This is a genomic window from Gemmata sp. (assembly GCF_051859125.1).
Taxonomy (GTDB): domain Bacteria; phylum Planctomycetota; class Planctomycetia; order Gemmatales; family Gemmataceae; genus Gemmata.
Map to the genome: position 1 here is coordinate 1 of NZ_JBHYGG010000302.1, position 57,671 is coordinate 57,671.

Annotated in this window: 37 protein-coding genes and 1 pseudogene (1 of these 38 running past the window's edge); 14 read left to right on the forward strand and 24 right to left on the reverse strand. The window is 70.9% G+C overall.

The window, feature by feature from the left end:
* The first annotated feature begins 127 nt into the window (after positions 1-127).
* From ACTIGN_RS32260 to ACTIGN_RS32275, 4 genes are all read left to right on the forward strand, one after another.
* Complete coding sequence (locus ACTIGN_RS32260) at positions 128-820, forward strand: ABC transporter ATP-binding protein (RefSeq protein WP_439631728.1); 693 nt, start codon at positions 128-130, stop codon at positions 818-820.
* A 101-nt stretch (positions 821-921) separates the two neighbouring features.
* On the forward strand, positions 922-2,388 hold the full coding sequence (locus ACTIGN_RS32265) for an ABC transporter permease (RefSeq protein ID WP_439631730.1): 1,467 nt from the start codon (positions 922-924) through the stop codon (positions 2,386-2,388).
* A gap of 218 nt (positions 2,389-2,606) precedes the next feature.
* Positions 2,607-4,715: an ABC transporter permease gene (locus ACTIGN_RS32270; RefSeq protein WP_439631732.1), complete on the forward strand. Its 2,109-nt coding sequence runs from the start codon at positions 2,607-2,609 to the stop codon at positions 4,713-4,715.
* Between the two features lie 346 nt (positions 4,716-5,061).
* The gene (locus ACTIGN_RS32275; protein WP_439631734.1) at positions 5,062-5,952 is read left to right on the forward strand and encodes a hypothetical protein; all 891 of its coding nucleotides are present in this window, start codon (positions 5,062-5,064) and stop codon (positions 5,950-5,952) included.
* A gap of 129 nt (positions 5,953-6,081) precedes the next feature.
* On the opposite strand, the gene ACTIGN_RS32280 is transcribed toward ACTIGN_RS32275, so the two are convergent.
* From ACTIGN_RS32280 to ACTIGN_RS32295, 4 genes and pseudogenes are all read right to left on the reverse strand, one after another.
* Positions 6,082-6,228 carry a hypothetical protein gene (locus ACTIGN_RS32280; RefSeq protein WP_439631844.1) on the reverse strand — a complete coding sequence of 49 codons (147 nt, stop codon included), beginning with the start codon at positions 6,226-6,228 and terminating at the stop codon, positions 6,082-6,084.
* Between the two features lie 79 nt (positions 6,229-6,307).
* Positions 6,308-6,586, reverse strand: a pseudogene (locus tag ACTIGN_RS32285) (DMP19 family protein); the annotation flags it as partial.
* Positions 6,587-6,721: 135 nt separating this feature from the next.
* Positions 6,722-7,333 (reverse strand): hypothetical protein, encoded by a 612-nt coding sequence (locus ACTIGN_RS32290; RefSeq protein WP_439631736.1) that lies wholly within the window; start codon positions 7,331-7,333, stop codon positions 6,722-6,724.
* 111 nt (positions 7,334-7,444) lie between these two features.
* Complete coding sequence (locus tag ACTIGN_RS32295) at positions 7,445-7,930, reverse strand: hypothetical protein (protein WP_439631738.1); 486 nt, start codon at positions 7,928-7,930, stop codon at positions 7,445-7,447.
* Between the two features lie 612 nt (positions 7,931-8,542).
* On the opposite strand from ACTIGN_RS32295, the gene recO reads away from it, so the two are divergent.
* The 3 genes from recO to lptE all read left to right on the forward strand — a co-directional run bounded on the left by recO (position 8,543) and on the right by lptE (position 11,291).
* The gene (gene recO, locus ACTIGN_RS32300) at positions 8,543-9,295 is read left to right on the forward strand and encodes a DNA repair protein RecO (RefSeq protein WP_439631740.1); all 753 of its coding nucleotides are present in this window, start codon (positions 8,543-8,545) and stop codon (positions 9,293-9,295) included.
* Positions 9,296-9,321: 26 nt separating this feature from the next.
* A complete protein-coding gene (locus tag ACTIGN_RS32305; protein ID WP_439631742.1) occupies positions 9,322-10,560 on the forward strand; it encodes a tetratricopeptide repeat protein in 1,239 nt (412 codons plus the stop codon).
* A gap of 65 nt (positions 10,561-10,625) precedes the next feature.
* On the forward strand, positions 10,626-11,291 hold the full coding sequence (gene lptE, locus ACTIGN_RS32310) for an LPS assembly lipoprotein LptE (RefSeq protein ID WP_439631744.1): 666 nt from the start codon (positions 10,626-10,628) through the stop codon (positions 11,289-11,291).
* 319 nt (positions 11,292-11,610) lie between these two features.
* Here lptE and ACTIGN_RS32315 read toward each other — a convergent pair whose 3' ends face one another.
* The 8 genes from ACTIGN_RS32315 to ACTIGN_RS32350 all read right to left on the reverse strand — a co-directional run bounded on the left by ACTIGN_RS32315 (position 11,611) and on the right by ACTIGN_RS32350 (position 27,590).
* On the reverse strand, positions 11,611-12,879 hold the full coding sequence (locus tag ACTIGN_RS32315) for a DUF1501 domain-containing protein (protein WP_439631746.1): 1,269 nt from the start codon (positions 12,877-12,879) through the stop codon (positions 11,611-11,613).
* Between the two features lie 153 nt (positions 12,880-13,032).
* Positions 13,033-15,186 (reverse strand): DUF1553 domain-containing protein, encoded by a 2,154-nt coding sequence (locus ACTIGN_RS32320; protein ID WP_439631748.1) that lies wholly within the window; start codon positions 15,184-15,186, stop codon positions 13,033-13,035.
* Positions 15,187-15,244: 58 nt separating this feature from the next.
* On the reverse strand, positions 15,245-15,655 hold the full coding sequence (locus tag ACTIGN_RS32325; protein WP_439631750.1) for an ExbD/TolR family protein: 411 nt from the start codon (positions 15,653-15,655) through the stop codon (positions 15,245-15,247).
* Between the two features lie 97 nt (positions 15,656-15,752).
* Positions 15,753-16,190, reverse strand: a complete 438-nt coding sequence (locus tag ACTIGN_RS32330) for an ExbD/TolR family protein (RefSeq protein ID WP_439631752.1) — start codon at positions 16,188-16,190, stop codon at positions 15,753-15,755.
* Positions 16,191-16,193: 3 nt separating this feature from the next.
* A complete protein-coding gene (locus tag ACTIGN_RS32335) occupies positions 16,194-16,967 on the reverse strand; it encodes a MotA/TolQ/ExbB proton channel family protein (RefSeq protein WP_439631754.1) in 774 nt (257 codons plus the stop codon).
* Positions 16,968-16,993: 26 nt separating this feature from the next.
* Positions 16,994-17,410 (reverse strand): four helix bundle protein, encoded by a 417-nt coding sequence (locus ACTIGN_RS32340; RefSeq protein WP_439631756.1) that lies wholly within the window; start codon positions 17,408-17,410, stop codon positions 16,994-16,996.
* A gap of 194 nt (positions 17,411-17,604) precedes the next feature.
* The gene (locus ACTIGN_RS32345) at positions 17,605-25,023 is read right to left on the reverse strand and encodes a tetratricopeptide repeat protein (protein ID WP_439631758.1); all 7,419 of its coding nucleotides are present in this window, start codon (positions 25,021-25,023) and stop codon (positions 17,605-17,607) included.
* A gap of 80 nt (positions 25,024-25,103) precedes the next feature.
* Positions 25,104-27,590 (reverse strand): tetratricopeptide repeat protein, encoded by a 2,487-nt coding sequence (locus ACTIGN_RS32350; protein WP_439631760.1) that lies wholly within the window; start codon positions 27,588-27,590, stop codon positions 25,104-25,106.
* 374 nt (positions 27,591-27,964) lie between these two features.
* On the opposite strand from ACTIGN_RS32350, the gene ACTIGN_RS32355 reads away from it, so the two are divergent.
* From ACTIGN_RS32355 to ACTIGN_RS32365, 3 genes are all read left to right on the forward strand, one after another.
* Positions 27,965-28,438: a hypothetical protein gene (locus ACTIGN_RS32355; protein ID WP_439631762.1), complete on the forward strand. Its 474-nt coding sequence runs from the start codon at positions 27,965-27,967 to the stop codon at positions 28,436-28,438.
* A gap of 342 nt (positions 28,439-28,780) precedes the next feature.
* Positions 28,781-30,367 (forward strand): DUF4159 domain-containing protein, encoded by a 1,587-nt coding sequence (locus ACTIGN_RS32360; RefSeq protein WP_439631764.1) that lies wholly within the window; start codon positions 28,781-28,783, stop codon positions 30,365-30,367.
* Positions 30,343-32,016, forward strand: coding sequence for a tetratricopeptide repeat protein (locus tag ACTIGN_RS32365; RefSeq protein ID WP_439631766.1), 1,674 nt, complete (start codon positions 30,343-30,345; stop codon positions 32,014-32,016). Before ACTIGN_RS32360 ends, ACTIGN_RS32365 begins: the two co-directional genes overlap by 25 nt.
* Before the next feature lie 279 nt (positions 32,017-32,295).
* Here the strand turns inward: ACTIGN_RS32365 and ACTIGN_RS32370 are convergent, their stop codons facing one another.
* The 9 genes from ACTIGN_RS32370 to ACTIGN_RS32410 form a co-directional block, all read right to left on the reverse strand.
* Positions 32,296-32,898 (reverse strand): response regulator transcription factor, encoded by a 603-nt coding sequence (locus ACTIGN_RS32370; protein ID WP_439631768.1) that lies wholly within the window; start codon positions 32,896-32,898, stop codon positions 32,296-32,298.
* A gap of 25 nt (positions 32,899-32,923) precedes the next feature.
* Positions 32,924-36,403 (reverse strand): response regulator, encoded by a 3,480-nt coding sequence (locus tag ACTIGN_RS32375; RefSeq protein WP_439631769.1) that lies wholly within the window; start codon positions 36,401-36,403, stop codon positions 32,924-32,926.
* A complete protein-coding gene (locus ACTIGN_RS32380; RefSeq protein ID WP_439631771.1) occupies positions 36,391-36,972 on the reverse strand; it encodes a RedB protein in 582 nt (193 codons plus the stop codon). Before ACTIGN_RS32380 ends, ACTIGN_RS32375 begins: the two co-directional genes overlap by 13 nt.
* A 34-nt stretch (positions 36,973-37,006) precedes the next feature.
* Entirely contained in the window at positions 37,007-39,166 is a 2,160-nt protein-coding gene (locus ACTIGN_RS32385; protein WP_439631773.1) for a protein kinase domain-containing protein, read from the reverse strand.
* Between the two features lie 789 nt (positions 39,167-39,955).
* Positions 39,956-41,323 (reverse strand): L-serine ammonia-lyase, encoded by a 1,368-nt coding sequence (locus tag ACTIGN_RS32390; RefSeq protein ID WP_439631775.1) that lies wholly within the window; start codon positions 41,321-41,323, stop codon positions 39,956-39,958.
* Between the two features lie 80 nt (positions 41,324-41,403).
* The gene (locus ACTIGN_RS32395; protein WP_439631777.1) at positions 41,404-43,704 is read right to left on the reverse strand and encodes a response regulator; all 2,301 of its coding nucleotides are present in this window, start codon (positions 43,702-43,704) and stop codon (positions 41,404-41,406) included.
* 106 nt (positions 43,705-43,810) lie between these two features.
* Positions 43,811-45,742, reverse strand: coding sequence for a glycosyltransferase family protein (locus tag ACTIGN_RS32400; RefSeq protein ID WP_439631779.1), 1,932 nt, complete (start codon positions 45,740-45,742; stop codon positions 43,811-43,813).
* 181 nt (positions 45,743-45,923) lie between these two features.
* Complete coding sequence (locus ACTIGN_RS32405) at positions 45,924-46,292, reverse strand: hypothetical protein (protein ID WP_439631781.1); 369 nt, start codon at positions 46,290-46,292, stop codon at positions 45,924-45,926.
* Between the two features lie 349 nt (positions 46,293-46,641).
* Positions 46,642-47,595: a GDP-L-fucose synthase family protein gene (locus tag ACTIGN_RS32410; RefSeq protein WP_439631783.1), complete on the reverse strand. Its 954-nt coding sequence runs from the start codon at positions 47,593-47,595 to the stop codon at positions 46,642-46,644.
* A gap of 342 nt (positions 47,596-47,937) precedes the next feature.
* Between ACTIGN_RS32410 and ACTIGN_RS32415 the strand changes: the two genes are divergently transcribed.
* Both ACTIGN_RS32415 and ACTIGN_RS32420 read left to right on the forward strand, forming a co-directional pair.
* The gene (locus tag ACTIGN_RS32415) at positions 47,938-48,993 is read left to right on the forward strand and encodes a sugar phosphate isomerase/epimerase family protein (protein WP_439631785.1); all 1,056 of its coding nucleotides are present in this window, start codon (positions 47,938-47,940) and stop codon (positions 48,991-48,993) included.
* 90 nt (positions 48,994-49,083) lie between these two features.
* Positions 49,084-52,401 (forward strand): caspase family protein, encoded by a 3,318-nt coding sequence (locus tag ACTIGN_RS32420; protein ID WP_439631787.1) that lies wholly within the window; start codon positions 49,084-49,086, stop codon positions 52,399-52,401.
* Between the two features lie 200 nt (positions 52,402-52,601).
* On the opposite strand, the gene ACTIGN_RS32425 is transcribed toward ACTIGN_RS32420, so the two are convergent.
* The 3 genes from ACTIGN_RS32425 to ACTIGN_RS32435 all read right to left on the reverse strand — a co-directional run bounded on the left by ACTIGN_RS32425 (position 52,602) and on the right by ACTIGN_RS32435 (position 55,300).
* Positions 52,602-53,507 (reverse strand): WD40 repeat domain-containing protein, encoded by a 906-nt coding sequence (locus ACTIGN_RS32425; protein ID WP_439631789.1) that lies wholly within the window; start codon positions 53,505-53,507, stop codon positions 52,602-52,604.
* A 306-nt stretch (positions 53,508-53,813) separates the two neighbouring features.
* Positions 53,814-54,710 carry an SGNH/GDSL hydrolase family protein gene (locus ACTIGN_RS32430; protein WP_439631791.1) on the reverse strand — a complete coding sequence of 299 codons (897 nt, stop codon included), beginning with the start codon at positions 54,708-54,710 and terminating at the stop codon, positions 53,814-53,816.
* Positions 54,711-55,123: 413 nt separating this feature from the next.
* The gene (locus ACTIGN_RS32435) at positions 55,124-55,300 is read right to left on the reverse strand and encodes a Flp family type IVb pilin (protein ID WP_439631793.1); all 177 of its coding nucleotides are present in this window, start codon (positions 55,298-55,300) and stop codon (positions 55,124-55,126) included.
* 700 nt (positions 55,301-56,000) lie between these two features.
* Between ACTIGN_RS32435 and ACTIGN_RS32440 the strand changes: the two genes are divergently transcribed.
* A complete protein-coding gene (locus ACTIGN_RS32440) occupies positions 56,001-56,939 on the forward strand; it encodes a sulfurtransferase (RefSeq protein WP_439631795.1) in 939 nt (312 codons plus the stop codon).
* An 8-nt stretch (positions 56,940-56,947) separates the two neighbouring features.
* Positions 56,948-57,671, forward strand: partial view of an inorganic phosphate transporter gene (locus ACTIGN_RS32445; RefSeq protein WP_439631797.1) — the 5' portion only. It continues 230 nt past the right edge of the window; 724 of the gene's 954 nt are visible here — the first part of the coding sequence; its start codon is at positions 56,948-56,950; the stop codon falls past the right edge of the window.

Below are 57,671 nucleotides of genomic sequence, written 5' to 3' on the forward strand. Positions count from 1 at the left end.
AGAAGGTTCGCCTTTGGTTTGTCGGGGCCGCCCTCCGTGGCGGCCCGCGTGAGGCCAACGATTCGACAGAGCAACGAACTGACGTCCCCCGCTCGCCGCATCGCACCGAGACGCACGGAACACACGCATGCCCCCAACGCTGGTCCAGGTCCGCGACCTGCACAAGTCATTTACTCGCGGCACCGAGCGAATTGACGTCCTCCGCGACCTGACGCTCGACGTCGGCCGGGCCGAGTTCCTCGCGCTCATGGGGCCGTCGGGCTCGGGCAAGACGACGCTGCTCAACCTGATCGCCGGGCTCGACCAGCCGACCGAGGGGTCGATCACCGTCGGCGAGAACGTCATCTCGGGGATGTCCGAGAGCGAACTCGCCCGGTGGCGCACCCGGCACGTCGGGTTCATCTTCCAGTTCTACTACCTGCTCCCGGTGCTCACCGCCTACGAGAACGTCGAACTCCCGCTCCTGCTGCTCCCGCTCACGAAGGAGCAGCGCAAGAAGCAGGTGACGACCGCCCTCGACCTCGTCGGCCTGGCGCAGCGGATGGACCACCGCCCGGGGCAGCTCTCGGGCGGCCAGCAGCAGCGCGTCGGCATCGCCCGTGCGATGGTGACCGACCCGGAGCTGATCGTCGCCGACGAGCCGACCGGCGACCTGGACACCAAGAGCGCCGACGAGATCCTGAAGCTGATGGAGATCCTCCGGGCGCAGCTCGGCAAGACCATCATCATGGTGACGCACGACCCCAAGGCCGCCGCCCGCGCCCAGCGCACGCTGCACCTGGAGAAGGGGCAGTTGGTCCTTGAAACGATTGCGGGTTAGGGAGTTGGGGGTGGGGATTGGGTGTTGGGAAGACACCGAGCCCCGCGGATGTCTGTCGTTCCCAATTTCCAACCTCCGATCTCCAACCACCAGGAGTGGCGATGTTCGGCCTGCCGACCGACGGGATGACGCCGACGGGGCTCGACCCGTCCATGTTCCTGCTCTCGGGCTACCTGCTGGGGCTGCTCGGCGGGCTGAACCTGCTCGCGCTCGGCCTCGGCGTCGTCACGCTGCCGGTGTTCTTCGTGGTGCTGTTCGGCGTCGAGCAGGTCGCGCGGGTGGTGTCGAACGCCACCGGGTGGTTCCCGGCCAAGCTCGTGCTGTACATGTTCCGCGGCCTGCGGCGGAGCCCGCTGCGCACCTCGCTCACCTACATCGCACTGTTCGTGCTGACGCTGGTGCTGTCGATGATCTACTCGGTGCTCGTGTTCATCGGCCGGGTGACGACCGAGAAGGAGGCCGACTTCAAGGCCATCGCCACGCACAAGACGATCATCCCGAGCCAGATGCCCCGGGCGCACTACGAGGAGTTCAAGCGGCAGCTCGCCAAGCTCCCCGAGGGGACGCGGCCCAAGAACGGCGACGCCGACATCATGGCGTGGTCGTTCTTCCTCGGCACCACCGACCCGATCAGCAAGCGGCCCGACAACAACGTGTTCGCGTTCTGCATCGAGCCCAAGAAGATCCTCACCATGATGGACGGGCTCGACGAGCTGACCGGCAAGGAGAAGACCGACCTCGACGCGGCCGTCGCCGAGATGGAGCGGGACCCGCAGGCGATCGTGATGAGCCGGATGCGGCTCAAGAAGATGAACCTCCAGATCGGCCAGACGATCAAGGTCACCGGGCTGAACTATTCGGACCTCGTGTTCGACCTGCGGATCATCGGCGAACTGCCCGACGGGAAGTACGACAACATCTCGTTCATCAACTCCGCGTACCTGTTCCGGCAGCTCGACGCCTGGAAGCTGAACAACCCGAAGAACCGCACCAGTGACCCGCACCCGATGGACGACAAGTGCATCAACCTGCTGTGGGTGCGGCTCCCGAACAAGGAGGGGTTCGAGCGGCTCGCGGCGGCGGTGAACGACACCGGCAACTTCAGCAACCCGCAGATCAAGCTGGAGACCGCGTCGAGCGGGTTCGGCACGTTCCTCGAAGCGTTCAAGGACATCCTCTGGGGCATGAAGTACCTGATGGCCCCGGCGATGGTGGCGATCATGTGCCTCGTGATCGCCAACGCCATCAGCATCGGGGTCCGCGAGCGCCGCACCGAGATGGCGGTGCTCAAGGTGCTCGGGTTCCAGCCCCGGCACGTCCTGTTCCTGGTCGTCGGCGAGGCGGTGCTGGTCGGCCTGATGGCCGGGTTCATGAGCACCCTCATTGCGTTCAAGCTGATCGGGAACCTGAAGCTCCAGATCGCGTTCTTCGGCGCGTTCTTCGTGCCGGCCGAGGTGCTCCTCTACGGCCCGCTCCTCGGCGCGTTCGTGTCGGTCGCCGGGAGCATCCTCCCGGCGATGAACGCGAAGAACGTGAAGGTCGCCGAGGTATTCTCGAAGGTGGCGTGAGGCCCGATGGCGCGTCTGGTTCTGGCCCTCCCCCCTGGTGGGGGAGGGTGGTCGCGCTTCGCGGCCGGGTGGGGGGACGCCTGACGAGGTGTTGAGCCTTCGCCCCCCACCCGCTCCTCGAAGACTCGGAGCGACCTCCCCCACCAGGGGGGAGGTCAAGACACGGCTGCGCCTCCGAGCGGTGAGCGCTGCCCCTAGATTCAACACGACGGACAACGATGGACACCAACCTCAGCCCGTTACCCTCGCTCGCGGCCGGCCCGGGGCTCCCCGCCCGCGTGGTGAAGCAGGCCGTCGTGTTCGTCCGCACGGTGCTGCGGCTCATCGGCACGCTGTTCGTCATCGGGTTCTCGCTGCTCCCGCTCGCGGCGCTGCTCGTCGCGCTACCGGCCGTGTCGCCCAACGAGGCCGTGCTCACAGATACCGTGCGGCCCGCGCGGTCGTGGCTCGTGCGGTCGATGCGGCGGGTGCTCGCGTTCGGGGCCGGGCTGGTCGTGCTCGTCGCGCTGTTCGCGTTCGCCATCGAGTTCACCAGCCGCCTGCCACTACCACCGGGCGGGCAACTGGGCACACTCGCCAAGAAGGTGCTCGGCTCGGCCGTCGTCGACCTGCCGTTCTTCCCCGACGACCCCGAACCGCCCACGCTCCCCGCCGGTACGACGTGGCTCACGCCCAAGGAACTCCTGGAGCGGCAGAGGACGCTGCGGCAGTCGGTCGCGAAGCCGAACGCCGACCCGCTCCTGCGGACCGAGGCCGAGAAGGAACTAGCGAAGGTCGAGGCCGAACTCGCCGAGCGGACCCCGAACGTCGCCAAGCTCCGCATCATGCAGGACCCGGTCCTCGCCCCGATCCTGGCGAAGCCGCTGTGGACACTGCTGCCGCCGACGCTCGTGCAGCACTGGCCGTTCGTGTTCCTCATCGTGTACGCGACCGACCTCGGCCTGCTCCTGCTCATCGGCAAGGTGCCGCTGTCGTACAACCTGCGTTACCTGTGGGTGCGGCGGCGCGACACGCTACTCACGGCCGTCGTGTTCACCGTGGTCGTCGCGCTCGTCGTCGTGCTGCTCGCGTTCGTCAACGGCATGTACCAGCTCAACGAGAGCACCGGCGTGCCCGGCAACGTGCTGGTGCTGTCCGAGGGCTCGACGGACGAGATCTTCAGCAACCTCGGCCGGTCCGACGCGAACGACATCGAGCGGGTGACCGTGGACCGCGACGCGGCCGGCCGCCCGTTCCCGAAGCCGGTCGGCGTGCAGCGCGTCAGCACGGGTTCCGACGGCAAGCCGCTGGTCGGCTCCGACGGCAAGCTGATCCCGCTCCCGGCGAACGCGCCGGCCGAGGTGCGGGACAAGGCCGCGTACCTCGCGAGCCGCGAGTCGTTCATGGTGATGAACCAGCCGGTGCCGGCGAAGCCCGGCGCGGCGGCGCGGCGGCGGCTGCTCCAGGTGCGGGCGCTGGAGAACCCGCACGTCGCCGGGGCGGTCCACAACATCGGCCTGTACCCGGGCGGTAAGTGGTTCCCCCCGAACTCGGTCGAGACGGTCGGCGGCAAGACGTACCTCGCGTGCTGCGTCGGCGAGGGGTCGGCCGGCACGCTCGGCGAGGACGTGGGCAAGCGGCGGCTCGAACCGGGCGACACGTTCAACCTCGGCGACGAGGACTGGATCGTGTCCGGGGTCATGAACACGCAGGGCACGACCTACGGCTCGGAGATCTGGACCGGGGTGAACAACACCGTGGTGACCGGGGCCGGCCGCGGGAACAAGTACACGACGATGGTGCTGCGGATGGAGGAGAACACCGACGCCGCGTCGCGGGCGATGGCCTCGTTCCTCAGCGACAACTACACGCAGGTGAAGCTCAAGGCGTACTCGGAGCCGGACTACTACAAGGAGCTGACCAAGACGAACGAGAGCTTCCTCGTGTGCATCGTGATCGTCGCCGTGGTGATGGCGATCGGCGGCGTGTTCGGGGTGATGAACACGATGTTCGCGTCGATCGCGGCCCGCATCAAGGAGGTCGGCGTGATGCGGATCCTCGGGTTCAAGCGGTGGCAGATCCTCATCGCGTTCATGCTCGAATCGCTCACCATCGCGTTCGTCGGCGGGCTGCTCGGGTGCATCCTCGGCTCCTTCGCCAACGGGTTCGAGGCGACGAGCAACCTGAGCGGCGGGCAGGGCGGCGGCAAGAGCGTCGCGCTGAAGATGATCGTCGACTTCCAGATCCTCGCCGCCGGGATGCTGTTCACGCTCGTCCTCGGTCGGCTGGGCGGGCTCGTCCCGGCGCTGTCCGCGATGCGGATGGAGATCCTCGAATCGCTGCGGTGACTGGGGGGATCGATATCCTTCCGAGCCCGAGCGCCGAGCGAGGGTTCACGCTCACCCCTCGCTCGGCGCTCGGGCTCGGACCAAGACCCGTGATCATCTGGGATGGGTGGGGCAGACATTCTTGTCTGCCTCCAACCGCCTCCCGCGGCAGGCAAGAATGCCTGCCCCACCAAACCAACTGCATCGCTGAGCTGGGCGTATCACACAAAGACAATCCCGCTGCCGCAACCGGCCGGCCCGCGCCGGTGGGGCGTTCGTGGCGTACACTTCACACGCTCGACGCCCGCCCGCCGACATCCGCCCGCCGCGCTGCCCGCCTGCCGGTCCTTCCGCCCCGAGCGTTCTGATGCGATTGCTGCTCTCCCTCAATTGCGCCCTCTTCGTGACCGTGGCCGCGCTCCGAGCCGACACGCCCGGCAACGACCCCGACCAGTACGAGGAGAAGCTCGTCGCACGCGCCACCGAGCGGGCCGTGAAGGCGATCAAGTCGGACCGCGTGCTGTGGGTGAAGGAACTGGAGGCGGCGTTCCCCAACCGCGTCGGCAACCCGACGAAGGACGAGGACTACGCGGCGTGGTTCGCGCTCGTGGCGGGGAAGGGCGACGAGTGGCGGCGGGCCGACGCGACCGGCGGGTTCGCGGACCTGTTCGACAAGGTGGTGCAGCGGCTCGAACTCGGGCCGGTCCCGTCGATCCGCCGCGACGAGTTCCAGAAGTACGCCCGCCGCGCGCTCGTGCCGGGCCAGACCGCCGGGGCCGAGGCCCACGAGGACGCCGACCGGGCGTTCCGCGTCCTCGACCGCGACGGCGACGGCGTGCTGGCCCCCGCCGAGTTCACCACCAAGCTCCGCGACGACCGCCTGCGGGCCGACGCCGACGGGAACGGCCGGATCGACCGCGACGAGTACCGAGCGCACTTCAACACCCGGGCGACCGCGGCCGCGGACGTGCTCGCGGCGAAGGCGGCCGAGGCGGGCGGCAAGCCGGCCGGCCGCACGGGGAAGGGCGGGGTGCCCGACTGGTTCGCCGACCTCGACGCCGACAAGGACGGCCAGATCGCGCTGTCGGAGTGGCGCAAGGCGGGCCGGGCGATCAACCTCTACCTGGAGATGGACCTCGACGCCGACGGCCTGCTGACGAAAGAGGAGTACCAGCGCTTCGCCCGCCAGAAGGAGCAGGCCGAGGCCAACGACCGCCGCACCGAACCGCCCTCCGCCGTCAAGCAGGCGGTGAAGTGACCGCGCTCACGACCCGGGGTGTGCGAGTGGATCGGACTTCGGCGCGCTTCATCAGGATGCCGTGTAGCACGACCATGAGTCGTCGGTTTCACTCAAGTCGGTTGGCCAGGAGAGCGGTTCCGCCTGCCTTTACCCGGTGATGAACTCGGCCTTGTGGGCGCGCACGTACTCGGCCAGTCGCGCTCGTAGGGCGTGTTGCATGGGCTCGTAGATGTACTCGTCGTCGAACCACTCCAGGTCCAGCAGGCCGAGGGACTCCTGGAACGCCTCCAGCATCGGGCGGCCCCCACCCCGGCCCCACTCCGCCCGGAGGGCGAGCCAGCGGTTCTTGTTGCCGGCCAGTTAGTTGCTCTAGCGCCCGCTCGTAGTTGGCCTGGAGATCCGGCATACCGAGGGCACCGAACCACCCGGCCACGTCGAAGGCGAATCCGCCGCAGTTCCAGAAGAACTGGGTGACGCCGCCGTTCATCACCTGCTGGTCGAACGCCTTGAGCTGGATGAGCATCCGCTGCCCGGCCGTAAAGCCCTCGTCCCGCCCGTCGCCCCAATCGTCCGGGTGGATGAGGGCAAAATAGTAGTTACGGATCGGGCACTCGTGGTCCGCCGGGATGGCGTCGAACTCCGCGTCGGACATCACCCGGCGACGATCAACTTCTGCCACCCGTGCTCCCTCCCTCTGCCGCCGAACTCTGATGATGCAGCGCCGCGCCGGCACTACTCCGCTGTGTGCGTCCGTCGCACGTTCGCAGAATAGCACAGCGACGCGGGTTCAACCACCGGGGGAGTCACCCGGACCGGACCGCACCGCACCCCGAGGCCACGACGTTGGCACCTCGCAGCCCCACGACGCGCCGAACTGTTCCGGGGACGCATCCCGTGGCGGTGTGAACGGCTCGACAACCGCCGTCAGCCCGGCCCGCGCCGCCTCTTCTCGCAACCGCTCGGCACGGGCCGGGTGGCACACCCCGAGTATCCAACCCGGCACCTCACGCGCGCGTTCGATGGCTCGTGCGGGCTGCCAGTCGCGTACGCCGACCAGCAACCGCCGGATCACCACTACCTCGAACAGCGACGCCACCCCGTCTCTCCACCGCGCGACAACCTGCACGTCCGGCGCATCTGGCAGGGGTGTCACGTACACCGATGCCAGGGCGTCGTCCCCGAGTTGTGCCGCCTTGAGGTCGAACGGGGTCGGGCAGGTGAACCGCACCACGGCCCGGATGCCTTCAGGTAGGACCAGTTCGGCCGGCGCTTCGCAGATGTCGAACACGAGGTGCCGCAGTTGTTCGATGTCCCACGTAGCAACGATGGCTTCGTCCCGTGGGTCGATCACCAGGGTCGCACGCACCGGAAGCTCGATTGGTCGCTTCGCCTCACCCACCGCGTGCCCTCCGTCGCCGAACGACAAACTCACCGGCTGGCAGAGCGCTGGAGCGTTGAACACCAGGAGGCCAATGTGCTCTGCCGGTCAGGCACCGCGATCGGTTCAGCGTTAAACGCCACCATGATACAGGTACAACCTGCCCGCGCCGGAGCGAACCTGGCTGCACCACCTGGTCAACTGCCGGAGGACGACGACCAGGTCATCGCGGTCGAACTCCAGACGGTCGTGGCCGCCCTCCAACTCTGTGACCGGCTCGCCAGCCGCCGGGGCGTCGTCCGCCGCGGTGCAACTGAACCGTCCTGTGAGTTCGAGCCGTGGCGGACCGGCCGCCAGTAACTCCGCCCACCCCGCAAACACCCGCTCGGCGACCCCTGCGCCCTCGAGTTCGATCAGCGTCGGTCCCCACATGCACAGCCCGCGTTGCCGCTCGCCCCGAGCCGGGTTGGTAGTCGGTATCCAGGCCAGCGTATCTTGCACGTACCGCACGAAGTCGTCGTGCAGGTGGATGGCACGCGGGTCGTTGATGAATCGCAGCAGTTCCCACTCGCCGTCATGGTCGCGGTCGAGAAGCAGGAAGTCGTGATTGAGGCTCACTCTCCCGGAAGCCCTCTGGTGGCCGAACTGGGATCATCCAGCGCCGCACCCGCACCAACCCGCTGCGGGTGCGTCCGGGCCGCGTTCGCAGGGTAGCACAGCGATGCGGGTTCAACCACCGGGGGAGTCACCCGAACCGAGCCGCACCCCGAGGCCACCACGACGGTGGCCAATCGCGAGAGGCCAACCAGGCGCCGACAAGACCGCTCGCGAGACCGACGGGCAACGCGAGTGCCGCGGCCCCGAACACCAGCCACACCATCAAGTCGAAGTGCTGAAGGCTATCCCCGTCGGGGCGCTCAAACCACATGTCGCGAGTGGCCCACAAGCCGATGCAACCGGTGAGCAACGTGCCCAGTCCTATCACGCTCCCGAGAACGAACCCGATAACCCCCTCAACAGCCGTTTTCATCCGGTGAACCTCAGTGGCCGAACGGGGACGACGCACCGCCGGCACTACTCCGCTGTGTGCGTCCGTCGCACGTTCGCAGGATAACGCGCCACTCCGGGTTCCGCCACCGCGTGGGGCCGGGGTTCCGGTCGAGGTGCCGACGGGCTATCGTTCAGTCGCGGCACGTCGCACAGTCGGGCCGCGTTACCAACGGGACCGGTATGGCTGCCGAGCAAGCACTCGCCCTCGTCGTCCGCGGCACGGACTGGAGCGAGACGAGCCGCATCACCACGCTGTTCACCCTCGAGTTCGGCAAGGTCCGGGCGCTGGCCAAGGGCGGCCGCCGCCTCAAGTCGAACTTCGACTGCGCGTTCGACCTGCTCACCGTGTGCCGCGTCGTGTTCCTCCGCAAGGCGAGCGGCGGGCTCGACCTGCTCACCGAGGCCCGCATGGAGGAGCGGTTCCCGGTCCTCCGCACCAACCTCCCGGCCCTCTATGCGGGGTACTACGTCGCCGAGCTCCTCTCCGACGGCACGCAGGACTACGACCCGCACCCCGAGCTGTTCGAGGCGGCCCTGGGCACCCTGCGGGACCTGGGCAACGGGGCCGACACCCGCGACGCCGCCACGGGATTCGAGCTTGTGTGGCTCCGGGAGCTGGGATATAGCCCGCGGCTCGATGCGTGTGCAACGTGTGGGGCGGATGTGGTTCCGGCGGGCGCGGCGAGGGCCGCGTTCAGCCCGGCCGCGGGCGGGGCGCTGTGCCCGACCTGCGGGCCGGCCGCGCCGGACCGGCGGTGGCTCTCGGCCGCGGGGCTCGCCGCCCTGCGGGACCTGGCCGAGCCGCCGGACCGCGGGGGCGGGTTGCCGGTCCTGTCGCCGGGCGTGCGGGCCGAACTCCGGCCGCTGCTCGGGCAGACGGTGAGCTTCGTCCTGGGCCGCCGGCCGCGCTTGCTGGGGTACGTCGACGGGTGATCGTCCGGGGCACGGGGGTTCGCACGATGGCCGGTTCAGCCGAAACGAGTGGGCGGGCGACGCGACCGTGGCTGGTCGCGCTCGCCGCGGCGTTCGCGGTGCTCGCTCCGGGGTGCAAGACGAACTTCAAGGAGCAGGGGCGCGCCCTGCGGTCGATGTTCCTCGACTCGGCCTACGAGGACCCCGAGGCCCAGGCGAAGTTCGCCGCGGCCCGCGCGCTGTACGACGAGGGGAACTACTCGAAGGCGATCAAGGGGTTCCGCGAGCTCGCCGACAACCGGTCGAACCCGGCCGGGATGCTCGAGGACGCCCGGTTCATGCAGGCCGAGTGCCGGTACGCCGCCGGCGAGTACCCCGAGGCCGTCGACACGTACCACAAGCTGCTCCTCGACTTCCCAACCGGGGCGCACCGCCGCGAGGCGTGCGGCCGCATGTTCGAGATCTGCGACTACTGGCTCGACGATTTCCGCAACGAGATCACGCGGCGGCAGGACGAGACCGGGGTCATGAAGTGGCGGCCCGAGTGGAAGAACCCGCTCGACAAGACCCGCCCGTGGCTCGGCCAGGAGGGCCGGACCCTGGAGGCGCTCGACCACATCTGGACCCACGACATGACCGGCCCGACCGCGGACCGGGCGCTGTTCTGGTGCGGGTACGTGAACTTCGTCCGCGGGAACTTCCAGGAGTCCGACCACTTCTTCAGCACGCTGTGCGAGATGCACAAGGAGAGCCCGCTGCGGCCCCAGGCGATGGCGTACGCGATCCAGGCGAAGAACAACGCGACCGGCGGGGCCGAGTACGACGGCCGCAAGTGCGCCGAGGCGCTCCAGCTCGTCCACACGGCCGAGGCGACCGTCCCCGAGCTGACGAAGAACCCGGAGATGGTGGACAAGCTGACCCGGGCCAAGTTCGCCATCCGGTACCAGCAGGCGGAGAAGGACTTCCGCATGGCCGAGTACTACGAGCGGACCGGGCACCCCGGCTCGGCGGTGTTCTACTACGAGCTGGTCCGCCGCCGGTACGCCGGGACCCGGTACTCGGAACTCGCCGGCGAGAAGAAGGAGCACCTGGTCGCGCTCATGAAGGAGGGCAAGCCCGCCCCCGGCCGCGACCCGTTCGCCATCGTGCAGGCCAAGTGGAAGGAAGTGTTCAACGCCCCGCAGGCGAAGCCCGGCGAGGAGGCCGCCCCGCCCGATCGCCCGCCCGTGACCCCGGCCGGCGGCCCGCAGCCGCTGCCCACCGGGGCCGTGCAGCCGGGGCCGTGAGGCCGGGAGTGTGAGTTGAACCGGGGGACCCACCTCCCCCGCTCGCCACGAATCGGAAGGGCCCCATGCCAGCACCCACCCGCCGCCGGTTCCTCCGCCTCGCCGCGCTCGCCCCGCTCGGCGGGCTGCTCGGGTGCCGCGGCACGCCGTCGGTCCTCGGGTACAAGCTCGGGGCCGGCGCGCTCTACGACGAGAACATCAAGACGGTGTACGTGCCGATCTTCGTGAACCGCGCGTTCCAGACGAACCCGTACCGCGGGTTCGAGAACGACATCACCAAGGCGGTCATCGACGAGATCGGCCGGACCACGTCGTTCCGCGTCACCTCGGACCCGGCGCGGGCCGACACCGAGCTGCTCGGCGTCGTCTCCCAGGTCTACAAGGGCATCCTGAACCGGACGCAGCAGAACCAGGTCCGCGAGGGCGAACTCGTCGTGAACGTGGACGTGGTGTGGCGCGACCTGCGGGACGGGACGATCCTGTCGGCCCCGCGGGGCGGCCGGCCGCCGGTGCCGCCCGGCGCGATCGACCCGAACAGCCCGCCGGTGCCGTTCGACCCGAGCATCCCCGTGCCGCCGGTCGCGTGCGACCCGGGCCAGCCGGTCCCCGTGCGGATCACCGCCACCGGCCGGTTCATCCCCGAACTCGGGGAGACGAACACGTCGGCCATGAACATGGTCCAGAACCGGATCGCGGTGCAGATCGTCTCGATGATGGAGAAGCGGTGGTGACGTGGAGCGGGCCGCGGCAATCGCCGCGGCCCGCGTCGTCATTGGAACCGGTAGCGGAAAGGACCGCGCCTCTGGGGGGCAGGTCAGGTGGCCCCCCTCACCCGCCGCTCGAAGACTCGCGGCGACCTCTCCCCGTCGGAACGGGGCGAGGTGGGGCTCACCGGTTTTCTCGTGTGCGAGGTGGCCCGGTCAGCGGCAGAGAGGGCCATTCGCACCACCTCGCCCCGGCTTTGCGGGGAGAGGTCGCCGCGCCTCGCGGCGGGTGAGGGGCGACCACGCACGCCACTCACCCGACACGTTCCCGCACTCCGCCTCCTCTTTAGCTGAACAGTTCGTCCACCGGCTTGCCGCTGTCCACCAGCTTCATCGGCCGCTGGAGCGGGGTCATGACCTCCTTGTTCGGGTCGATGCCCAGCGCGTGGCAGATCGACGCGTGCAGGTGGCTCACCTTGACCGGCCGGTCCTTGGGCAGCATCGCGTCCGCGTCGGACGAGCCGATCACCTGCCCGCCCTTCACGCCGCCGCCGGCGAACAGGCAGCTGAACACGCCCGGGTGGTGGTCGCGGCCCGCCTGCGGGTTGATCTTCGGCGTGCGGCCGAACTCGCTCAGCACCACGATCATCGTCTTCTTGAGCAGCCCGGTCTCGGCGAGGTCCGAGATCAGCGCCGCCAGCGCCGGGTCCATCACGTCGCCGTGGTCCCGCATGGCCGGGAACGCGTTCGTGTGGACGTCGAACCCGCCGCGGTTCACCTGCACGAACCGCACGCCCTTCTCGACGAGCCGGCGGGCCAGCAGGGCCGAGCGGCCGAACTCGCTGTCCCCGTACTTCTCGACGACCTCGGGCTTCTCCTTGCGGACCTCGAACGCCTCCAGGGCCGGGCTCCGCATGAGCTTTACGGCCTCGGTCAGCGCGGTCTGCGAGCCCGCGACCTCCTCGCCCGGCAGCGCCGCCGCGGCCTTCTGGTTCATCTTCTGGAGGATGTCGAGCCGCTTGTTCCCGCGGACCTCGGTGATCCCGGCCGGGAACGCGAGGTACGGGTCCTTCTCGCCGGGGCGGCCGACGAAGTACGCCTCGCACGCCTGGCCCAGGTACCCGGCCTTCGGCGCGCCGCCGCCGATGGTCACGTAGGCCGGCAGGTCGCCCAGGCTCTTCCGCTCGCTCACCACCACCGAGCCGATGCCCGGGTGCTGGAGGTTGGCGCTCTGGGCGTAGCTCGTCTGGAGCTGGTACGTCGCCCGGCCGTGGTCGCCGTTCTGGCCGGCGATGCTGCGGACCAGCGCGACGTGCTTCATCTGCTGCGCGAGCAGCGGGAAGATCTCGGAGATCTGGACGCCGGCGACCGACGTCTTGATCGGCTCCAGGTCGCCCTGCACGTCGCGGCCCGGCTTCGGGTCGAACGTGTCGATGTGGCTCATGCCGCCGCCGTTCCAGAACAGGATGACGTGGTCGGCGGTGGCCTTCCGGTCCTCGCCGGCGCGGGCGACGAGCGTGTTGACGTTCATGCCGAGGAACGTGCCGGCCGACGCGCCGACGAAGGCGCGGCGGTTCAGGCGGTAGCCGGTACAGGGGGTCGAGGCGGTTCGCATGACGGTTCCTTTTGGGGTGTCTTCAGGTCATCAAGTCGTTGAGTCGTCAAGTTCGAGCGGGTGCGTTGCTGCGGCACCAAGTCGCCCGATCGGGGGGTCCGCACGCGGGGTGCCGGACCTGACGACCTGGCGACTTGATGACTTGCGACTGCGTCAGGGGATGAACCGGAACTCGTTGCTGTTGAACAGCGCCCAGCGGAGGTCCGCGAGGCCGTCGGCCGGGGTCGCGCCGTCCCGCACGATCGCGCGGGCGTCGCTCAGCTCGTCCGCGGTCGGCTCGCGGGTCAGCGCCTCGCGGTACACGAGCTTGATCGCCGCGTCGACGTCGGCCTTCGGCCCGACGATCAGCGCGAACACGGGCTCGAGCGGGCCGACCCGGGCCGCCTCGTTGGTCAGCTTGCCGTTGAGCATCATCAGCGCCTGCCGCATCGACGGGCTGTGGTCCCGGCGCTCGTCGAGCGCGCCGCGGTCGGTCTGGCCGAACACGCGGAGGAAGTGGCCGGTCGGGGCCGGGCTGGCCATCCGCATCGAGCTGGTGAACCGCGGGTTGTCGTCCACCAGCGCCTTCACCTCCTTGGTGACGTAGCGGACGCGGGTGCCGGCCGGCATGGTGCCGTTCTTCATCATCGCCTCGGCCTCCAGCTCCTCGGCCGACTTGGCAGTCATCTTGTCCACTTCGAGGCTGTCGCGCTTCTTCAGCGCGTCCTTGAAGTCGACCTCGATCCCCTTCTCCAGGTCGTAGCTGCCGGCGACCGTCTTCGGGCCGCCCATCGCGGGCATGGCCGGCATCGCGTCCCCGCCGCCGAGCTTCGGCTTCGCCGGCTTGGACGGGTCGTCCTTCACGGCGACCGCGACCTGCTGGTACGTCACGACCGTGGTCATGTTCTCGCCGGGCCGGTGCTTCGGGGCGAACAGGTGCCCGGCCTGCACGATGCTGTCGAACAGCGCCTCGGACCCCATGCGCCGCGGCGGGGTGGCGGTGAACGCCTTCTCGGCGGCCTGCCGCTCGAGGGCCGGGAGGCCGCCCGGCATGTGCCCGCGGGCGTACGCCTGGGTGCGGGCGATTGTGGCGACCAGGAACCGGAAGTCGTACCCGCTGGCGACGAACTCGTCGGCGAGGAAGTCGAGGGTCTTCGGGTGGCTCGGCGGGTTGTCGTCGCGGAAGTCGTCCACCGGGTTCACGAACCCGCGGCCGACCATCTCGGCCCACACGCGGTTCACCATCGCCCGCGAGTAGAACCGGTTCCGCGGGTCGGTGACGGCCTCACCGAGCTTCCGCCGCAGTTCGCTCGACCGGTACAGGTCGCCCTCGAGGTCAATGGCCTTGATGCCGGCCTTCGCCTCGTCGACGACGTTGAGCGGGTCCTTGGCCCCGGCCGCGGTCTTCGAGCCGTCGAGCAGGTCGTCCACGGTCGTGCCCCTGGTGGCGGCCGCGGCCCTGACCGCGGCCGCCTCGGCGGCGCGGCGCTCCGTGAGCCGGGCGATGTGCCGGCTCGGGCCGTCGCCGGCGTCGAGCTTGTACGGGAACGCCGCCGCCACCGCCTTGCGGGCCTTGCCCTGGGCCTTGTCCTCGGGCGGCCACAGGATCACCGTCTCGGCCCGCTCGTTGAGGAAGATCCCGAGCACCTGCATCTTGATGCGGTGCTCGACCCGCTGGGTTTTGCCGAAGAACGCGGCGAGGTCGTAGAACTGCTCGCGGGTCCACACGTCGAACGGGTGGTCGTGGCACTGGGCGCACGAGATGCGGACCCCCATGAACACCTGCGACACGACCCCGGTGAGGGCCAGCGGGTCGGCGTCGTCGCCGAGGATGAACCCGGTCGTGGGCTGGGTGCCGGCGCGGCCGGCGGCGGCGAGGAGCTTGCGGGTCAGCACGTCGTAGGGCACGTTCGCCCGGACCGCCTCGTGGATGAACGCCTGGAACGCCGGGCCGCCGTCGGCCCCGTACCGGACCCGGAGCAGGTCGCCGTAGAACACGGCCCACCGGTCCGCGAACTGCTCGCGGGCCATGAGTTCGTCGACCCACTTGCCGCGGCGCTCGGCCGCGGGCAGCGCGAGGAACTTGGCGATCTCGGCGTCGGTCGGGATGCGGGCGTTGAGGTCGAGGGAGACGCGGCGGAGGAACGCGAGGTCCCCCACGGGGCCGGCCTCGCGGGTCTTCGGGCCGGCGGCGTTCTCCGCGGCGAGGAGCGCGTCGGCGCCCCGGGCCGCGGCGGCCGGGTCCGGTGCGGGCGGGCCGGCGGCCCGGGCGGTCGCGGCCGCGAGGCCGAGCGCCACAAGGGCCAATGCGAGCTGGCGAGTGGACACCGCTTCTCCTCCTCGGTGAAGTTGGGGCGGGGCGACCGGGGCGGTCGCTCGGCGGGTGCTACGACGGTCGCTCTTCTTCGATCACGTGGACCACTTCGCCGCCGGCCTGGCTGACCGCTTCCATGATCGGTTCGAAGGTGGCGGCGAGGGTCTCGTGGTGGATCTTCAGAACGACGCTGCGTTCGGTGGGGGGCTTGTCGCCCAGGAGGGCGGCGACCTTCTCGGCCAGGTCGCGGAGCCCGATCTGCTGGCCGTTCAAATATACCCGATTGTCCCGGTCCACGGTAACGGAAATTAGAGGGTTCTTGATGACCTGCCCGCCGGCGGCCTTGGCCGGCACCCAGTCGAGCCGGTTGCTATCGTCCTGCGTCTTCGCCAGGATCAGGAAGAACAGCACGAGGTTGAACGCGATGTCGGCCATCGACACGTAGGGCGGGGTGACGTCCAACTTTCGGCGCGCGAACCGCATGAGAGCCTCTTGTCTGGGGCGAGCCGGGAGCGTCAGCGACCGGAGCGGGCGTTAACGTGGCCTCCGGTCGCTGACGCTCCCGGCTCGCCTCGAACGACTAACGCACGACTACCTGTTCCTCTTCCAACTGGAGCGTGATCGCGCCGCCGGCCTGTTCGATCGCGCCGGTCACGCGGATCCAGTGGCTGTACGGCGCGTCCTTCGCGCTCTTCACGACGACGATCTTGTCCTCGGGGCGGGTCTTGCCGGCGAGGAGGGTCGCGAGCTTCGCCTGGACCTGCGCGGTCGGCACGTCCTCGCCGTTGACCTTCACGTCGGTGCGGCCGATCGCGACCTCGATGTTCGTGTTCTTCTGCTCCGCCGCCTTCTCCTTGCTGGCACTCGGCATCTGCTGCGGGCGGCCCTTCTCGTCCTCGGCGGTCGAGGCGCAGACGACGAAGAAGATGAGCAGGTTGAAGGCGAGGTCGGTGAGGAGGTTCAGCACCCAGGCGGTCTGAGCCCCGCCGCTGCCGCCCCCGACGGGTCCGGCGGCCATGCGTCAGCCCCCCTTCTTGGCGAGGGCCGCGGCGGCCGGCGCGGCGACGGCCGCCACGGTGGCGGTGCGGGCGGCGTCGGCGGCCGGGGCGAGGCGCAGCACCAGCGCTTCCACCAGTTGCGACGCGGTTTCTTCCGCCTCCAGGATGTGCTGGCTGACGACCGACGTGAAGTAGTTGAAGAACATGTACGCCGGGATGCCGACCATGAGCCCCCACACGGTCACGATGAGCTTGAGCTGGATGCCCGCAGCGGCGACCTTGATGATGTTTTCGCCGGCCTTCATGTTCGTGATGCCCTGGAACATGAGCACCATGCCGACGACCGTGCCGAGCGACCCGAGCATCGGGGCGACGCTGGCGACCGTCGAGAGCACCGGCAGGTTCTTCTCGAGCGCCGCGGTGACGTGCGGGGCGTAGTCCTCCATCGCCTTGACGACCTGCTCCTCGATCTTGGCGGGGTCGTAGTTGAGCTTCTTGAGGAGCTTGTACCGGTGGATGCCGACGGCGAGGATGGCCGGCACCGGGCCGTGCGCCTGCGCGCACAACGCGATCGCCTCCTCGACGCGGTCCTGGTAGAGCAGGTCGAGCACCTGGGTGCGGAGCCCCTGGCCGTCGAGGCCGATGAGCCGCAGGGTGCGGAACCGCTCGATGACGACCCCGGTGCCGATGATGGCGAGCAGCAGGATCGGCCACATGAAGATGCCGCCGTCGAACATGTACCCGAGCGCCCCCGAGTGGAGCAGGTCGGACCCGGCGGCTTCGGCGAAGTGAGGCATAGTGTTTAGTGTTTAGTGTTTAGTGTTTAGTAAGCGGACACATCATCCGGGGCGGGAGCGTTCTTGGCCGGGCCGCCCCGAGGGGGTCGCCCAATTGAAGCGAGGTAACCGTTCAGGGCCGGAGCAAGTTGCTCGATCAGACCGTGTAGCGATGCTGTCTCGTCGGGGGTGATCAGTTTCCTTTTGAATGCCCGGCGCAACCAGTTCTGCGTCTCGTGAAGGGAGCCGCGAGCGATCCGAACGAACCGGCGATTGTCCGCGGGGCTGTGTCGGCCGCTCCCCTCCGCGATGTTCGCGCTGATGCTGTCCGCGGCCCGGATCAGTTGCTTCCCAACCGTGTCGCGGGCGAGAACGCCCCACTTCACCACAATCGACCAGACCGTATCGGCCAACTCCTCGGCGAGGTTGTAGACCTTGAGGTCCTGGAAACGAACGAAGGGCATGGGGCACCCGGGTTCGCGATTAGTGTTTAGTGTTTAGTGTTTAGTGTTTAGTGTTTAGTGTTTAGTGGTTAGTCCGCAATTCGTGTGCGTATTGAGGCTCGTGAGCGCCATCGCCTTGACCGCAAGGCACGCTTCGGCGAGTCACTTAAACACTAAACACTAAACACTAAACACTAAACACTAAACACTAAACACTAATTCTTTCCGTCCACGTTCGACGCCTCCTCGAACTGGCGGAGCATCTCGGGCAGGGCCAGGCGGCCGCGGGCGTACTTGGCGGCCTCGGTCGCCGGGTAGTCCCAGCGGCACTTGTTGTACGCCTCGAACGCCTTCTTCATGTTGTTCCCGGTCCGGTGGCTCTCCCCGGCCCAGAACATCGCGTCCGGCGCGAGCTGGTCCTCGCGGAACGTCTTGGTGAACTTCTCGAACGACTCGGCGGCCTTGGTGTACTGCTTGTCCTTGAAGTAGCACTGGCCGACGCGGAACGCCATCTTCGGGGCCAGCCGGTGGCTCTCGAACTTCTCCAGGAACTTCTCGCCCACCTGGGCCGCGACCTTGAAGTTCTCGGCCCGGTAGAAGTGGTCGTTGATGTTCACCATCACGTCGGCGATCAGCTCGCTCTTGGGGTACGTCGCAGCCAGCGTGACGTACGCCTCCAGCGCCTGGTTGAACTCGCCGGCCTTCTCGTACGACTGCGCCATCTTGTACTGCGCGTGCGGCGCGAGGGCGTGGTCCGGGTACTGCTTCACGATCGTCTGGTACGCCTGCACCGCCTCGCCGTACTGCTTCAGCTCCTGGGCGAACTGGCCGAGCAGGAACGACACCCGCGGCGTGTACTTGGGGTTCGGGTAGTCCTCGATCACCTCGCGGAGCACCCGGCGGCCGGCCTCCAGGTCGGCCCGGGCCTCGGGCTCGCGGCCCAGGCTCTTGTGGCTCTTGAACAGTTCGAAGTGGCTCTCGGCGATGTGGAACTGGGTCTCCACCGCCAGCGCCTCGTCGGTGAACGTCTTGCTGAACGCCTGGAGTTTCCCGTCGGTGCCGATGACCACGGCCACGGTCACGGCCGACTCGTACTTGCCCTCGACGGCGCTGGCCGCCCGCTCGTCGGTGTACGCCAGCTCGATCGTGTCGCCGAAGTAGCACTCCAGCTCGGGCGCGTCCTGCTTCAGGTTCCCCGCCGCGGGCTTCTCGGCCGGCTTGAGCAGCAGCGACCCGGTGAACACGCCGCTGTGGGCCAGCGTCTCCACCAGCTCGACCGTCTCGTCCTCGCCCCGCTTGGTGCGGATGCGGACCTTGGCCGTGTCGCGCTCCGGGGTGCGGTCCGCGTCGGCGTCCACGACCCGCAGGAACAGCCGCTCGCCGACGTGGACCGAGGTCACGTCCCGGGCGTACTCGGAGTCGGTGCAGGTGAGCTTGCCGTCGGTGAGCAACCGGGCGGCGGCGACCAGCGCGGCCGGCGCGCCGGGCCGCTTCTCGTCCTTGTACTCGGCCTCGACCACGTCCGCCCCGGTCAGGTTCAGCACCTTGGTGATGAGGGTCTTGTCCCGCTTCCCGTCGTCGCCCATGTCGTCCTTCGGCAGCACCGGCCCGCCGATCAAGTCGCGGGGCATGGACGCGGTCAGCGGCACGAGCGCGGCCGTGTCCTTGCCGCCGAGTTGCATGATGACCTGCCCGGTGAACCGGCCCTCCTGGAGCGCGGTCCCGGGGCGGTCCGGGAGCCCGCTGCTGCCGAGCCGGCGGTCGTTCAGGACGCACTCGACCTCGACCTCCGCGCCGGTGGTGGTCTTCAACTTCACGACGACCTTGCTGCTGCTGTCCTTGGCCGCGTCGCGGTCGACGACCTCGACGGTGAACGGGGCCTCGAACGCGACCCCGGCGGCCGCCTTCGGGTCGGGCTCGCCCGGCTGGGCCGGGAGGTAGCGGACCTGCGGGGGCACGACGACCGCGAACTGGCCCGCGGGCTGCGGGGGCCGGGTCGTGCGGGTCTCGACGACCCGCACCTTGCCCGCGGTCGGCTCGTTCACGTACACCACGGCCTCGCGGAACGACCCGTGGCCGGGGACCGTGTTCTGCTGGTCGAAGTACCGCAGCGCGACGCGGTCGCCGGGCTTCACCGCGAGCTTGTCGCCGGCGGGCGCGGCCGCGGTGTCCACCTCCTTGGTGAACACGCCGCTGTTCTCCTGCGTCTCGGTCGCCTCCAGCTCGATCGGGGGGCCGTCGTTCACCTGGACCTGGACCTTGATCTTGTCCGGGCCGGCGGTCGCGTCCATGTCGTAGTCGGTCACCTCGATGACGATCCGCTCGCCCGGGTCGATCCGGAGCAGCTCCTTGCGCCGCGTGGACACCTCGCCGTTCGGCCCCTTGAGGAAGTCGTAGGCGATGGGGTGGATGGCCGCGTTGTGGTACGTCGCGGTCAGCTTGGCCGCGAGGAGCCGCGAGCCGCCGGTGGTGTTCACGTCGTCGATGTACGTCGCCGTGACCACGTCGCCGCCGGAGATCTCCAGCACGTCGTTCGTCGCGAGCGACAGCAGGTCGGCCTCGGTCGGGATGTGCAGCGCGTTCTTCTCGGTGTCGCGGACCTCGACGTGGTTGACCGCCACGGCCTCGCCGCGGTACTCGTGGATCACGAGCCGGACGTGGCGGAGGTTCATCGCCGGGAACTTGAAGTCCCACGACGTGCCCTCCTTGTCGGCGGTCGCCTCGCCGAGCGGCCGCGGGGCCGGGGCGGCCTTGGCCTCGGGGCGGGTCAGGTCGAAGTCGCTGGCGCGGAACGGGGCGGTGGTCACCAGTTCGGTGACCGCGTCGCCGCTCGCCCACCGGGCCTCGAGGGTGTTCGTGTTCGGGCCGGCGGCCGCGAAGATGGTGACGACGTGCGAGCCGGCGTCGAGGTACACGTCGGCGTGCCGGCCGTTCGGGCCGACCGGCAGTTCGAGCCGGCCGTCGACCATCAGCGCCGTCTTCTCGCCGGTGACCGCGAACCGGACGGCCCCGCTCTTCGGCTGCACGACCTTGCCGTGCCACACGACGCTGGTCGCCGGCTTCGCCTTCTCGTCGGGCTGGCGGGTCCAGAACAGGTCGGCCGCCTTGCCTTCCGCAATGGGCTTGGCGGTCTTGGTCAGCGCGACGACCTGGTCCCACGCGGCGTACCCGTGGCCGTCGGCGCGGAAGACGCGGGCGGTCATCTCGCCGGCGTCACCGGCGACCGGGGTCACCTTCGGGTCCGGGTGCGTGGCCGCGAGGCGGAACCACAGCCGGCCGTCCTCGCTGCCCTCCAGGGTCACGCGGATCGGGGCGTTGCGGGCCGCGTTCGGGGTCCACACCGTGACGCGGTCGGCCCGCTTCAGGTCCTTCATGTCGATGCTCAAGAGCTTGGGCGTCACGCCGTCCGGCTCGCTGAGCCACGCGGTCTTCTTGTCCTTGTCGATGGCCATGAGCGGGCTGTGGTCGATGGCGGTGTTCGTGGCCAGCGCCCCGGCGGGCAGTTCGCCGGTCTTCGCGGTGCCCTCGAAGATGCCCGTGTGCGGGCCGGTCTCGGTCAGCACCGCGGTCACCTGGTCGCCGCCGGCCGACACGAGCTTGACCGCGATCTTGTCGGGCTGGTCGGACACGTCGCGGTCGGCGTCCCGGACGCGGACGTACACGACGTTGCCGGGCTTCACCTGGTCCTTGGGCCGGTCGAGCCCCTTGCGCTTGTCCTCGCCGGGCTCGTCGCGGGCCTCGCGGGCCAGCTTGGCGCTGAACGTCTCCTCGTCCTCGTCGATGATCTTGCCGCTGGACACGTCGAGCCGGCCGTCGGCCGCGATGCGGATCTCGGCGTCGGGCAGCGGGGCGTCCTTGAACTCCTTCTTGAACTCCGGCGGGTAGTCGACGCGGATGGTGTCCTTGCCGGTGAGCTGCAGGACGCGGTCGTTCTTGGCCGCGGCCCCGAGGCGGGTCTCCAGGTCGGCCCGGAACAGCCCCTTGCCCGCGCCGCCGGAGATCAGGTAGATGGTCTCGACGTCGCCGCCCGGCTCGGTGGTCACCTGCACCGGGATGCGGCTGTGCCCGCGGCTCACGCCCAGGTCGCTGTCCTGCACCACGATCGAGAGCGCCTCGCCCGGGGTATGGTACCGCTTGCTGGCGCGGCCCAGGCGGCCGACGGTGCGGAGCAGTTCGAGCTGGTCGACGTACCGCTGCTCGGCCCCGTACACCTCGGACAGGTTGTACAGCGCCTGGTTGGCCAGCTCGATGTTCGGGACGCGCTCGAGCACGCTGCGGAAGATGGCGCGGGCCTCGTCTCTGTCGCCGCGGCGCGACGCGAGGACGCCGCGGAGGAACTCGGCCCGGATCACCACGTCGCGGTCCCGGCTCCCGGCGAGCCGCTCGAACGCCTGCTCGGCCTGGTCGTACACCTTCTGCTCCATGAACGTCTCGCCGATCCCGAAGTCGGCGTCCACGGCCTGGGCGGTCTTGGGGTACTTGTTGAGCAGGGTGGTGAACTCGGCCCGGGCCAGGTCGTACCGCTTCGACTTGAAGTAGTTCCGGCCCAGGAGCAGTTGCACGCGGGCCTTCTCGACGTCGTCCACTTCCTTCACGTCGGCGTTCTTGATGAGCCACGCGCGGAGCGTGTCCTCGACGCGGGTGTGGTTGTCTTCGCCGCCGGCGGCGATGTGGTTCTCGCACACGAACACCAGCAGGTCCACGGGCACCTCGGCCCGGTGCTCGTCGAACAGCTTCTGGTTGGCGAGGTACGTCTCGAACGCGAGCTTCTGGTCGCCGAGCCGGAGCTGCAGCGCCGCGGAGAGGAGCGGCGCGAGGGGGCTCTTCTCGTCGATGACCGCGCCGCCCGCGGCCCCGAGCCGGGTGTACGCCTGGGTGAGCAGGTCGCGGCCGGCCTTGCGGCGGCCCTCGTCGAGGGCCGGGAACGTGCCGAGCATCGAGCTCATGAGGGTGGCCGCGCCCATGTAGTCCTTGCGGCCCATCGCGCCCTGGACGTACGGGGCGAGGTAGTCGAAGTCGGTCGAGTCGCCGTACCCGAGCAGGGCGGCCCCGCTCAGGGCCAGGAGCCGCTTCATCGGCGGCATCTTCGCGGCCTCGTCGAGTTCCAGCAGGGCCGCCTGCGCGACCATCGACGCCCGCTGGATCTGCAGGTCGCGGACGATCGTGAACAGCTTCTGCTTGTCGGCGGGGGTGATGACCGGGGCCTTGGGCAGCTTCGGGTCGACCGGCGCGGCCGGGTTCGGCGGCACGTAGGCGCGGTACCCGCCGACCCAGTTCGCGAGCGCCTGCCACTCGTTCTCCGGGGGCTGCGCGCCGAAGGGGGTGTCGCGGACCTTGTCGGCCGCCGGGCCGAGCAGCTTCGCGGCCCCGTCGAGGTCGTTGGCCTTCACCATCAGGTCGGCGCGCCACACGGCGAAGCTGAAGTGCCAGCCGCTCTCCTTCGCGAGCAGCCCGTCGATGAACTTGGCCTTCGCCGCGTCGTCGGGCTGGAGCGCGAGGAGCCGCGCCGCGCACTGCACGTAGTCCTGCGAGTACGGGTTCCCGGCCAGCGCCTTCTCCCAGCACTCCTTGGCCTCGGCCTTCAGACCGAGCGCCGCGAGCGTGTCGCCGATCGTGGTTGCGTTGCCGTTGTCGTACCCGTGCTTGTCGAACATCTTCTTGGTCCACGCCCACGCCTGGGTGGCGACGGCGTTGTCCTTGAAGTGCCCGGCGGCGGTGAACAGGCGGCGGGCCAGGTCGGTGTTGAGGGCGGTCGGTTCGAGGGCCAGTACGACCGGCGCGGCCGCGCGGAACGCGTCGGGCTTGTTGAAGTCGGTCGCGTGGTTCAGGTACACCGCGGCCGGGTCGAACGCCTTCGGGAACCGCGCGGCCCAGGCCTTGGCGGTCTCGATGCTCTTGAGCCGCTCGGCGTCGTTCGGCCCGTAGTGCCGCTGGTAGTGCTGCTGGTGAGAGAACAAGCTGTCGACCACGTCGTCGGGCAGGGCCGCGGTGTCGGCGAGGATCTTGGCGCGGGCCGCGGCCGCCTGCGGGGACCACATATTCTGCGCGTTGGCGGTGTCGAGCGCGACCCACAGGGCGTTCACGGGTTCTTTGTCGCTCGCGGAAAGTGCGGCCTGCACGGCCTTGGCGCGGGCCACGGTGTCCTTGTTGCCGAGCCGCCCCTGCGCCCACGCGGCGAGCGTGCCCCGGTAGGTGTTGATCCACGGGAACTTCCGCCGGGCCTCGACGGTGCGGGCCACGTCGGCGGCGAACTCGGCCTCGTCGGCCGGGGTGTCGAGGAGCCAGTTGACCGCGCCGCTGGTGGTGCCGTCGTTGAACGGGAACTGGAACGCGAGTTCGCGGGCCACGGCCTTCGCGGCCGGGACGTTCTGCGCCCGGTCGCGGAGCAACTCGAACGCGAGCGAGTACCGCAGCGCCGCGGCGTGGTACGGGGCCGGGTTCTTGGCGATCGCGTCGCGGAGCACCTTCTCGGCGGCCGCGAGGCGGTTGGCCTTCACGGTCTTGTCCGCGTCGCCGCCGAACAGGCCGACGTAGGCCGACGGGGCGCCGTGCGAGCGGGCGTCGAACGGGAGCACGCCGGCGAGGACCTGCTCGGCCCGCGCCGCGTCCTTGTTGTTGGCGGCCACGCCGGCGAGCCGCACGAGGGCCGCGAACCGGTCGGGCCGGGCCGGGAACTTCGCGACGTAGTCGTTGACGGTCGGCTCGAACTCGGGCACCTTCGGGTTGGTCTGGACCAGTTCCTCGATGAGCCGCATGTGCAGGTCGGGGCGGGGCGGGGCGTTCGCGACGGCCAGCGCCTTGCGGAAGCTCTCGGCGGCGTTCACCCGCTGCCCGAGGCGGCTGAAGTTCTCGGCCATGCGGGAGTGGAGGAGCTGGAGGTAGTACGGGCTCGCGGGCGGGCTCTTGGCGAGGAGCTTCGCGCCGACCTGGTTCGACTTGGCCCACTGGCTGAGCCGCTCCTGGGCGTCGAACGCGCTCCACCCGGCGCTGGTGGCCGGGCCGCCGGCCGGGAGCTTGTCGAGCATCTCCTCGCCGAGCGCCGCGGCCTTGGCGAGCGCGTCGGGGTTGTTGACGGCGTAGTACAGGCCGATGGCGTCGCGGCCGGTCCGCTGGCCCTCGGGGGTCGGCCCGAGCCGCTTCCAGTGCGCGTCCTGGATCGCGGCGGTGGCGGCGTAGTCGTTGGACCGGCGGACCAGCCGGGCGAGCCACCGCTCGACGTCGGCGCTCGCCGGGTCGCCCGGGTGCCGGGTCAAGAACTGGCGCCCGGTGGCGACCAGCTCCTTGTTCCGGCCCGTGGCCTGGAGCCCGTCGATCAGCTTGAGCATCACGTCCTTGTGCGCCGGGTGCGTGACGTGCTGGGTGACGAACGCCTGGGCCGTGCGGACGAGGCCGAACGGGCGGCCGTTCTCGTGGTACAGGTTCACGAGCTTGAGTTGCAGCTCGGCCCCGTCCTTACTCGTGCTGCTGGTCTTGGCGAGTTGCGCCTCGAGCGCGGCGGCCTGCTTGCCGGCCTCGTCGATGTCGCCCTCGACGGGCGGGGCCTTTTTGTCGGCCGGGGCCGGTTGCTGGTGCGCGACCGCGACGCCGAGCATCGCGAGGAACAGCGCCGTCAGGGGCAGGGTGCGGGTGAGCATATCGGGATACCGGACTCGGGTAGTGTGCGGGTGGGGCGAGCGGGGGACGCGGGTCCCCCGGCGGCGTGCGGTGCGTGCGGTCAGTTCCCGGCCTTGCGGAGCGCCTCGGAGATCTTCTTGGCGTCGGGGGCCAGCGGGCTCTCGGGGAAGTCGGCGATCATCTGGTCGAACTGCTTGCGGGCGTCCGCCTTCTTGTCGAGGCGGTACAGGCACCGGCCGTAGTTGAACAGGATCACGTCGAGGAACTTGGCGTCGGGGTGGGTGCGGAGCACGGACTCGAACACGTCGATGGCGCGGGCGTAGTCCTTCTGAACGTAGTAGTAGTTGGCCATCTTCGCGACCGCCTCGCCGACCCGGCCGCTGTCCGGGAACTGGTCGAAGACCTTCTTGTACTCCTGGAACGACTGGTCGTAGAGCTGCTGGGACCGCGCGCCCTCGGCGGCCTTGGCCATCTCCTCGTAGCACTCGGCGATGCCGAACTGGGCCTCGCCCCGGAGCGGGCTCTTCTCGAGCCGCAGCACGCTCGTGTAGATCCCGATGGCCCGCTGGAGTTGCGATTGCTTGCGCGACACGTCGGCCAGTTGGAGCAGCGCGGCGTCCACGAACTCGCTGTTCGGGAAGTCCCGCTGGAGCCGCTGGCTCATCGCGGCCGCGAGGTCGAGCTTGTCCATCTCGAAGTAGATCTTCCAGAGCTGGACGTAGGTCTCCTCGAGGGTGCGGCCGCCGAGCTTCGTGGCCTCGGCGCTGATCTCCTCGCACATCGTCATCGCGGCCTGGTACTTGTCGTCGGCGTTCTTCTTGAGGCCGAACTCCTTGTACCGGTTGCCGATGTTCGTCAGCGCGCTGGCGGTCTTGAGTTGGGTGCGGACCCGGAGCTCCTGGTCCGAGATCTGCGTCTGCGACACGCGGACGCTGCCGAGGCTGCCCTCGACGACGCGGGCCTTGAACACGACGGTCCGCGGCTCGCCGGTCACGTTCCGGGCGTCCCCGTAGGTCAGCACGATGAGGTCGTTCGGCTGCGCCTGGAGGACCTGGTCGCCGGCGGTGGCGGTCTCGGCCTTCTCCAGCGAGACGACCGCGCGGAACGTGCCGGAGTGGATGGTGCCGTCGTCCTTCGGCGGCTCCGGTTGCTTGGGCTCGTCCTTCTTGGGCTCCTCTTTCTTCGCCTCGGGCTGCTTGGGCTCGTCCTTCTTCGGTTCGGCGTCCTTCTTGGGCTCCTCGCCGTCCTTCTTGGGCTCGGCGTCCTTCTTCGGCTCGTCGGTCGGGATGATGACGAGGGGGACGTTCTCCGGGAGGACGCGGACGATCTTCGCCTCGCTGAGGACGACGTCGACCTTGTCGATCTTCTTGAACCGCTCGAGCTTGTTCGGGTCGGCCTTGCCGACGGGTGGGTCCACGCCCTTGCCGCCGGGGCCGGCCTCGGCCGCGAGCTCCTCGGGGGTCTTCTCGCGGTACACCTCGACGGTCGCCTTGAGCACGTCGGCCCCGTCGGTCAGGTCGAAGTCGGCGTCCACGACCTGGAGGTGGATGCCGCGGCCGAGGACGACGCCCTGGAGCGTCTCGGAGTACGCGCCGTCGGTGACCGCGGCGGTCGCGGTGCCGACGACCGGCACGTCCCTGGCGACCACGTTCTCCTTGGCCCCCGCGGCGGTGTGGACGTCGCGGTACGAGATCTTGATCGTGTCGCCGCCCTTGATTTCGAGGCGGCCGTTGTTCGGGACCGAGCGGCCGAGGGTGGTCGGGAGCGTGCCGACGACGACCCGCACGTTGCGGCCGATGGGCACGCACTCGACGGTCTCGACGTCGCCGCTGGCCGCCTCGACCTTCACCGGGACGGTCTTGCCCTGCTCCAGCGCGGCGAGGTCGGCGTCCTCGATGCGGACGAACAGCCGCTTGCCGGCCTCGAGCACCTCGGCGACCGGCTTGACCCCCTCGGCCCCCTTGTCGGGCGGGGGCAGGGCGGTGCCGACGCGCTCAAGGGCGCTGATCGCCCGGCTGTAGTGCCCCTGCTTGAAGTGGCCCAGGCCGATGTAGTAGTACGCGCGGTTCACCTGCGGGCTCACCGGGAACTTCTCGATCACGTCCCGCATGTACTTGAACGTCTTCCCGAAGTTGCCGCTCTCGTAGTAGCACTCGCCGATGCGGAGGGTGGCCTCGGCCCGCTGCTCCTCGTTCGGGTTGTCCTCGACGGCGGCCGACTCGAAGTAGGTCCGGGCCCGGTCGTAGGCGCGGTCCTTGTTGAGCAGGTGGTTGCCGAGCTTCAGGTGGGCGTCGAACCGCACCTTGCTCCGCGGGTACCGCTCGATCACCGACTGCCACACCTCGATGGCCTTGGCGGGCTCGCCGGCGTCGAGCCGGGCGTCGCCGGCCTCGAGCAGCTTGCGGGCGGTGCGGTCCTCGACGATCGACCCGCGCTCGGGCGAGCCCTTGTCCTTGCCCTTGTCCTTGTCCTTCGCCTTGGCGTCCTGGCCGGCGGGCGCGCCGTGGGTGGCGAGCATCGGGACGACGAGGCAGCCCAGCACGAAGCCGGGCACGGCCAGGCGCAAGCGGGTGGCGGCGGTGCTCATTTACGGATCGACTCCAAAAGAGGAGACGCAGCGAAACCCGGGCGTGCGGCGGGCGGGGCTCGGTTCGGTCTCGGCTTGGCTCAAGGCGGCGGGTTGTGCGGAACCCCACGCGGAAGGGCGGCCCTTCACTTGTGTGCGTGGCTGGCGACCGTGCGGGGGCAGCAGGAATCCCGCGGTTGGAAGTCGCCGAACAATCGGTTCTGCGGGTTAAGTTTGTCCAACCGGCGACGGGATTGCAAGCGGCAAATTCGACGCAATCCGAACTTTTTCCGCGAAACACAATCTTTGACAGACCGCCGCGAGTCGGTACGATGGAATCCGCCCGCCGCACGCTGCCTCACCCCGCCCCGACGCCTTTTCCCCATAGCACCCCGATGCAACCACCCCGCACCAACCAGAACGGCGAACTCGCCAAGGTCGCGACCGCGGACCCGGGCCGCATCGCCGACGTCCTCCCCCACCGCGCCAAGACCCCGCAGGAGGCGCTCGGCCTCTCCGGTACCGGCGGCCTGTTCAAGGCGTCGCTCCAGGCGACCGTGCTGTTCGGCCTCGTCATCGGCCTGCTCACCGTCGTCCCGTACTTCCTGCAGAAGCCGCAGGACGGCGCGAAGGCGGCCGCCCCGGCCCCGCCCGACGAGAAGACCGACGACACGACCGCCCCGGCCCCGCAGCCGAAGGGCACGACGGACCCGGCCACGAAGACCCCCGCCACCCCGACCGGCCCGAAGGTGCAGCCGAAGGACGACCTGCTCAACAAGCTCGGCGAGACCGGCACGAAGTCCGGCACCCCCAAGTCGAAGGACCCGTTCAAGGCCGGCGGCGAGGACGACCTGCCGGGACTCAAGTAACACGTTTCGGGTGCCGCCTGCGGCTGCGCCTTCGATGCGATGTGCAACGTGGTGGAGGGGCTGAGTGGTGCCCCTCACCCGCCGCGGTCAAAGCCCCCCGTAGGAACGGGGCGAGGTGGGGTTCCCGGACCCCTCACCGGCACCGTGATCGGACCCGCTCAAGAAGAAACCAACTACCCCCACCTCGCCCCGTTCCTACGGGGAGAGGTCGCGACGAGGCTCTTCGAGTCGCGGGTGAGGGGCTCCACCTGAAACGCCGACCGACCACGCCGACTTATTCCGCGCCCGATTCAACGACCTGCGGGTTGTCACCCCGAACTCCGAACTCCCGGCGAGACCCCCGTGAACCGCCTTCGCCTGACTCTTCCGCGGGCCGCGCTCCTCACCGGCCTGTACCTGCTCGCGTGGGCCGGCCTCGCGGTGTTCCGCGCCTTCGCCACCGGCGGCTCGCTCGGCGACCCCGCGAACTTCGCCCTGTTCGGCCACGACGTGCTGCCGGCCCTCGGGTGGGCCGTCGACCCGGGCGGGTGGATCGGCCTGTACCTGATCGGCGGCGTCGGCGTCGTGTACCTCCTGGAGTGGGCCGCGCGGCGGATCGAGGTCCGGTCGCAGCCCGCCGACCCGGACGCCCGGCCGCTCATCTCGGTGTGCGGCGAGACCCCCGGCGGCCGCCGCGGGTACTGGAACCCGCTCGACCCGGCCGCCCACCTCTACACGTTCACCCCGGCGTTCCTCGCCTCGATCCTCTTGGTGCCCGTGGCCGTCGCCGCGTGGCTCCCGGTCGTCATCGAGAAGGTGATGCTCGTGCCCAGCGCCACGCCGCTCCTCGGGGCGCGGGTGATGGACCTCTACAAGACGCTCCACGGCACCTGGGCGCCGTCGATCCTCGCGTTCCTCGCGGTGATCTCCCTGGCCACGGCACTCGCGCAGGCCCGGCGGGTGCGGCAGTCGCTGTCGGTCCTCACCGCGTACTCGCTCGTGTTCCTGCTCGCGTACTTCATCGCGCACCAGTCCGCGGCGGCCGGCGACGAGATCGAGTCCGACATCCCGGCCGGCGGCGGGAACGACTCGATCAAGGCGACCGCCGTGAAGGTGCAGAAGGTGGTCCGCAAGAAGTACGTCATCAACCCGTACAGCTCGATCGTGTTCGCCGCGCCGCCGCCGATCGACAAGATCGAGATGAAGTTCAACGAGGAGACGGCGAACCAGTACAAGGCCGGGAGCGGGCCGGGCGGGCTCGGCCAGGGGGCCGGGAAGGGCGGCGGGTTCGGCAGCGGCACCGGCAGCGGGAAGTACGAACTGGTCCGCCTGCGGCACTCCGACGGTTCGTGGAACAAGAACTTCGGCGTCGGCGGCGACCGCAACCTGCTGGCCGAGTTGAAGGCCCGCGAGCCGCTCGTGAAGATCGCGGAGGAGGACAAGTCGATCGACTTCCAAACGCTCGCCCGGGCCGCGGCGAAGAAGCCGTTCCCGCTCATCTACATCGGCGGCGCGCACACGTTCTCTCCCACTGAAGCCGAGCGGAAGATCCTCCGCGAGTACCTCATCGACAAGCACGGCATGGTGCTCGGCGACAACCTCGGGGGCCACGGGTTCCACCACAACTTCGTGGCCGAGATGAACCGGATCACGGGCGTGACCGCGGTCGTCGTCCCCCGCGACGACCGCATCCACCAGCGCCCCTACGACCTGCCGCAACTGCCGTTCGTCGTGAACCACGCGCCGGGCAGCAAGGCCGAGCCGCTCGGGTGGAAGATCGACGGCCGGTGGGCCGTGTACTACCACCCCGGCGCGCTCAGCGACGCCTGGCGCGACGACCACGCCGGCATCAAGAAGGCCGTCTGGGAGAACTGCTACCAGCTCGGCATCAACATCCTCTTTTACGCCTACGCGGAGCAAGACAAGTGGCGCTCAGCACAGCAACAGTGATCGCGCGGACGGCCGTTCGGTGGGCGTCGGCGGCCGCGCTGCTCCTCGGGGCGGTCGCCGCGGCGGACGCGGCCGGGCCGCGCGACCACCAGATGGACCTGAAGCGGTGGGAGAAGCTCAAGGAGGCCGAGCGGTTCCAGCTCACGGCCGCCGATCGCCTCTACAACGCCCACCAGTTCAAGGCCGCCGCCGACGAGTACGAGAAGTTCCTCAAGCTGTACGAGACGAGCGAGGGCGCACCCTACGCGCAGCTCAAGTACTCGCACTGCCTCGTGAGCCTGCGGAAGCAGAACGCGGCCATCAAGGACGGGTACCAGACGCTCCTCGACTACTTCCCGGACTCGCCCGAGGCGCCGATCGCGGCCATCCTGATCGCGCAGACGTACCGCGAGATCGGCGACATCAAGCCCGCGAAGAAGGCGTACGCGAAGGCGATCACCGCGTACCCGGCGCACGTCGCCGCGGTGTGGGCGCGGCTCGACCTGGCCGCCATCGCGGAGAAGGAGAACGACGCCGAGACCCGGGTGAACCTGCTCCGCCAGCTCACGTTCGACGTCGAGCGGAAGGGCGGCGCGGCCGAGCCGTGCGTGAACGCCGCCCGGCAGTACACGCAGATCGTGTTCCACGCGGGCAACTTCGACGAGGGGCTCAAGGCACTGTCCACCACCTGCGGCGAGGCGCAGCTCGTCCCGCACCTGATGGAGGGGCACCACGGCGGGCTCCCGCAGGTGGTCCACGCCCTCACCGGGTCGATGGACGAGGCGACGCGGAAGCGCGGCGAGAAGCTGGCCGACGCGAGTTGCGGGTGGCTCAAGGCCCGCTCGGCGGAACTGCTCAAGGACGAGAAGACGAAGCCGCTGGGGGTCGCGGCGTGGTACGCGGTCGCGGGGGTCCGGCACGCCGCCCGGCAGCCCGACAAGGAGAAGGCCGTGTACGACGAGATCGTCGCGGCGCTCGGGGCCGACGACAACGCCCTCGGGCACCTCGCGCAGTGGTACAAGAACAACCAGAAGCGCGAGGAGGCCCGCGCGACCTACGCCAAGTTCAAGGACGCGGTCGCGGGCAAGGCGGCCATCGCCGCGAGCTACGACGAGGAGACCCCGCGGCAGACCGACAAGGCGGTCGCGATCTACCGCGAGCTGGCGGCCGACGCCGCGACCGCGCCGAAGTGGCTGGCCGCGGCCGCGTGGTCGTACCGCCAGGGCGGCAAGCCCGACCCGGCCATCGCAATGTACCGCGAGCTGCTCACCGCCGACGCCAAGAACGCCGCCGAGTACCACTTCCAGATCGCCGAGACGCTGTACTACGCGCACCGGTGGAAGGAGTGCATCACCGCGTACCGCGGCACCGACCGGTACCCGCACAACTACCAGCACATGGCCGCGGCGCACCGCCAGTTGAAGGAGTACGACGAGGCGATGGCGCTGTACCGGCAGGTGATCGCGTCGTCGATGGACAAGAACCTGTCGGCGTCGATGTACTGGGAGATCAGCCAGACGCAGGAGGCCGCGGGGAAGAAGGAGGACGCGATCAAGACGCTGAAGTTCATCTGCAGCACCTTCCCGAAGACCGGCCACGGGAGCCACGCGCACGCCCGGCTCAACGAGGTGTACAAGATCCCCGTGACCCTCGGCGGCGACAAGGACTGATGCCGAACCTCATGCATTCGTTTCGGTCGGGTGGGGCAGGCATTCTTGCCTGCCTCCAACCGCTTCCGGAGGCAGGCAAGAATGCCTGCCCCACCACGGGCAACTGTTCCACGCGATTCGGGATGATACCGGATCCGGTTGATCCGTACCCGTGGCGTCCTGGTCCGAGCCCGAGCGCCGAGCGAGGGTCGACGTGAACCCTCGCTCGGCGCTCGGGCTCGGGCCAAGACGAACCCAACAGATCCGGTCCGACCCGGGCGGATCGCGTGCGCCCCGGCCTCACGCCGGCGCCTCGGGCTCGCGTGCCTCGCGCTCGAGGCACGTCGGGCAGATCCCGTGGGAGATCCGGCAGTCCGTCACCTCGGCCATGTACTGCTCGACGGACTGCCAGTAGTTCTGGTCGCTCCGCACCCGCCGGCACCACGCGCACACCGGGATCAGCCCCTGCAGGCGGTGGATGCGGGCCAGCGAGTCCTCGAGTTCGCGGACCCGGTCGGCGAACGCCTGCTGGAGGGCGACGACCCGCTCGCCGACCCGGATCCGGGACTGGAGCTCGGCCCGGTCGAACGGCTTGACGACGTAGTCGTCGGCCCCGCTCTCGAGCCCGGCGACCACGTCCTGGCTGTCGTTCTTCGAGGTGAGGAGGATCGTGTACGTGGGCACCGGGCGGCCGAGGGCCCGCGCCCGGCGGCACACCTCCGGCCCCTCCAGCCCGGGCATTACCCAGTCGAGGATGGCGAGCTTCGGGGCGTCGTCGGCCCGCAGCGCGGCCCACGCGGCCTCGCCGTCGGAGGCGGCCACGACCTCGTGCCCCCACCCCTTCACCGTGCGCTCCAGGATGGTCCGGGAGACGACCTCGTCGTCGGCGATCAGGATTCGCATAGTTGGGCCAGCACGGTGCGGGGGCTCACGCGGGGGCCGGGGCGGGGTCCGCGGCCGGCTGCAGGGCGACCAGGAGCCGGTCGAGTTCCATTTCGAGGGCGCGGAAGGCGTCCGGGGCGGCGGCCAGGTTCCCGGCCTCGCCGAGCACCTCCAGGCGGAACGCGGCGGTCCCGACGCCGGCCCCGCCCAGGTAGCCGGACGACCCCTTGAGGCTGTGGGCGTTCCGGCGGACCCCGGCCGCGTCCCCGGCGAGCAGCGCCCCGCGGAGCTCGCCGAGGAGCCGCGGCCCCTCGGCCCGGAACAGTGCGGCGAGGTCGGCGAACAGCGCCTCGTCGCCGCCGAGGAGGGCGAGGGCCGCGGCCCGGTCGAACACGGTCCCGGTCGCGGGCCGCACCGCGGGCGCGGCCCGCGCCGCGGGGGCGGCCGCGGAGTACCGGGCGAGCACCGCGGCGAGGTCGTCCCGGTGGACGGGCTTGGACAGGTAGTCGTCCATCCCCGCGGCGAGGCACCGGTCCCGGTCCCCGGTCATGGCGTGGGCGGTCATCGCGACGATCGGGGTCCGCCGCTCGGCCGCGGCCTCCCCCGCGCGGATGAGCCGCGTGGCCTCGAACCCGTCCATGACCGGCATCTGCACGTCCATGAGGACCACGTCGAACGGCTCCCGCCCGACGGCCGCGACGGCCTCCCCGCCGTGGCCGGCGACGGCGACCGAGTGCCCGAACCCCTCGAGCATCCGCACGGCGACCCGCTGGTTGATGGGGTTGTCCTCGACGAGCAGGACGCGGAGCGGGCCGCCCGCGGCCCCGGCCCCCCCGGGCCGCTGGGTGCCCTGCACCGGGGTCCCCGGCCCGGCCCCCAGCGCCCGGAGGATGGCCTGGCGGAGCTCGGCCGCCTTCACCGGCTTGACCAGGTACGCGGCGAGACCGAGCGCCCGGCACCGGGCCGCGTCGTCCTGCCGGTCCGACGACGACAGCATCATGACGACCGGTCCGGCCGGCGTCGGCTCGCGGGCGAGGACCTCGGCCACGGCGAACCCGTCCATGTCGGGCATCACGGCGTCGAGGAGCACCAGCGAGTGCGCCGCGCCGGCCCCGGCGGCCCGCCGCAACTCGGCGAGCGCCTCCGGGCCGGACTCGACCCCGGTCGCCCGCGCGCCCCACAGCCGCAGCGCCTCGCACAGCACCCGGCGGTTCGTCGCGTTGTCGTCCACCACCAGGACGCTGGTCCCGTGCAGGGTCGCCACCGGCACCGCGGCGGACCGGGAGGTCGGCGCCGGGCACGCGGCGAACCGGGCCTCGAAGTGGAACCGGCTCCCGTGCCCGGGCTCGCTCTCGACCCAGATGCGGCCGCCCATGAGGGCGACGAGGCGGGCCGAGATGGTCAGCCCCAGGCCGGTCCCGCCGTACCGCCGGGTGGTGCTCCCGTCGGCCTGCGAGAACGCGTCGAAGATCGACTCGTGCAGGTGCGTCGGGACCCCGATGCCGGTGTCCTCCACGGTGAACCGGACCCGGACCCCGTCGGGGCCGGGCACCCGGTGGGCCGACACGCTCACCTCGCCGTGCTCGGTGAACTTGATCGCGTTGCCGACGAGGTTGGTCAGCACCTGCCGGAGCCGGCCCGCGTCCCCCTCCAGGACGTCGGGCACGTCGGGGCGGACGTCGTGGGTCAGCTCGAGCCCCTTCGCGTCGGCCCGCAGCGCGAGCGCCTTGAGGGTGTCGCCGACCACGTCGCGGACCCCGAACGGGACCGGGTCGAGGTCCAGCTTCCCGGCCTCGATCTTCGAGAAGTCGAGGACGTCGTTGATGACGGTGAGCAGCGCGTTGGCCGACGACTGGACCAGCGCGAGCGACTCCCGCTGGTCCGCGGTCAGGTCGGACTGGAGCACCAGTTCGGTGAGCCCGAGGATGCCGTTCATCGGGGTGCGGATCTCGTGGCTCATGTTGGCCAGGAACTCGCTCTTGGCGCGGCTCGCGGCCTCGGCCACCTCGCGCGCCCGCGACAGCTCCTCGGCCCGGCGGGTCAGCTCCGCGGCCTGCCGCTCGATCCGGTCGCGGTCCCCGGCCGCCTTCCGGCCGTACTCCCGCAGCTCCTCCTCGGTCCGCTTGCGGTCGGTCACGTCCTCGCCGGCCGCGTAGAACGTGCGGCCGTCGTGGAACGGGGTCGCGTTCCACACCACCCACCGGTACGACCCGTCCTTGTGCAGGACCCGGTTCTCGAACGCCCGCGACTTGCCCCCGGCGGCGACCTTGGCGACCTCCGCGACCGTGGCGTCCCGGTGGTCGGGGTGTACGAGGGGCAGGAACGCCTGCCCCTCCAGCTCCGCCGGCGGGTACCCCAGGACCGGCTCCCAGGCCGGGTTGAGTCGCTGGAACTGCCCCACGAAGGTGCCCACCATGAGGAGGCTGAGGGAGTCGGTGAAGATGCGGTCCCGCTCGGCCTCGGCGAGCTTCCGCTCGGTCACGTCGCGGGTGTTCACCACCAGCGCCCCGGCCCCGAACAGGTCCGGGGTGAACCGGCTGCTCCCCTCGAAGCACCGCCACGTCCCGTCCCCGGCCAGGGCCCGGACGTCCACGGGCACGGACTCGCCCGGGTGGGTCAGGGCGTACCGGAGCCGCTCCATCGTCGCGGGCAGGTCGTCCGGGTGAACGAAGCCCCAGGCGCTGGCCCCGAGCAACTCCCCGACGGGGCGGCCGAGCCGCTCGACGGACGGGCTCTCGTACAGGATCGTCCCGTCCGGGGCGATGACGGTGATGAAGTCGGTCCCCTGTTCGATCAGGGCGCGGAACCGGTACTCGCGCTCCTCCAGTTCCGCGGTCCGCTGGCGGACCAGCCCCTCGACCCCCTCGCGGCCGGCCTCGACCGCCGCCTGCCGCTCGGCGGTGGCCACCTGGTCCCGCGCGGACCGCAGGCACGAGTACGCGAGGAACACGTCGATGAACGCGACCCAGCCGATGTGCTCGACCCACCGCCACGCCCCGGCGGGGCCGCCGTAGATCGACTCGGGCCACGCCAGCCCGCGAACGAAGTGGTCGCCCGCGGCCACCAGCGACGCGGTCACCAGCACCCGCCAGTCGCGGTAGAAGCTCAACAGCGCGAGCGACCCGAACACGTGGAAGTGCGTCTCGAGCCGGCCCCCGGTGAGGTGGATGAGCAGCGCCCCGGTGAGCATCTGGCCGGCGGCGATGACGTGCCGGGTGAGCGCCTGGCCCGGCCGCAGCAGCCCCAGCGTGACGGGCAGGCTGATGACCGCAAGGCCCAGGAGCAGGGCGGCCCAGACGTGCGGGTGGGTGGACCGGTCGGCCCCGGCCCAGGCGTGCGGGGCCACCCACAGGGCCAGGCCGACGGCCGCGGCCCACTGGAACAGGAACAGGCCGACGAACAGCCGGTCGGTCCGCCGGGCGATCGCACCGCGGGTCTGCCCGACCAACTCGGCCACGCGGTCCGGGCGGGCGGCGACGGCTCCCCGTTCGGTCTGGCCCAGTTCGGGGAACGTTACGGTCGACACGGCCCCTCCCGCTCGCACGCCGGCGAAAAAAGTGGGCACCCGAACACCGGGGCGTCGGGCACCGGCGGCTCCCCGCCGGCGAGGACCGCGGCCACGGCCGAGCGCCCGGGGCACGCGCCCGCGCGGCCCCGCGCCGGCGTCACGCCCCCGGCGAACGCGACGCGGCCGGCCGCGTCGCGGGCGACGACGTGCCCGGACGTGGCGGCCCCGTCGGCCAGTGCCTCCGCTCCGCCCGCATCGCACCGCACCGCGAGCCCCAGGCGCCCGGCCGCGTCGAGCGCCGGGCCGCGCTCCCACCCCGGTTCGGTGCCCGGCGGGAGCACGAACACGACGGTCACGGCCCCGGACCCCGCCCCGTCGGCGAGGGCGGCGAGTTCCGACACGGTGGCCCGGGAGCACGGGCAGTGCGGGTGCAGGTAGGCCGTGACCCCGGGGCCGCGGCCGTGCGGGGGCGCGGTGCCGGCCGCGCCGGGGGTCCGGTCGTACCGGTCCCACGCCGCGAACCCGGCGGCCACGAGGGCCGCCCACGCCGCGACCGCGGACCGTGCGAAGAGTGTCTGGGACTTCATAAGAAGCGTCCCGGGAGGGGGACGGGGTGGTCGCTCAGGACTGGTAGATCTTTTCGAACCGGGCGGCGGCCGACGCCAGGGCCGCGAGGAGCGTCGGGTCGAACTGACCGGCCGACTCGGTCGTCATCATCCGGACCACGCGGGCGTGGGACAGGGCCGGGCGGTACGGCCGCCGGGACCGCAGGGCGTCGTACACCGAGACCAGGCCGACGACCCGGGCCGCGAGCGGGGCCGCGTCGCCGGCCAGCCCGTCCGGGTACCCGGCCCCGTCCCACCGCTCGTGGTGCGACCGGATCACCTCGGCCGCCAGGGCCAGTGCCGACAGGTCCGAGGGGCACTTCTCGGCCGTCGCGGTCACCCACTCGGCCCCCATGACCGGGTGCGTCTGCACCACCATCCGCTCGTGGTCGTCGAGCGCGGCCGGCTTGTTCAGGATGTTGTACGGCACCGCGACCATGCCGAGGTCGTGGAGCGGCGCGACGGTCTCGAGGAGGCCCACGAACCGCTCGTCCTTCAGGCGCGAGTACTCCCCCCGGTCGGGCACGGCCCCCGCCAGCGCCCGGACGTACCGCCCCATCCGCTCCGAGTGCGCCGGCCCGAGTGAGAGGATCTCGCGGAACATCTGGGCGCACAGGCCGGTCAGCGCCTGGACCGCGCTGTGCGCCCCGTTCTGGGGCGGCAGCCCGGGCGGGGCGGGGGTCCGGGTCAGGTCGGCCATGCCGACCCGCATGGTGAGGGCGGCCGCCTGCGCCGGCTCGCTCCCGGCGCGGCGGCCCAGGAGCCCGCGGACCCGGGACCGGAACTCGGCCCGCGAGAACGGCTTGGCCAGGAAGTCGTCGGCCCCGGCCTCCATGAGCCCGCCCAGGGCCTCCGGCGGGATCACCCCGGACATCAGGAGGATCAGCGGCCGCCGGTCCGTGTCGGTCGTCCGGATCGAGTCGATCAGCTTGTCCCCGGTCACCCCCGGGAGGTTCACGTCGAGGATCACGAGGTCCGCGTGCTGCCGCTGGAGGATCTCCCGGAGCGCCTCGCCGTCCGACGCCTCGGCGACCGCGTACTCGTCCCCGAGGTACAGCCGCAGGAGCTTGCGGAGGGCCGCGTCGTCCTCGACGATGACCACGCTGGGCCGGGCCGGGGCCGCGGTCGCGCTCGGCGGCCGCTCGGTCGCCTGCGGCACCCACCGGCTCAGCCCGGCCAGCGAGATCCCCACCACCCGCGCGCTCGGGGGCCGCGCGTCCGGGTCGGTGCTGAGCATCCGGTTCACCAGGGTGCACAGCTCCTCGGGCAGCTCCGGGCGGACCTGCTGGACGTTGGGCGGGGGGGCCGTGAGCCGGGTCTGGAGGTCCCGGAGCAGGTGCCCGGTCTCCGGGAACGGGTCGCGGCCGGTGAGGGCCCAGTACATGCTCGCGCCGAGGCTGAACAGGTCGGCCCGGGCGTCCACCGCGTGCGGGTCCCGGGCCTGCTCCGGGGCCATGTACCCGATGGTCCCGAGCACCGTCCCGGGCTCCGTCAGTTGCCGGTACGGGTGCAGGGCCAGTCCGAAGTCGAGGAGCTTGGCCCTCCAGTCCGGGGTCACCACGATGTTCGGGGGCTTGATGTCGCGGTGGATCAGCCCGTGCCGGTGGGCCTCGGCCAGGCCCTCGGACACCTGGCGGAACAGGTCGCACGCCCGGTTCACCGGGAGCGGCCCGCGGCTCCGGACGAACCCGTCGAGGTCCTGGCCGTTGACCAGTTCCATGACGTAGTAGTCGCGGACCGTGCCGCCCGGGTCCGGCCGGGTCCGCCCGGCGTCGAGGCACGCGACCAGGTTCGGGTGGTGGAGCCGGGCGGCCGCGCGGGCCTCGGCGTGGAACCGGCGGAGCAGCCGCGGGCACGTGTCGGCGGAGTTCACGAACACCTTGACGGCCACGTCGCGGCGCAGGTGGACGTGCTCGGCCCGGTACACCACCCCCATCCCGCCCCGGCCCAGGAGCCCGAGCACCCGGTACTGCCCGAGGGTCAGGGACGCGATGCTGCCGTCGCGGAGCGTGTCGGCCTGGAACGGGGTGAGCAGGTGCAGGGCGACGAGCCGGTCGAGGGCCGCGGGCTGCGTCGGGGCGGTCGCCACCTCGGCCCGGACCCCGGCGTCCAGTTCCTCCCACTCCTCGGGCAGGACGATCAACCGGTCCAGGAGGTCGTTCAGGAGCGACGACATGCGCCCGCTGGTCTCGCCGGGTGGGGACCCGGAGGGGCCGTGGATGGCGGTGTCGCCGGGGCGCCGGTCGACGCTGGGGGGGAAGGCCATTGATCAGGTCCGGTGAGGCCGGAGGTGAGCGGGTGCGGCCGGTGGGCCCGGCACGCAGCGCTCCTGGGCGCGCCACCTCAGTTCGGGGTTCGGGTCTCGTATCGGTCCGGGCGGCGGTGGGGCACGGCTCACGCTGCCGCGGCGGTCAGAGTGGTCCCCAGCCGGAGTTGCCGGAAGTTGGGCGCACTTCGCGACTGAGAGGCACCGAGCGACCCGCCGGGGTCCACCGGATCAGGATTCGGAGCAAATCGCAGTGGCCGCGGGGCAGAGACGAGTACGAGGTTGGGTCCGCCGGTGCGCGCCGCCGCGAATGTCGGAGTACACGACTCACAGCTGGAAAGATGGCTCTCGCTTCCGCCGGACGGTGGCGAAATGTCCTCGGTTTCGCGATGGGGTGTCGGAACTTCGGGCAATGTTCGTCCCCCCGCTGCAATTCTACGCGGTCGGCCGACACCCAATCGGAAAAACCGCCAGGTGCGGTTCCGGCCACAGGGATCGGCACGCCCCGCGGTTCGTCCGTGAGCCGACATTTTCTCCCGTGATCAGAACAGTAATTCAGACAGGTGTCAAGGTAATCGCTCGAAATCCCGGGGCGACCGACCCGGACCGCGTTGCGATCGCCCGCCCGCTCTCACCGGAGATCGGGAATCACGCGCCGATCATGTCACGGGTCGCGGCGATTGGTTCGCCCCCGGCGGGTCAGCAGTTGATGACGTTCAGGGCCAGCCCGCCCTGGGACGTCTCCTTGTACCGGGAGTTCATGTCGACGCCCGTCTGCCGCATGGTTTCGATGACCCGGTCGAGGGAGACGCGGTGGAGCCCGTCGCCGTGGAGGACCGCGAGCCGGGCGGCGTTGATCGCCTTGACCGCGCCCATGGCGTTCCGCTCGATGCACGGCACCTGAACGAGCCCGCCGACCGGGTCGCACGTGAGCCCGAGGTTGTGCTCCATGCCGATCTCGGCGGCGTTCTCGATTTGGGCGTTGGTGCCGCCCATGACGGCCGCGAGCCCGCCCGCGGCCATGCTGCACGCGACCCCGATCTCCCCCTGGCACCCCATCTCGGCGGCCGACAGCGAGGCGTTCCGCTTGAACAGCATGCCGATCGCTGCCGCCGTGAGTAAGAACGCCCGCGTCTGTTCCGCCCCCACCCCGGGGACGAACCGCCGGGCGTACTCGATCACGGCCGGGATCACGCCGGCCGCGCCGTTGGTCGGGGCCGTGACCACTTTCCCGCCCGCGGCATTTTCTTCGTTCACCGCCAAAGCGAACAGGCTGACCCAGTCCATCAGGCCGAGCGGGTCGGCCGTCCCGCGCTTCTGGAGGCTCTGGAACAACCCCGGGGCGCGGCGCTTCACGCCCAGGCCGCCCGGGAGCGTCCCCTCGGTGCGGCACCCGCGCGCGATGCACGCCTCCATCACCGCCCAGATGCGGTCCAGGCCGGCGTCGAGGTCCTCCCGGGTCCGGGCGGCCCGCTCGTTGGCGGTCACGATCGCGGGGATCGACAGGCCGGTGCGCGCGCCGATCGCGAGCAGTTCGTCCGCGGTGCGGAACGGGTGCGGCTCCGCGGTCGCGGCGGCCCCGGCCCCTTCGGGGTCGCCGTCGCGGACCACGAACCCGCCGCCGACCGAGTAGTACGTCTCGTCGGCGACCGCCCCCCCCGCCCCATCGAACGCGCGGAACCGGACGCCGTTGGGGTGGCCCGGGAGGAACTCGGACGTGTGGAACAGGAGGTCCGCGGGTTCGTCGAAGGGGACCGGGTGCGTGCCGGCCAGCGCGACCCGCCGGTCGCCGCGGACGGTCGCGAGGAACGCGGGGACCGCGTCGGGGTCCACGCCCGTCGGCCGCCACCCGGCGAGGCCCAGCAGCACGGCGGTGTCGGTCGCGTGGCCCTTGCCCGTGAGGGCCAGCGACCCGTACAGGTCCACGAGCACCCGGCGCACACCGGCGAGGCGGCCGGCCCGCTCGAGGCCGCTCGCGAACCGGTGCGCCGCGACCATCGGGCCGACGGTGTGCGAACTCGACGGCCCGACGCCGATCTTGAACAGGTCGAACACGCTCAGCGACATGGCCGCGGCCCCCGGGACGATTGCGTAGAAGGAGTCACCGGAGCCCGGGGGCGCGGACGGGCGCCCCGCCGGGGCCGGGGTCAGCGCGCCGCGTCGAGGGTGGCCCGGACCTTCCGGGCCAGCGCCACCGGGCTGAACGGCTTCTGGAGGAACGCGTCGGTCGCCTGCACGACCCCGTTGCGAACGACCGCGTCGTCGGTGTACCCGCTGACGAACAGGACCCGGGCCTCGGGCCGCCGGCCCCGGACCGCCTCGGCGAGGTCGCGGCCGCCCATCTCGGGCATCACCACGTCGGTGACCAGCAGGTGGATCGGGCCGGCGTGCGCGTCGGCGGCGCGGAGCGCCTCCGCGCCGTTGCCGGCCTCGAGCACCGCGTACCCGAGCGCCTCCAGCGACCGGCGGGCGAACCTCCGCACCGCGGGCTCGTCCTCGACGAGCAGGAGCGTCTCGGTGCCGCGCGCGACCGGGGCCGGGGTGGCGGCCGGGGCGGCCGCGTCCTCGTGCGCGGCCGCGGGGAACAGCACCGAGAACGTCGTCCCCGCGCCGACGGCGGTGGCGACGTCGATCCGCCCGCGGGCCTGGGCGACGATCCCGTAGACCGTGGCCAGCCCCAGGCCGGTCCCCTTGCCGACCCCCTTGGTGGTGAAGAACGGCTCGAAGATCTTGGCCCGCACCTCGTCGGTCATCCCCACGCCGGTGTCGCCCACCGAGAGCTGCGCGTACGGGCCGGGGCGGAGGTCGGGGAACCGCCGGTCGCCGGGCGCGACCTCGACGTTCCGGGTCTCGATGGTGAGCCGCCCGCCGGTGGGCATCGCGTCGCGGGCGTTCACCGCCAGGTTGACGACGACCTGCTCCAGTTGCCCGCGGTCGGCCTTCACCCGGTCCAGGCCCGGGGCCAGGGCGAGCCGCAGGGCCACGTCCTCGCCGAGGGTCCGCTCGAGCATCTTCCCGGTCCGGCGGACCAGGTCGTTCAGGTCGATGACCTTGGGCTCGAGGATGGTCTTGCGGCTGAACGCCAGGAGCTGGGCGGTCAGGGCGGCGGCGCGGCCCCCGGCCTCGCGGATCTCGCCGGCCGACGCCCGCCGCGGGTCGGCGTCCTGCAGTTCGTCGAGCAGCAGGTCGCAGTACCCGTTGATGATGGTGAGCAGGTTGTTGAAGTCGTGGGCCACCCCGGCGGCGAGCTGGCCGAACGCCTCCATCTTCTGCGCCTGGCGGTACTGGTCCTCGACCCGCCGCCACTCGGTCACGTCGGACCACGACCCGATCGCCTCGACCGACTCGCCGGTGGCGTCGAGCACCAGGCGGACGTCGCTCCGCACCGACCGGTACTCGCCGCTGCGGTGCCGGATCCGGAACTCGGTCGAGTACCGGCCCCGGGCGATGAGCCCGCGCTCGGCGGCGGCGACGGCCCGGTCCGCGTCGTCCGGGTGGACGGTCGCCTCCAGCCACCCCTTGCCCGCGGTCTCCCCGGGCGAGTACCCGAGCACCTCGCGCACGTTCTCGCTGACCCACGCGATGCCGCGGATCCGCTCGCCCTCGATGGCCAGCTTGTACAGCACCGCCGGGCTCGACGCGATGACGTGCTGGAGCCGCTCCTGGGCCTGGCGGGCCGCCTCCTCGGCCTCCTTGCGCTCGGTCACGTCGGTGGCGAACCCGATCACGCCGATGACCCGCCCGGCCGCGTCCCGGTGGGGGAGCTTGTCGGTCTGGAGCCAGCGCTTCCCGGCCGGGGTCGTCACCAACTCGACGATCCCCTGCCGCGGGCGGCCGGTGGCGGCGACCGCGTCCTCGTCGCGGGCGTACTGCGCCGCGAGCGGGAGCCCGAGGTCGTAATCGGTCCGCCCGAGGATCGCCTCCCGGGGCAGGCCCAGGAACCGCACCACCTCCTCGTTCACCCGGACGAACCGGTGCTCGAGGTCCTTGTAAAAGATGAGGGCTGGGACGGCGTCGAAGATCTGCTGGAGGTCGCGGCCCATCTCGGGCGGGGGGCCGGCCGGGGCGGGGGGCGGGGGCCGCCGGTCGAGGGCCCGGCGGACGGCGGCGGCGAGCCGGTCGATCCGGGCCCGGGGCACGAAGTCCGCGGCCCCGTGGAGGACGACGTCGGCCGCCGCGCACTCGCCGACCGGGTCCGACACGACCACGAGCGGCACCGCGGCCCCGCGGTCGCGGATGAGGTCGAGGGCGCGGAACGCCGGCAACTGCGGGTGCGCGTACGGGCAGAGGACGACGTCCGGGGGGGCGGCCAGGTGCGCGAGGAACTCGGGCTCCGTACCGGCGCGGGCGACCTCCGGGACGAACTCGCCGCACAACGCGTCGGCGAGCGCACCCGCGCAGGCGGGGTCGTCCGCAACGATCAGGACGCGGAGGGGCGAGGGGGTCATCGGAGTGGGTGCCCGGCCGACCGGGGCGAGAGGGGGCTCGCCACCTGGTCTGCGGTCATTCTACACCGGAACGGTGAGGGGCACCGGCGAACAGCGGTCCCGCGGGTCAGTGGGTGCCGACCCGGGTGAGCCGCCGGTACAGCCCCTTGATCCCGTCCTTCTTCACGATCGCGAGCCCGCGCTCGACGCGCCCGCGGAGGCGGCCGACCTGCGTGACCGCCCGCCACAGCCCGGTCGCGGCCGAGACCGGGGGCTTCTTCGGCGCGAGGAGGGTGGACAGCCGGCCGATCCACCCGGTCGCGTACGTGAGCCGGAGCCGGAGCCGGTCGACCGATTCGAGGAAGTTCCCGTCGCTGAGGCAGGCGTTGTCCCGGGTCGCGGACCGCCAGTTCCACTCGACCGTGCCGCGCCACGAGAACGCGCACGGGGACCGGCCCGACAGCACCGCGTACAGGAACAGGTCCTCGTTCACCGGCAGGTGCGGGTCGCGGAGCGGGGCCTGCGTCAGCAGTTCGCGGGCCGCGACCCACGAGTGCGACAGGACGTACTTGTTGCCGTCGAGGAGCTGCGCGTCGGGCACCGGCCCCCAGTACGCGAGGGTGCGGTTCTCGGAGCAGAAGTCGCCGAGCGGCCCGTGGAAGTGGGACTGGTCCTCGTAGTGGCCCGCGTCCTCCTGCACCCGGACGCCGCCGGACCGGGCCATCTTCGCGGCCCGCGGCCCGGTGAGCAGCGGCACCAGCGTGGCGACGTGGTTCGGGTGCAGGTAGTCGTCGTCGTCGAGCACCCCGAAGAACGGGGCGGTGAGCGCCCCGAGCCCGGCCCACAGCGCCTCGCTCCGGATGCCGGTGGCCTTCGCCCGCACGACCTTGAGCGACAGGAACGCGTGGCGGTACTCGCGGGTGACGGCGTCGAGGTCGGCCTCGTCGCCGAGCCACACCAGGACCACGGCGACGTTCGGGTGCGACTGGTTCTTGAGCGAGTCGAGAGCCCGGCGCACGAAGTGTGCGGGGCGGGTGCCGGCGCGCACGACGTACTCGACCGTCGGGGGCTGGGCCGGCTCCGGTGCCCCCGGCACGCTCACCAGCTTCGGCCGGTTGTACCCGGAGTGCTCCTTGATCCGCTCGACCAGTGCCGGGAGCTTCGCGAACAGCCGTTCGAGGCAGAACTTCTCGACGAAGATCCCGTGGGCGGTGCGGGCCTTGCGCTCGGCCTCGGCCGGGTTCTTGCGGACCCAGTTGACGTGCTCGGCGATCTGGTCGACGAAGTCGCGGCCGCCGGACTTCTCGACGTAGAGCACGCTGTCGCCGAAGTGCTCGCGGCCGAACTCAGCGGCGTCGGTGATGACCACCGCCCCGGCCGCGAGCGACTCGAACACCCGCATCGTCGGGATGCCGTACCGCAGGTGCTCGGGCGAGTGGATCGCCAGGGCAATGCCGGCCTCGCGGATGCGGTCGATCATCGACACGCCGTCGTACGGCACGCGGCCGCGGTAGCAGTGGGCGAGGTCGCGCCACCGGTCCTTCGGGCCGTAGATGTCGAGGGGCACCGCGGCGGCGAGCCGCTGGAACAGGTCGCCGTGCCGCGCCCCGGCGTCCCACCGCATGCCGACGTAGAACAGCCGCCGCTCGGCCGGGGGCTTGTCCGGGAACGCGGTCCGCGGGCTGCTCAGGTAGAAGAAGCTGTCGTCGATGAGCGGTTCCTTGCCGGTCGAGAAGTGCAGGTCCTCGATGTGGCGGATCACCGCGGGCGACCCGGGCAGGAAGGCGTCGTAGCTGAGCAGGTTGGTGAGCGAGCCCGGGAACAGGTCGAAGTATTCCGGCGGGTTGGTCATCATCCCGATGGTCGGGAACTCGGTCGCCTTGGGCGTCGTGTAGTGCGTGGCGAGGACGCAGTCCGGCCGGAACGCCATCACGTCGGCCGACGTGCCGGCGCGGGCGACCTCCCAGCCCATGTTGTTGAACGCTTTCAGGAACCGGTGGACCAGTTCCTTCTCGGCGGTCTCGTGGTTCGGGAAGCAGTCGTGGACTACAACGCGCATCGGCTCCGTCCTCCGTGACGCAAACGTCTTGTATCGAGCGACGGGGATACTCCCCGTGAGGTCTGAGTCATCTCCGAACGATGTTCCCGAGGTCAAGCCGTGGTCCAAATTGCCAATGCCATCAGCAGGCTGAACCCCCAAGCGTACCAGCCGCCCACGTGGAGCAGATGGGTGGCATTCTTCATGTATGGTCGCGGTAATCAATTCGCGCTGCGAGTGGTTCAGAGACAAGGAACGCAGCGAGCGCCGCTCCAATCCAGCCACCCATACACTTCAGGAATAGGAGTCGATCGCCCTGCACAAACTCTCTCGCGATCAGCCATGTGAGGACACCGAGGGCGATTGCTAACCAGAACACATACCCTTCGCGAAAGAATCGCAGCAACTTTGGTGTATATTTCCTCACACGCCGACGAAACGCGACCACGTCCTCGCCTGTATCAGCCCACTCAAAACCGGAAATAAAATCCTTTGCGTTGCAGGATGGGCAGTGAAACCAGGCAACACCGATGTACGGATTTGATAGCATATGAAAATTGTCGCCGGTCACGACTGTGGCCCGTCCACATCCTTTGTGGCGTAATGGACGTGAAACGCCATGCGTGCTTGGTAGGTGAAACTCTGGGGGTAGCGGCTTTTCACAGAATGGGCAGAGTTTGCATCTCGTGACAACTTGCCACTCGCAATGTGGGCACGGCATCCCGTTCGTTGGAAGTTCCGATGGCATAAACTGCACCGAGGCTTGCTGAACTCAGGATAGCTGGATCGGCGATCGTGCAGCGAGGCGACCAAACCTACTCAACGGTGGCATTCGTTTGCCGACGGTGAGCCAATCATTGCTTCTGTGGAGCCGCGCGCGTCGAACTTCCCGGAACAAGATACCGACACCCCACGCCCGCTCACGCCGCGGCGCGGTTGGCGGTCTGCGACAGGTACCAGGTGATGGTGCGGTCGAGGCCGTCGGCGAGGCTCACCGTCGGCTCGAACCCGAGCACCTGCTTGCACCGGGCGGTATCGAGGTAGCGGCGCGGGTGCCCGTCAGGGCGGCCGGCGTCGAACCGGATCTCGCCGCGGTACCCGACCTTCTCGGCGATGGTGAACGCGAGTTCGGCCGTCGAGGTCTCGACCCCGGTGCCGACGTTAACCGGGTCGGGCGTGTCGAGGTTCTCGGCCGCGAGGCGGATCGCGCGGGCCGCGTCCGCGGCGTACAGGAAGTCGCGGGTCGCGCGGCCGGTGCCCCACAGTTGCAGGACCGGCTGGCGGCGCTCGTGCGCCTCGATGCACTTGCGGATCATCGCCGGCACGACGTGCGAGTTCTGGAGGTCGAACGAGTCCCCGGTGCCGTACAGGTTCGTGAGCAGCAGGTTGGCCGTCTTGAACCCGTACTGCTCGCGGTACGCGGCGGCCTGCGCCATGAGCACCCGCTTCGCGAGGCCGTACGGGGCCGTTGTCGGCTCCGGGTAGCCGGCCCACAGGTCGGCTTCCTTGAGCGGCAGGGAGGCGGCCCGCGGGTACGAGCACGTCGTCCCGATCATTACCAGCTTCTCGACCCCGGCCCGCATCGAGGCGTCGATCAGTTCCGTCCCCATGATGAGGTTGCGGTACATGAACGCGCCGGGGTTGGCCTGGTTCGCGCCGATGCCGCCGACGGCCGCCGCGAGGTGGACGACCACCTCCGGCCGCGTGTCGTCGAGCAGCCGGCCGACCTGCCGCTGCAGGGTGAGGTCGTACTCGGCCTGTCGCGGCGCGAAGACGTTCCGGCACCCCGCGGCACGAAGCTCGGCGAGGACGTGGCCCCCGAGGAACCCGCCGCCGCCGGTGACCAGGATCCGTTTATCGGCGAAGCGTGCCATGCTTTGCACCCGTAGCAAGTGTCGCGACCGTCCGCCGGCGCGTGGGCGAAGTCGGCCCCGAGGGCGGGCCGGCGAACTCGCACTCCCCCGGTGCGGTCCGCGCGACGGTCCGTGTGACTGCCGGGTGTATATCGGCCACCTTCTGGACAGAAAGTGAGAGAACTTGTTCCGGAAATACTGAAGTCCGGGACAATCCTGTCGCGCGTGCCGGTCAGCTCGTAAAGCAGCGCCGGGCGGGGCGATCGGCGCAACGCGGGCACTCTGGGGCGTGTTGCCGGCCCGGCGGGGCGGGTAGACTGGGGAGCGTCCCGTGCCGCCCCGACACCCCGACGTGGCCCACCCATGACGATGACCCGCCGCGAGTTCACCGCACTCGGCCTGGCCGCTGCTTCCGGTCGGGCGACCGCGGCCGCCGAGCCGCCCCCCGCCGCGAACCTGGGGCTGCTCCTCTACTCCTACGGCCGCAGAGCGGCCGCCGAGAAGGACACGGGGTTCGCCGACCCGGTGCGGTTCCTGGAGTTCGCGAAGGCCCGCGGCGCGGCGGCCGTCCAACTGCCCCTCGGGGCGCGGCCGGAAGCGGACGCCAAACTCGTGCGCGCCGCGGCCGACAAGCTCGGTACGGGCGTCGAGGGGATCGTCGCGCCGCCGAGGGACGGCCGGGCCGACGCCGAGCGGTTCGCCGCCGAACTCGCCGCGGCCCGCACCTGCGGTGCAACGGTGGTCCGCACCGTGCTCTCGCCCGGCCGGCGGTACGAGGTGTTCGGGACCGCCGGCGACTACGCCGCGTTCGCGAAGCGCGCCGCGGAGGTGCTCCGGGTCGCCGAGCCGATCGCACGGGCCGAGAAGGTCGCGCTCGCGGTCGAGAACCACAAGGACTTCCGCACCGACGAACTCGTCGCCCTTCTGAAGAAGCTCGGCAGCGAGTGGGTCGGCGTGTGCCTCGACACCGGCAACAACCTGGCGCTGCTCGAAGACCCGGTCGGCGTCGCGGAAGCACTCGCCCCGCTGACGCTGACGGTCCACCTGAAGGACATCGGGCTCGAAGACGCGGCCGACGGGTTCCGCATGGCCGAGGTGCCGCTGGGGCAGGGCGCCCTCGATCTGAAGGCGGTGGTGGCCGCGGTGCGGAAGGCGGCGCCGCGGGCGCGGTTCCACCTGGAGATGATCACCCGCGACCCGCTGGCGGTCCCGTGCCTGGGCGAGAAGTACTGGGCGACGCTGGCCGCGGTCCCCGGCCGCGACCTGGCGGTCGCGCTGCGCCTGGTCCGGGCGCACGCGCGCAAGGAGCCGCTCCAACGGGTGACGCAGTTGAAGCCGGACGAGCAACTCGCGGCCGAGGACCGCAACGTGCGCGCGTCGTTCGCACACGCCGCGAAGGTCGGGTTGGTCCCGGGTTAAAAGGGGTCGAGTCGGTCGGAGAATTGTCCCACCGCCATGCGGTGCCGTCTGCTAGAATCGGGCACCCGTCGTTCCACCGGTGGTGCCCTCATGCCGACGATCAAGGTCCGCTGCCCCGAGTGCGACGCCCGCGTGGTGCGCGAGGTCCGGGCCGTCCGCAAGGAGACCGAGGTCACGCTCACCTGCCGGCAGTGCGACCACGAGTTCACCGAAGTCGTCGGCCCCGCGGCCGCGAAGTCGAAGGCGCCCCTGATCGTCGGCGGCGCGCTGCTCGGCGCCGCGCTGGTCGCCGCGGTCGTGGTCCTCGCCACCAGCGGCGGCAAAGACAAGGACAAGGGGAAGGACGCGGCGAAGACCGACCCGCCCGCGAAGGCCGCGCCGAGGCAGCAACCGCGGCCGAACCCGAACCCGGTTCCCACGCCCCCGAACCCGAACCCGCCGGTCCCGGTTCCGGACCCGGTTCCGAGCCCCGAGCCGCAGCCCACCTTTCCACCCGATCAACCGGTCGGCGCTGGCGAGGACGACGTGTTCGCTCGCGCCGCTGCGTTCAAGCCCGTCGGGCCGCTGCCCGAACTCCCGCCCCTGCCGCCGACCGACCGCCGGCCGGTGCTGACGCTCGACCCGGGCGGGCACACGGCGTTCGTCAAGCACGCGTTCTTCACCCCGGACGGCGAGCGCGTCATCACCATCGGCGACGACAAGGCCGTGCGGTTCTGGAGCATCGCGACCGGCGAGTCGCTCGTCACCGTCCCGCTCCCGGCCGGCCCGGACATCGAGGGCATCCCGCACGGGGCGGCGCTGTCGCCCGACGGCAAGCACCTGGCGATCGGCGCGTTCCCGCTGAACCGCGGCAGGTCCGGGCTGCCGATCTACGTCCTGTCCACCGCCACCGGCGAGTACGAAAAGGTGGTCGGCGGGTCGCGCGAGGTGCAGACGGCGCTCGACTACTCCCCGGACGGCAAGCGGCTCGCGGTCGGGTGCGGGAACGGCACGCTCCAGGTCATCGAGATCGACGGCGGGAGGTCCGTGTACGAGACGCCGGCACACCGCGACAGCATCGTCGGCGTGCGGTTCAACCCGAAGAACCCCGTGATCGCCACCGTCGGCCGCGAGAGCACGGTGGCGATCTGGTCACCGGCCGACCGCACGAAACCGGTCGCGGTGATCGATCTGACCGGGAAGAAGCCGAACACCATCGACTGGTCCTCCGACGGCAAGACGCTCGCGGTCGGGTGCGTCAGCGGGGAGGTGTACCTGTACGACGCGGCCGGCACGCCGCTCCGAACGATCCCGCCGGTCCTGGAGCGCGGCGCGCCGATGCAGATCAACCAGATGCGGTTCCTCCCCGGCGACAAGCAACTGATCTACGGCGGCATCGCGTACAGCGGGTGGGTCGGCGTCATCGACGTGGCGACCGGCGACCGGCCGGTGACCGTGAAGGAGCACTCGAACACCGTGCGGGCCGTGGCGTGCAACGCCGACGGGTCGCTGGCCGTCACCTCGGGCGGCGAGGCGCACGAGACGGTCGTGTGGAAGACGAGCGACGGCACGGTGGTCCGCAGGTTCGCCGGCGCGAGCCGCGGGCTGTGGGCGGTCGGCTGGGGCCGCGACGGGAAGTCGGTCGCGTGGGGGTCGGTCAACGGGGCGGGGCCGGACGGCCTCGCGGCCCTCGACTCCTCGCTGCGACTCGACGAACTGACCGCCGGCCCGCGGCCCAACCCCGCCGCGTACCAGCGGCACGTCCGCGACGCCGGCGGCCTGTCGGTGACGGTGAACGACTTCTTCAGCTTCACCGTGTCGGAGAACGGCAGGCAACTGTACCGGCACACGGCCGCACCCGCGGGGAACCGCATCTACAGCGTGTCGATCGTCCCGGGCAAGGGGATCGTGGTCGGCGCGTCGTTCGCGATGTACCTGATCGACGCCCGCACCGGGGCCGAACTGCGGCGGTTCCACGGCGACAACGGGCTGACCACGGCGGTCGCCCCGGCGCCCGACGGCCGGCACTTCGTCACCGGGTCGAGCGATCAAATCGTGCGCGTGTGGTCGCCGGACCAGAGCGAGCCGCTGCTGTCGGTGTTCGGCGTGAACCGCGAGTGGATCGCGTGGACCCCGCGGGGGTACTACGCCTGTTCGCCCCACGGCGAGCGGCTCATCGGGTGGCAGTTGAACAACGGGATCGACCGCGAGCCGAGCGTCCACCCGGCGGTGCGGTTCCGCGCGTCGCTGTACCAGCCGGACGTGCTGAAGTACCTCGTCCCGGCCGGGAACCTGCAGCTCGCGCTGGCGATGGCCGCGAAGTACGACCGGCAGGCGGTCGCGGCGACCGGCCTGGCCGACGTGCTGCCGCCCGCCGTGACGCTCAACGCGCCGGCGGCCGCTACCGACAAGGTCGCGGTCCGGGCCGCCGCCACGGGGACCGCGAAGAACCCGATCACGGCCGTGCGGCTCCTCGTGGACGGACGGCCGTACGAGGGGGCCGCCGGGGTCCAGAAGTTCGACCCGGCCCAGGTGAAGGCCGAGGCGACGTGGCAGGTCTCGCTCCCGCCGGGGCCGCACACGCTCTCCGCACAGGCCGAGTCGGCCGTCAGCAAGGGCGTCTCGACTCCGGTCGCGGTCACGTTCCAGGGGAAGGTGCAGCTCCCCAACCTGTACGTGCTGGCCGTCGGCGTGTCCGACTACCCCGGCGACATGAAGCTCAACTACGCCGCGTCCGACGCCACGCTGCTCACCGGCGCGCTGCGGGACAAGTCGAGGCCCGTGTTCGGGACGATCGAGGTGAGGGTCGTGACGGACCGGGACGCGACCCGGTCCGGCATCCTGGAGGGGCTCGACTGGCTCAAGGGGAAGATGACCGCGAAGGACGTGGGCGTGTTCTCGTTCTCCGGGCACGGGGCCCGCGACCCGCGGACCGGCGCGTTCTACCTCGTCCCCGTGGACGTGACCGACGACTTCGCGAAGACGTGCGTGTCCGGCGACGAGTTCAAGAGCCGGCTGGAGAACATGCCCGGCCGGCTGGTCGCCGTGCTCGACGCCTGCCACTCCGGGGCCGCGAGCGGGACACCCGAGCCGAAGGGCGGCCGCCCGCCGAGGGCCAAGCCCGCCGCGGGCCGGGCCGACAACCTCGTCCGCGACCTGGTGACCGACGACTACGGCGTCGTGGTCATGTGCTCGTCGCTGGGGATGGAGTACTCACTCGAAAGCCCCGCGACGAAGGCCGGGTTCTTCACGCTCGGGCTGGTCGAGGGGCTCGCGGGCAAGGCCGACTTCAACAAGGACGGCGTCGTCTACATGCACGAACTCGACGTGTACGCGACGCTGCGGGTCGCCCAACTCAGCGGCGGCCGCCAGAACCCGACCACCGGCCGACCGCCGACGGTCCGCTCGTTCCCGATCTCGAAACCGTGAATGGTTCCGGAGTGTCCGAGCGGGCGATTCCTGACCGGTCCTCGTCACGGACGCCGCAAGCACTTAACGCTTTGCTGCTTGCGGCTCGGCTGCTTGCCATGACGGTCATTCTTCCGGTCAAGTGTGGTTGATTCCGGACTTCAGGATGGTTCCGGACGAGGGGTGTCCGTGTCGCCCGGAACCATTGAGAACCGCGACCGCTACCACCCCTCGGCGTCGCACACGACGAGGCCGCGCTCCCCGGCGACGGCGAACGTCAGCCCGTCGGGGGCGACCGCGACGCCGAACACCCCGCCCAACTCGAAGTCGTAGGCCGCCCGCACGGTGCCGGTCGCGGCGTCGAACACCTCGACCCCGCCCGGCTTGCCGCCGGCCACCACCGACCGGCCGCCCGGGAACGCGGCCGCGCACGTTAGCACCCGCGACGCCGTTTTGATCTTCCGCGGCTTGCCGGGCTTCGCCGCATCAACGAGGTACAGGTAGCTGCCCGCCGCCACGACCGCCCCGGCCGAGCCGGGGAGGAACGCGACCGCCTCGGGCCGCGACGCCGCGAGCGCGTGCGACACCTCCGCCGGTCCCCCCGCGACCGAGGAGAACCCGACGCGCCCGTCACCCGCAACGGCGAGGAGCGGGCGGTCCGGGGCGAAGGCGAGCGAGAAGGCAGTGGTATCGGAGAGGGGGCCGTCGCCGCCCGGGTTCCACCAGTGGCCGCCGGCCCCGGCGGTGATGTTCCCGCCGCCGAGCCGGCGGGCCGCCGCGGCCAGCGTCCGCCCGTCGTGGGAGAACGACAGCGACCACACCGACCGCGGGAACTGGACGTGGGGGAGGTCCGGCTCGGCGAGCGCTCGGCCCGTGGCCATATCGCATACCGGAACCGGGGTGCCGCCGTCGGCGTTGCGCGGGTGTCGCCCGGCGTAGGCGAGCGAGCGGCCGTCGGGGCTGATGGCGACGGCGTACACCGGGCCGCTCGCCTTTGCGACGACCGCGCCCGTGCCCGTGCGGTCCCACACGCGGACGGTCCGGTCGTCTCCCGCGGAGACGAGTCGGCCGTCCGGGGCGAACGCGACCGCCCGCACGTTCCCGGTGTGCCCTTCGAGTCGCCTCATGTCGGTCCTGGCGGGGGAGTCGCGTTGAACCCGGCACGGCGCTTGCACCGGGAGTCGCAGGTCGGACGCGAACCCGGTGAAGCACGCACATGGAAAACACGGAACTGGCGGCTCTGGTCCTCGCCGCGATGGCGTTCGTCGCCGGAACGGTTGTCGGACGCGCGACCGCTCGGACCGAGCGGCGGCGCGACGCCCGCGCGCAGGAGCGCGAGGGCGATCGGCCCCTCAGGAACACGCGGCCGGTCCCGGACCGGACCGGGCGACGCGCCGGGGCCGGTGCGCGGACCCCCGACACCGTCTGTTCGGTTACTTGACGCGCCGCAGCGCGTCGATCTTCTCTTGCAGTTTGGCGGCGTCCGTCTCGGTCGCGCCGAGCGGTTGCGGGTCGACCTTCGCCTCGCGCGTGTACCCGACGTGCTTCATCCACCCGCCCGACCGCAGCGCCCGCTTCGCGGCGACCAGCTTGAACAGCGGGTCCTTCTGGACGTCCGCGAACGCCTCGTCGGGCACATTCTCCCCGAGGGCCGCCAGGACCGTGCGGGCCATCAGCACGTGGCCTTCGTCGCCGGGGTGGACCTTGTCCCGTGAGAACGGCTCGGTGCGGGCGTCGCGCGCCTTCCGCATGGCGGCGTGCAGGTCGATCACCGTCACCCCGGGCACCTTCAGTTCGGTCTCCCACTTCGCGTACTCGGTCAGCACCGCGTCGTAGTTGAACTCGCCGGCCTTCGGAGCGAAGTCGTAGATCGGCGGGGTGACGAGGTACACCTCCTTCACGCCGGCCGCCTTGCACTGCTCGATCAGCTTGGTGACGCCCTTCTGGAACGCCCCGAACCGCTCCTTGTCGAGCGGCTGGTAGATGCCGTCGTTGATCCCGTAGCACGCGAAGACGACATCGGGCTTGGCCCGGTCCAGCAGGCGGCCGAGCCGCTCGAAGACGCACGGGCGGGGGAACTTTCCGCCGGCGTGGCCGTCCTCGCTCAGCCCCGAGAGCGTCTCGCTCGCGAGCCCCAGGCCGAGGACGTCGAAGTCCGCCTTTGGGTGGAGCTTTTCCAGGTAATAGCTGACGAGGGCGACGTACCCGCCGGCCTGCGTGATACTGTCCCCGAGGAACACCACCCGCTTCCCGGCGAGCGAACCGGCCTCCTGCGCCCGGACCGCGGGTGCGGCGAGCAGGACGGCGGCGAGTGCGGCGACGCGAACCATGACTCCTCCCGGAGCGTGTGACCCGCCGGCGTGCCGCCGCGAGGGAGACTCGCGGGGCCGACCGGTGTGGTCATCATGGTCGCGGGGGGCGGCACGGCCAGTCCCGCAGCGTGTGCGGGGCGGCCGCCGTCGGAGCGCGGGGGAGCGCGGGGGTGCCCGGGCGGAACACCGGGAGCGGGCTGACGAATCAGCCCCGCAACAGCCGGTAGCCGAGGCGGAGGGTGGTGAAGAGCTGGAACGTGACCGACGCGACCACCGCGGTGGTGAGGACGAGGGTCAGTGCGTCAGCGAGGAGTGCGGCGGCCATCGGGGTCCGTCCCGTGTACGTTGCGGGCTTGCGTGTGGGTTGCACACACGGACGCCCGCAACGCGGGGGCTTGCGCGGCGGGGCCGCGCCCGGGACCGCCCGGCCGTCACGACGTGACGGCGGAGCCGGCCTTGGAGAACGTGTTGTTGGCGTTCTTCCCGAGGGCCGTCACGGCGGCGATGCAGACCACAATGATGAGGGCCAGCATCACGGCGTACTCGACCGCCGTCGGACCGTCTTCCTTCTTGATGAACGACACCAGATTCTTCGTCAGGCTACGCATGGGACTCTCCGTCGGGTGGGACCACTGGCGCTGAGGTTGGGCAGGGCACCTTGCGAGAGGTGGGCCTGTTTGCGGGTGCTGCGCCGGCACTGATGTCTAGTTCCACTCGTCCCGTCGGACAAGTTTTTCTGTCTGGATGGGTTGGGAAGCATGTCGGATTTCCCGGCATTCGGGCCGTCGGCACCCGCTCGTGCCTCGGTCTGAATTGCGAGTCGCAACGCCCGTCTCGCTGAGCGGTTGTGGACGCGCGATTGTATCCGCACCCGATCGCGTCGGTTCGCCCCACCCGGGCAGCACGCGCCCGCGGGGCCCCCTGACCGTTGTCGGCTCAGGGGTTCGGCGCGATCCCGGAGCGGCCTGCGGGCGGCACCCGCAAACGCACGGACCTGTCTCGAAGGGTGGCGACTGGCGAATCGGCGCGGGTCTGTGTACTGCCAACTCAGGTCGGGGCAGAAAGGGACTCGCGCGGCGTGCGGGGGAGAATTTCTTCCGAACGGCCCGCCCCGAGCGGCCCAATCGGTCGGACGACTCAACCGGACCGGGTGCGGCGGCAGGGTACTTCCAGAATCCGCTTGAGCGGTGGCCGCCCGACCCCTCGGGCTCCGAGAGCCGGGTGCGCGGGGCGGGCCCGTGGTCGGGCGGCCCCGGGGTCATAATTTGTCACCTGGGCACGTATCACGGCGACACGAGACCGCACCCCATGAACCCCCTCGCTCTGGCCCCGCTCCCGCTCCGTGCGGCCGCCGCGGTACTCGCCCTCGCGCTCTCCGGTGGGGCGCTCCGGGCGGACCCCGGCATCATCTCGCCGGCCGAGGCGCAGAAGCTCATCGCGTCGCCCGACCCGGCCAAGCGGCCCGTCGTGCTCGACACCCGCGGCGGGTACAAGGACTACTTCCGCGGCCACCTGCCGACCGCCCACCACCTGAACTTCGACACGCTCCGCGGCACCGACAACGGCGTCCCCGTGCAGTACCTCCCGGACGACCTCACCCGGGCGCTGCTCGTCCGCGCCGGGGTGGACAAGGACCGCACCCACCTCATCTACGCCACCGGCGCCAAACTGCCCAACGACGAGATCCTCAGCGCCAGCATGGTCGCCTACGTCCTGGAGAAGTACGGGGTCAAGGACGTCCGCATCGTGGACGGCGGGCTGCCCGCGTGGGCGGCCGCGAAGCTCCCCGTCACGCAGGAGTACTTCGGTAACCCGAAGGGGGCGCTGCCCGAGAAGGGGAACCCGGAGATCGCCCTGACGGTCGACGACGTCCTGAAGCGGAAGCCCGGCGCGGTGCTCGTGGACGCCCGGCCGCACAACGAGTACGTCGGCGACGACGACGTCTGGCTGCGGAAGGGGCACATCCCCGGGGCGATCAGCTTTCACTGGGCGCGGCTGATGGACAAGGACAACACCCACCAGTTCCTGCCGTTCGAGAAGGTGAGGGCCGAACTGGAGGCCGCGGGGCTGACGCCGGACAAGGAGATCCTCGTGTACTGCGGCACCTCGCGCGAGGGGAGCCTGCTGCGGTTCTACCTGCGGCACGTCGCGAAGTACCCGAACGTGCGGCTCTACGAGGGGTCGTGGAAGGAGTACGCCGCGCTCAAGCAGCACCCGGCCGAGACCAAGGAAAACACGTCGAAGTAGGCCGCCCCATGCTCCCCGCGACCCTGTTCCTGGCGGCGTGCTTCGTCGCGTTCACGAACGGCGCGAACGCCAACTTCAAGGGCGTCGCGTCGCTCTACGGCAGCGGGACCACGACCCTGCGGGCCGCGGCCCGGTGGGGGACCGCGGCGACGTTCGCCGGGTCGGTCGCGGCGCTGTTCCTGGCCCGGGGGCTGGTGGCCGCGTTCGGCGGCCGCGGCGTCGTGCCCGACGCGCTCGTGGCCGACCCGGCCTTTCTGTGCGCTGTGGCCCTCGGCGCCGCGGCGACGAGCTTCCTCGCGACCCGCCTCGGGTTCCCCGTCTCGACGACGCACGCGCTGGTCGGCGCGCTCGCGGGCGCGGGGCTGGCCGGCAGCGGCGAGGTGCGGTTCGCGGCGCTCGTGACGCTGTTCGCGTACCCGCTGTTCTTCAGCCCCGTCGTCGCGGCCGCCGCCGGGGCGGCGCTGGCGCTCGTGCTCAGGGCGGCCGGGTTGCTGCCGGACCGCCGCACGCCGGCGCTCGACGCGGCGCACGTCCTGAGTGCCGGCGTCGCGAGCTTCGCCCGCGGTCTGAACGACACGCCGAAGATGGCCGCGCTGGTGCTCGCGGTGCCCGGGATGGATGTGGGGTTGGGGTTCCTGGCCGTCGCCGCGGCGGTCGCTCTGGGCGGCCTGCTCGACATCGACCGGGTCGCCGAGACGCTCGGCAAGAAGGTGGCCGACATGAACCCCGGGG

Coding starts and splice junctions, on each gene's coding strand:
- ACTIGN_RS32425 (WP_439631789.1), bottom strand. CDS start 53,507: ATGAGGCGACTCGAAGGGCACACCGGGAACGTGCGGGCGGTCGCGTTC.
- ACTIGN_RS32410 (WP_439631783.1), bottom strand. CDS start 47,595: ATGGCACGCTTCGCCGATAAACGGATCCTGGTCACCGGCGGCGGCGGG.
- ACTIGN_RS32305 (WP_439631742.1), top strand. CDS start 9,322: ATGGCCGGTTCAGCCGAAACGAGTGGGCGGGCGACGCGACCGTGGCTG.
- ACTIGN_RS32370 (WP_439631768.1), bottom strand. CDS start 32,898: ATGCGAATCCTGATCGCCGACGACGAGGTCGTCTCCCGGACCATCCTG.
- ACTIGN_RS32350 (WP_439631760.1), bottom strand. CDS start 27,590: ATGAGCACCGCCGCCACCCGCTTGCGCCTGGCCGTGCCCGGCTTCGTG.
- ACTIGN_RS32280 (WP_439631844.1), bottom strand. CDS start 6,228: ATGCTGGAGGCGTTCCAGGAGTCCCTCGGCCTGCTGGACCTGGAGTGG.
- ACTIGN_RS32395 (WP_439631777.1), bottom strand. CDS start 43,704: ATGACCCCCTCGCCCCTCCGCGTCCTGATCGTTGCGGACGACCCCGCC.
- ACTIGN_RS32440 (WP_439631795.1), top strand. CDS start 56,001: ATGAACCCCCTCGCTCTGGCCCCGCTCCCGCTCCGTGCGGCCGCCGCG.
- ACTIGN_RS32275 (WP_439631734.1), top strand. CDS start 5,062: ATGCGATTGCTGCTCTCCCTCAATTGCGCCCTCTTCGTGACCGTGGCC.
- ACTIGN_RS32270 (WP_439631732.1), top strand. CDS start 2,607: ATGGACACCAACCTCAGCCCGTTACCCTCGCTCGCGGCCGGCCCGGGG.
- ACTIGN_RS32385 (WP_439631773.1), bottom strand. CDS start 39,166: ATGTCGTCGCTCCTGAACGACCTCCTGGACCGGTTGATCGTCCTGCCC.
- ACTIGN_RS32355 (WP_439631762.1), top strand. CDS start 27,965: ATGCAACCACCCCGCACCAACCAGAACGGCGAACTCGCCAAGGTCGCG.
- recO (WP_439631740.1), top strand. CDS start 8,543: ATGGCTGCCGAGCAAGCACTCGCCCTCGTCGTCCGCGGCACGGACTGG.
- ACTIGN_RS32330 (WP_439631752.1), bottom strand. CDS start 16,190: ATGGCCGCCGGACCCGTCGGGGGCGGCAGCGGCGGGGCTCAGACCGCC.
- ACTIGN_RS32430 (WP_439631791.1), bottom strand. CDS start 54,710: ATGGTTCGCGTCGCCGCACTCGCCGCCGTCCTGCTCGCCGCACCCGCG.
- ACTIGN_RS32345 (WP_439631758.1), bottom strand. CDS start 25,023: ATGCTCACCCGCACCCTGCCCCTGACGGCGCTGTTCCTCGCGATGCTC.
- ACTIGN_RS32260 (WP_439631728.1), top strand. CDS start 128: ATGCCCCCAACGCTGGTCCAGGTCCGCGACCTGCACAAGTCATTTACT.
- ACTIGN_RS32315 (WP_439631746.1), bottom strand. CDS start 12,879: ATGCGAACCGCCTCGACCCCCTGTACCGGCTACCGCCTGAACCGCCGC.
- ACTIGN_RS32335 (WP_439631754.1), bottom strand. CDS start 16,967: ATGCCTCACTTCGCCGAAGCCGCCGGGTCCGACCTGCTCCACTCGGGG.
- ACTIGN_RS32325 (WP_439631750.1), bottom strand. CDS start 15,655: ATGCGGTTCGCGCGCCGAAAGTTGGACGTCACCCCGCCCTACGTGTCG.
- ACTIGN_RS32435 (WP_439631793.1), bottom strand. CDS start 55,300: ATGCGTAGCCTGACGAAGAATCTGGTGTCGTTCATCAAGAAGGAAGAC.
- lptE (WP_439631744.1), top strand. CDS start 10,626: ATGCCAGCACCCACCCGCCGCCGGTTCCTCCGCCTCGCCGCGCTCGCC.
- ACTIGN_RS32400 (WP_439631779.1), bottom strand. CDS start 45,742: ATGCGCGTTGTAGTCCACGACTGCTTCCCGAACCACGAGACCGCCGAG.
- ACTIGN_RS32340 (WP_439631756.1), bottom strand. CDS start 17,410: ATGCCCTTCGTTCGTTTCCAGGACCTCAAGGTCTACAACCTCGCCGAG.
- ACTIGN_RS32415 (WP_439631785.1), top strand. CDS start 47,938: ATGACGATGACCCGCCGCGAGTTCACCGCACTCGGCCTGGCCGCTGCT.
- ACTIGN_RS32380 (WP_439631771.1), bottom strand. CDS start 36,972: ATGAAGTCCCAGACACTCTTCGCACGGTCCGCGGTCGCGGCGTGGGCG.
- ACTIGN_RS32390 (WP_439631775.1), bottom strand. CDS start 41,323: ATGTCGCTGAGCGTGTTCGACCTGTTCAAGATCGGCGTCGGGCCGTCG.
- ACTIGN_RS32265 (WP_439631730.1), top strand. CDS start 922: ATGTTCGGCCTGCCGACCGACGGGATGACGCCGACGGGGCTCGACCCG.
- ACTIGN_RS32420 (WP_439631787.1), top strand. CDS start 49,084: ATGCCGACGATCAAGGTCCGCTGCCCCGAGTGCGACGCCCGCGTGGTG.